The 55,961-nt window shown below is 68.5% G+C and carries 59 protein-coding genes and 3 pseudogenes; 17 read left to right on the top strand and 45 right to left on the bottom strand.

Annotated elements, in window-relative coordinates:
- Positions 1–226 precede the first annotated feature (226 nt).
- Positions 227–1,144, bottom strand: coding sequence for a LysR substrate-binding domain-containing protein (locus tag AB0M45_RS20915; RefSeq protein ID WP_364331407.1), 918 nt, complete (start codon positions 1,142–1,144; stop codon positions 227–229).
- 242 nt (positions 1,145–1,386) lie between these two features.
- On the opposite strand from AB0M45_RS20915, the gene AB0M45_RS20910 reads away from it, so the two are divergent.
- Positions 1,387–1,752, top strand: coding sequence for a hypothetical protein (locus AB0M45_RS20910; RefSeq protein ID WP_364331405.1), 366 nt, complete (start codon positions 1,387–1,389; stop codon positions 1,750–1,752).
- Positions 1,753–1,840: 88 nt separating this feature from the next.
- Here the strand turns inward: AB0M45_RS20910 and AB0M45_RS20905 are convergent, their stop codons facing one another.
- Complete coding sequence (locus AB0M45_RS20905; protein ID WP_364331402.1) at positions 1,841–2,065, bottom strand: hypothetical protein; 225 nt, start codon at positions 2,063–2,065, stop codon at positions 1,841–1,843.
- Positions 2,066–2,565: 500 nt separating this feature from the next.
- On the opposite strand from AB0M45_RS20905, the gene AB0M45_RS20900 reads away from it, so the two are divergent.
- Positions 2,566–2,979, top strand: coding sequence for a DUF5997 family protein (locus tag AB0M45_RS20900; RefSeq protein ID WP_364331399.1), 414 nt, complete (start codon positions 2,566–2,568; stop codon positions 2,977–2,979).
- Positions 2,980–3,012: 33 nt separating this feature from the next.
- On the opposite strand, the gene AB0M45_RS20895 is transcribed toward AB0M45_RS20900, so the two are convergent.
- Complete coding sequence (locus AB0M45_RS20895) at positions 3,013–3,285, bottom strand: hypothetical protein (protein WP_364331396.1); 273 nt, start codon at positions 3,283–3,285, stop codon at positions 3,013–3,015.
- Entirely contained in the window at positions 3,282–3,836 is a 555-nt protein-coding gene (locus AB0M45_RS20890; RefSeq protein ID WP_364331393.1) for an RNA polymerase sigma factor, read from the bottom strand. Before AB0M45_RS20890 ends, AB0M45_RS20895 begins: the two co-directional genes overlap by 4 nt.
- A gap of 74 nt (positions 3,837–3,910) precedes the next feature.
- Here AB0M45_RS20890 and AB0M45_RS20885 point away from each other — a divergent pair, with 74 nt between their 5' ends.
- Positions 3,911–4,159, top strand: coding sequence for a hypothetical protein (locus tag AB0M45_RS20885; protein WP_364331390.1), 249 nt, complete (start codon positions 3,911–3,913; stop codon positions 4,157–4,159).
- A gap of 11 nt (positions 4,160–4,170) precedes the next feature.
- The gene (locus AB0M45_RS20880; protein ID WP_364331387.1) at positions 4,171–4,554 is read left to right on the top strand and encodes a hypothetical protein; all 384 of its coding nucleotides are present in this window, start codon (positions 4,171–4,173) and stop codon (positions 4,552–4,554) included.
- 28 nt (positions 4,555–4,582) lie between these two features.
- Here the strand turns inward: AB0M45_RS20880 and rlmN are convergent, their stop codons facing one another.
- Positions 4,583–5,692 carry a 23S rRNA (adenine(2503)-C(2))-methyltransferase RlmN gene (gene rlmN, locus AB0M45_RS20875; RefSeq protein WP_364331384.1) on the bottom strand — a complete coding sequence of 370 codons (1,110 nt, stop codon included), beginning with the start codon at positions 5,690–5,692 and terminating at the stop codon, positions 4,583–4,585.
- 110 nt (positions 5,693–5,802) lie between these two features.
- Between rlmN and AB0M45_RS20870 the strand changes: the two genes are divergently transcribed.
- Positions 5,803–6,144 carry a lipopolysaccharide assembly protein LapA domain-containing protein gene (locus AB0M45_RS20870; protein ID WP_364331381.1) on the top strand — a complete coding sequence of 114 codons (342 nt, stop codon included), beginning with the start codon at positions 5,803–5,805 and terminating at the stop codon, positions 6,142–6,144.
- A gap of 4 nt (positions 6,145–6,148) precedes the next feature.
- Here the strand turns inward: AB0M45_RS20870 and AB0M45_RS20865 are convergent, their stop codons facing one another.
- The 5 genes from AB0M45_RS20865 to rpsB form a co-directional block, all read right to left on the bottom strand.
- Positions 6,149–6,997, bottom strand: coding sequence for a phosphatidate cytidylyltransferase (locus AB0M45_RS20865; protein ID WP_364331456.1), 849 nt, complete (start codon positions 6,995–6,997; stop codon positions 6,149–6,151).
- Between the two features lie 372 nt (positions 6,998–7,369).
- The gene (frr, locus tag AB0M45_RS20860) at positions 7,370–7,927 is read right to left on the bottom strand and encodes a ribosome recycling factor (RefSeq protein ID WP_067472498.1); all 558 of its coding nucleotides are present in this window, start codon (positions 7,925–7,927) and stop codon (positions 7,370–7,372) included.
- Positions 7,928–7,978: 51 nt separating this feature from the next.
- A complete protein-coding gene (gene pyrH, locus AB0M45_RS20855; RefSeq protein ID WP_040780648.1) occupies positions 7,979–8,707 on the bottom strand; it encodes a UMP kinase in 729 nt (242 codons plus the stop codon).
- A 191-nt stretch (positions 8,708–8,898) separates the two neighbouring features.
- Entirely contained in the window at positions 8,899–9,723 is an 825-nt protein-coding gene (tsf, locus tag AB0M45_RS20850) for a translation elongation factor Ts (RefSeq protein ID WP_364331376.1), read from the bottom strand.
- Positions 9,724–9,820: 97 nt separating this feature from the next.
- Positions 9,821–10,633, bottom strand: a complete 813-nt coding sequence (rpsB, locus tag AB0M45_RS20845) for a 30S ribosomal protein S2 (RefSeq protein WP_364331373.1) — start codon at positions 10,631–10,633, stop codon at positions 9,821–9,823.
- 379 nt (positions 10,634–11,012) lie between these two features.
- Here rpsB and AB0M45_RS20840 point away from each other — a divergent pair, with 379 nt between their 5' ends.
- From AB0M45_RS20840 to AB0M45_RS20830, 3 genes and pseudogenes are all read left to right on the top strand, one after another.
- Positions 11,013–11,330 carry a hypothetical protein gene (locus AB0M45_RS20840; RefSeq protein ID WP_364331370.1) on the top strand — a complete coding sequence of 106 codons (318 nt, stop codon included), beginning with the start codon at positions 11,013–11,015 and terminating at the stop codon, positions 11,328–11,330.
- Between the two features lie 74 nt (positions 11,331–11,404).
- Positions 11,405–11,857 (top strand): annotated as a pseudogene (locus AB0M45_RS20835) (M23 family metallopeptidase); the annotation flags it as partial.
- A gap of 301 nt (positions 11,858–12,158) precedes the next feature.
- A complete protein-coding gene (locus AB0M45_RS20830) occupies positions 12,159–12,677 on the top strand; it encodes a DUF1990 domain-containing protein (RefSeq protein WP_364331367.1) in 519 nt (172 codons plus the stop codon).
- 312 nt (positions 12,678–12,989) lie between these two features.
- Here AB0M45_RS20830 and AB0M45_RS20825 read toward each other — a convergent pair whose 3' ends face one another.
- The 7 genes from AB0M45_RS20825 to AB0M45_RS20795 form a co-directional block, all read right to left on the bottom strand.
- On the bottom strand, positions 12,990–13,352 hold the full coding sequence (locus AB0M45_RS20825; protein ID WP_364331364.1) for a hypothetical protein: 363 nt from the start codon (positions 13,350–13,352) through the stop codon (positions 12,990–12,992).
- 130 nt (positions 13,353–13,482) lie between these two features.
- Entirely contained in the window at positions 13,483–15,384 is a 1,902-nt protein-coding gene (locus AB0M45_RS20820) for an alkyl sulfatase dimerization domain-containing protein (RefSeq protein WP_364331360.1), read from the bottom strand.
- A 45-nt stretch (positions 15,385–15,429) separates the two neighbouring features.
- On the bottom strand, positions 15,430–15,738 hold the full coding sequence (locus AB0M45_RS20815) for a DUF202 domain-containing protein (RefSeq protein WP_364331357.1): 309 nt from the start codon (positions 15,736–15,738) through the stop codon (positions 15,430–15,432).
- A complete protein-coding gene (locus AB0M45_RS20810; protein WP_364331354.1) occupies positions 15,735–16,100 on the bottom strand; it encodes a DUF202 domain-containing protein in 366 nt (121 codons plus the stop codon). The genes AB0M45_RS20815 and AB0M45_RS20810 overlap by 4 nt, the downstream gene beginning before the upstream one ends.
- Positions 16,097–16,243 (bottom strand): hypothetical protein, encoded by a 147-nt coding sequence (locus AB0M45_RS20805; RefSeq protein WP_364331351.1) that lies wholly within the window; start codon positions 16,241–16,243, stop codon positions 16,097–16,099. Before AB0M45_RS20805 ends, AB0M45_RS20810 begins: the two co-directional genes overlap by 4 nt.
- Before the next feature lie 114 nt (positions 16,244–16,357).
- On the bottom strand, positions 16,358–17,089 hold the full coding sequence (locus AB0M45_RS20800; RefSeq protein WP_364331348.1) for an acetoacetate decarboxylase family protein: 732 nt from the start codon (positions 17,087–17,089) through the stop codon (positions 16,358–16,360).
- A gap of 177 nt (positions 17,090–17,266) precedes the next feature.
- On the bottom strand, positions 17,267–17,971 hold the full coding sequence (locus tag AB0M45_RS20795) for a TetR/AcrR family transcriptional regulator (RefSeq protein ID WP_364331345.1): 705 nt from the start codon (positions 17,969–17,971) through the stop codon (positions 17,267–17,269).
- A gap of 54 nt (positions 17,972–18,025) precedes the next feature.
- Here AB0M45_RS20795 and AB0M45_RS20790 point away from each other — a divergent pair, with 54 nt between their 5' ends.
- The 3 genes from AB0M45_RS20790 (at position 18,026) to AB0M45_RS20780 (ending at position 20,858) form a co-directional block, all read left to right on the top strand.
- Complete coding sequence (locus tag AB0M45_RS20790; protein WP_364331343.1) at positions 18,026–19,489, top strand: MFS transporter; 1,464 nt, start codon at positions 18,026–18,028, stop codon at positions 19,487–19,489.
- A 235-nt stretch (positions 19,490–19,724) separates the two neighbouring features.
- The gene (locus AB0M45_RS20785; RefSeq protein WP_364331340.1) at positions 19,725–19,970 is read left to right on the top strand and encodes a hypothetical protein; all 246 of its coding nucleotides are present in this window, start codon (positions 19,725–19,727) and stop codon (positions 19,968–19,970) included.
- 225 nt (positions 19,971–20,195) lie between these two features.
- Positions 20,196–20,858, top strand: a complete 663-nt coding sequence (locus AB0M45_RS20780; protein WP_364331453.1) for a serine protease — start codon at positions 20,196–20,198, stop codon at positions 20,856–20,858.
- Between the two features lie 50 nt (positions 20,859–20,908).
- Here AB0M45_RS20780 and AB0M45_RS20775 read toward each other — a convergent pair whose 3' ends face one another.
- Positions 20,909–21,472: an FHA domain-containing protein gene (locus tag AB0M45_RS20775; protein ID WP_364331450.1), complete on the bottom strand. Its 564-nt coding sequence runs from the start codon at positions 21,470–21,472 to the stop codon at positions 20,909–20,911.
- Between the two features lie 270 nt (positions 21,473–21,742).
- On the opposite strand from AB0M45_RS20775, the pseudogene AB0M45_RS20770 reads away from it, so the two are divergent.
- Positions 21,743–22,039 (top strand): annotated as a pseudogene (locus AB0M45_RS20770) (GNAT family N-acetyltransferase); the annotation flags it as partial.
- Between the two features lie 132 nt (positions 22,040–22,171).
- Here AB0M45_RS20770 and AB0M45_RS20765 read toward each other — a convergent pair.
- The 8 genes from AB0M45_RS20765 to rplS all read right to left on the bottom strand — a co-directional run bounded on the left by AB0M45_RS20765 (position 22,172) and on the right by rplS (position 28,860).
- Entirely contained in the window at positions 22,172–23,095 is a 924-nt protein-coding gene (locus AB0M45_RS20765; protein ID WP_364331337.1) for a tyrosine recombinase XerC, read from the bottom strand.
- 196 nt (positions 23,096–23,291) lie between these two features.
- Complete coding sequence (dprA, locus tag AB0M45_RS20760) at positions 23,292–24,509, bottom strand: DNA-processing protein DprA (protein WP_364331335.1); 1,218 nt, start codon at positions 24,507–24,509, stop codon at positions 23,292–23,294.
- Positions 24,506–26,014: a YifB family Mg chelatase-like AAA ATPase gene (locus AB0M45_RS20755; protein ID WP_364331332.1), complete on the bottom strand. Its 1,509-nt coding sequence runs from the start codon at positions 26,012–26,014 to the stop codon at positions 24,506–24,508. Before AB0M45_RS20755 ends, dprA begins: the two co-directional genes overlap by 4 nt.
- Complete coding sequence (locus AB0M45_RS20750) at positions 26,015–26,371, bottom strand: YraN family protein (RefSeq protein WP_364331329.1); 357 nt, start codon at positions 26,369–26,371, stop codon at positions 26,015–26,017.
- A gap of 101 nt (positions 26,372–26,472) precedes the next feature.
- Complete coding sequence (locus AB0M45_RS20745; RefSeq protein WP_011210678.1) at positions 26,473–26,778, bottom strand: DUF2469 domain-containing protein; 306 nt, start codon at positions 26,776–26,778, stop codon at positions 26,473–26,475.
- 46 nt (positions 26,779–26,824) lie between these two features.
- Positions 26,825–27,610 carry a ribonuclease HII gene (locus AB0M45_RS20740; protein WP_364331447.1) on the bottom strand — a complete coding sequence of 262 codons (786 nt, stop codon included), beginning with the start codon at positions 27,608–27,610 and terminating at the stop codon, positions 26,825–26,827.
- Positions 27,611–27,658: 48 nt separating this feature from the next.
- Positions 27,659–28,420, bottom strand: coding sequence for a signal peptidase I (gene lepB / locus AB0M45_RS20735; protein WP_364331444.1), 762 nt, complete (start codon positions 28,418–28,420; stop codon positions 27,659–27,661).
- A 98-nt stretch (positions 28,421–28,518) separates the two neighbouring features.
- Entirely contained in the window at positions 28,519–28,860 is a 342-nt protein-coding gene (gene rplS, locus AB0M45_RS20730; protein WP_040780792.1) for a 50S ribosomal protein L19, read from the bottom strand.
- Positions 28,861–29,225: 365 nt separating this feature from the next.
- Here rplS and AB0M45_RS20725 point away from each other — a divergent pair.
- Positions 29,226–30,103, top strand: a pseudogene (locus AB0M45_RS20725) (sigma-70 family RNA polymerase sigma factor).
- 159 nt (positions 30,104–30,262) lie between these two features.
- Here the strand turns inward: AB0M45_RS20725 and AB0M45_RS20720 are convergent.
- The 4 genes from AB0M45_RS20720 to AB0M45_RS20705 all read right to left on the bottom strand — a co-directional run bounded on the left by AB0M45_RS20720 (position 30,263) and on the right by AB0M45_RS20705 (position 37,048).
- Positions 30,263–31,201: a hypothetical protein gene (locus AB0M45_RS20720; RefSeq protein WP_364331325.1), complete on the bottom strand. Its 939-nt coding sequence runs from the start codon at positions 31,199–31,201 to the stop codon at positions 30,263–30,265.
- A 27-nt stretch (positions 31,202–31,228) separates the two neighbouring features.
- The gene (locus tag AB0M45_RS20715; protein WP_364331441.1) at positions 31,229–33,610 is read right to left on the bottom strand and encodes a Tex family protein; all 2,382 of its coding nucleotides are present in this window, start codon (positions 33,608–33,610) and stop codon (positions 31,229–31,231) included.
- A gap of 148 nt (positions 33,611–33,758) precedes the next feature.
- On the bottom strand, positions 33,759–35,414 hold the full coding sequence (locus AB0M45_RS20710) for an AMP-binding protein (protein WP_364331322.1): 1,656 nt from the start codon (positions 35,412–35,414) through the stop codon (positions 33,759–33,761).
- The gene (locus AB0M45_RS20705) at positions 35,414–37,048 is read right to left on the bottom strand and encodes an AMP-binding protein (RefSeq protein ID WP_364331319.1); all 1,635 of its coding nucleotides are present in this window, start codon (positions 37,046–37,048) and stop codon (positions 35,414–35,416) included. The genes AB0M45_RS20710 and AB0M45_RS20705 overlap by 1 nt, the downstream gene beginning before the upstream one ends.
- A 99-nt stretch (positions 37,049–37,147) precedes the next feature.
- Between AB0M45_RS20705 and AB0M45_RS20700 the strand changes: the two genes are divergently transcribed.
- Both AB0M45_RS20700 and AB0M45_RS20695 read left to right on the top strand, forming a co-directional pair.
- The gene (locus AB0M45_RS20700; RefSeq protein WP_364331316.1) at positions 37,148–37,999 is read left to right on the top strand and encodes a LuxR C-terminal-related transcriptional regulator; all 852 of its coding nucleotides are present in this window, start codon (positions 37,148–37,150) and stop codon (positions 37,997–37,999) included.
- Positions 38,000–38,057: 58 nt separating this feature from the next.
- The gene (locus tag AB0M45_RS20695) at positions 38,058–38,468 is read left to right on the top strand and encodes a hypothetical protein (protein ID WP_364331313.1); all 411 of its coding nucleotides are present in this window, start codon (positions 38,058–38,060) and stop codon (positions 38,466–38,468) included.
- Positions 38,469–38,477: 9 nt separating this feature from the next.
- Here AB0M45_RS20695 and trmD read toward each other — a convergent pair whose 3' ends face one another.
- The 13 genes from trmD to ftsY all read right to left on the bottom strand — a co-directional run bounded on the left by trmD (position 38,478) and on the right by ftsY (position 52,233).
- Complete coding sequence (trmD, locus tag AB0M45_RS20690; RefSeq protein ID WP_364331310.1) at positions 38,478–39,185, bottom strand: tRNA (guanosine(37)-N1)-methyltransferase TrmD; 708 nt, start codon at positions 39,183–39,185, stop codon at positions 38,478–38,480.
- Positions 39,186–39,249: 64 nt separating this feature from the next.
- Positions 39,250–39,774, bottom strand: a complete 525-nt coding sequence (rimM, locus tag AB0M45_RS20685; protein ID WP_364331307.1) for a ribosome maturation factor RimM — start codon at positions 39,772–39,774, stop codon at positions 39,250–39,252.
- Positions 39,775–40,017 carry an RNA-binding protein gene (locus AB0M45_RS20680; RefSeq protein WP_364331304.1) on the bottom strand — a complete coding sequence of 81 codons (243 nt, stop codon included), beginning with the start codon at positions 40,015–40,017 and terminating at the stop codon, positions 39,775–39,777. It lies immediately after the preceding gene.
- Between the two features lie 91 nt (positions 40,018–40,108).
- Entirely contained in the window at positions 40,109–40,540 is a 432-nt protein-coding gene (gene rpsP / locus AB0M45_RS20675; protein WP_364331301.1) for a 30S ribosomal protein S16, read from the bottom strand.
- Positions 40,541–40,856: 316 nt separating this feature from the next.
- A complete protein-coding gene (locus tag AB0M45_RS20670; RefSeq protein WP_364331298.1) occupies positions 40,857–41,594 on the bottom strand; it encodes a class I SAM-dependent methyltransferase in 738 nt (245 codons plus the stop codon).
- Positions 41,595–41,643: 49 nt separating this feature from the next.
- A complete protein-coding gene (locus AB0M45_RS20665; protein WP_364331295.1) occupies positions 41,644–42,627 on the bottom strand; it encodes an LLM class F420-dependent oxidoreductase in 984 nt (327 codons plus the stop codon).
- 119 nt (positions 42,628–42,746) lie between these two features.
- Positions 42,747–43,841, bottom strand: coding sequence for an amidohydrolase family protein (locus AB0M45_RS20660; RefSeq protein ID WP_364331292.1), 1,095 nt, complete (start codon positions 43,839–43,841; stop codon positions 42,747–42,749).
- 172 nt (positions 43,842–44,013) lie between these two features.
- Complete coding sequence (gene ffh, locus AB0M45_RS20655) at positions 44,014–45,576, bottom strand: signal recognition particle protein (protein WP_364331289.1); 1,563 nt, start codon at positions 45,574–45,576, stop codon at positions 44,014–44,016.
- Between the two features lie 104 nt (positions 45,577–45,680).
- Entirely contained in the window at positions 45,681–45,965 is a 285-nt protein-coding gene (locus AB0M45_RS20650; RefSeq protein ID WP_364331286.1) for a hypothetical protein, read from the bottom strand.
- Positions 45,966–46,129: 164 nt separating this feature from the next.
- Positions 46,130–48,556, bottom strand: coding sequence for a [protein-PII] uridylyltransferase (locus AB0M45_RS20645; protein ID WP_364331438.1), 2,427 nt, complete (start codon positions 48,554–48,556; stop codon positions 46,130–46,132).
- Between the two features lie 120 nt (positions 48,557–48,676).
- Positions 48,677–49,015, bottom strand: a complete 339-nt coding sequence (locus tag AB0M45_RS20640; protein ID WP_040780799.1) for a P-II family nitrogen regulator — start codon at positions 49,013–49,015, stop codon at positions 48,677–48,679.
- A gap of 5 nt (positions 49,016–49,020) precedes the next feature.
- The gene (locus tag AB0M45_RS20635) at positions 49,021–50,397 is read right to left on the bottom strand and encodes an ammonium transporter (RefSeq protein ID WP_364331283.1); all 1,377 of its coding nucleotides are present in this window, start codon (positions 50,395–50,397) and stop codon (positions 49,021–49,023) included.
- 345 nt (positions 50,398–50,742) lie between these two features.
- Positions 50,743–52,233: a signal recognition particle-docking protein FtsY gene (gene ftsY / locus AB0M45_RS20630; RefSeq protein WP_364331280.1), complete on the bottom strand. Its 1,491-nt coding sequence runs from the start codon at positions 52,231–52,233 to the stop codon at positions 50,743–50,745.
- Between the two features lie 193 nt (positions 52,234–52,426).
- On the opposite strand from ftsY, the gene AB0M45_RS20625 reads away from it, so the two are divergent.
- A complete protein-coding gene (locus AB0M45_RS20625; protein ID WP_019048221.1) occupies positions 52,427–52,816 on the top strand; it encodes a DUF2237 domain-containing protein in 390 nt (129 codons plus the stop codon).
- Positions 52,817–53,038: 222 nt separating this feature from the next.
- Here AB0M45_RS20625 and AB0M45_RS20620 read toward each other — a convergent pair whose 3' ends face one another.
- Positions 53,039–53,812 carry a TetR/AcrR family transcriptional regulator gene (locus tag AB0M45_RS20620; protein WP_364331276.1) on the bottom strand — a complete coding sequence of 258 codons (774 nt, stop codon included), beginning with the start codon at positions 53,810–53,812 and terminating at the stop codon, positions 53,039–53,041.
- Positions 53,813–53,917: 105 nt separating this feature from the next.
- Here AB0M45_RS20620 and AB0M45_RS20615 point away from each other — a divergent pair, with 105 nt between their 5' ends.
- A complete protein-coding gene (locus AB0M45_RS20615; protein WP_364331273.1) occupies positions 53,918–54,835 on the top strand; it encodes an NmrA/HSCARG family protein in 918 nt (305 codons plus the stop codon).
- A 63-nt stretch (positions 54,836–54,898) separates the two neighbouring features.
- Here AB0M45_RS20615 and AB0M45_RS20610 read toward each other — a convergent pair.
- On the bottom strand, positions 54,899–55,961 hold a 1,063-nt coding region (locus AB0M45_RS20610; protein ID WP_364331270.1), incomplete at its 5' end, for an AAA family ATPase.

Raw genomic sequence — 55,961 nt, 5'->3', positions numbered from 1 at the left:
ATCACCACCGCGCAGCGGCAACAGGCAGCTCGAGCAGCGGCAACGTGCGAGGGAAATGGGCGCGGTTGCCCAACTCGTCCGCCAGGGTCGGCACCCTGTCGGCTGCACAGGCAACCGGCGCCAGCCGTGGCGACTCGGTCAGCGGCGGGGCCCGCGAGCGGCGGCACCGGTTCGGTCGCCGATCCCGCGTCGAATTCCGAGCGGCTCCCGGCGAGCTGGATCCCGGCTACCGCCCTCGTCGCCGGGCGGGCTTCTTCGCGGGGTTCGGACGGCCGCCCCTGCGTTCGGCCGGGGACTTCTTCTGCGGCTGCGCGTTCTTCGCCCGGGCAGGTGCGCGCGAGCTGCGCTCGGACCGGCCGCGAACCACACCGATGAACTCCTCGACCAGGTCGGTGGTGCCGTCCGCGGGCCAGGCGAGGGCGATCTCCGTCTCGGGAACATCGACCAGCGTGCGGTAGACGAGGTCGCGGCGGTGGTGCAGGCGGGCGAGCGAATGCGGCACGATGGCCGCCCCACCCGCCGCGGCGACGAGTTCCAGCGCACCCGCGACCGTGTCGACGTCCGAGGTGTCCTGGAGATGTTCGTCGGCTAGATCTGCCATGCGCACCTCGTCGAACACCGAGATCGGATGTTCCTTCTGCACCACGGCGACAGCGACTTCCCGGTAGAGCGGGACGGCGCTCATACCCTCCCGGTCGATCGGCAGCCGGACAAAGCACATATCAACCCGGCCCTCGCGTAGCGCCACCTCTTGGTCGGCCTGCGCCAGGGCGATGACCTCGAGCGGGGTCTCAGGGAACCGCTCACCCCAAATCCTCGTCCACTTCGAGACGGTGACGCCAGGGACGAAGCCCACCCGAAGTACCGCACCCGCCTGAGGCTGCTCGTCAGCCGCGGACTCGGCACGCTCGATGATCGCCCGCGCCTGCTCGAGGAACTCCCGCCCGTCATCGCTCAGCTGGGTCGGCTGCACGCCGGGCACGAAAAGCTTTGTGCCCAGCTCATTTTCCAGGTCGATGACGGTCCGGCTCAACGTCTGACGCGAGATGCGCAGCGCCTTCGCGGCCCGCGCGAAGTGCAACTCCTCCGCGACCGCGACGAACCAGCGCAAACGCACGACATCGATCGACTCCAACCGGCTCACTCCTGGAAGCGTATGCCACCGTCCGATCGGGACCGCCCGCGCCGCCGTATCGGCTACCTCGGGGAACCCGATCCGCAAGCTCTACATCTGGCCGTACACTGCGTGAGGACCGCAATCGATCGAACAGGTGATCGATCTCTCTCCGGTTCGCACGAATAGATCGCCGAGGAAGAGCGGCGCATTTTGTCCGAACTGCACGCCTGCGCGGTGGAACTGGCCCCGCTGCTGTCGTAGGGAGAGGTATGAGGGTCGAGGAGTTCAGCGACGGCATGGTCGACGTCAGCGGTTCTGCGGAGGAGTTCGAAGGTCTGGCCGCCGTGGTGGCCCGGGGCGAGGGGAGGTTCGAAACCGAGGATCTCGCGGCTGTCGAAGTCCGCTCGGACGCTGGTCCTCGGCTGCTCGTCCAGGTCGTCGAGCAGCGCCGGGTCCTGCTGCTGACGGGGGACCGGGAGAGCCGAGCGCTCCTCGCGGAGGACCTCCGCAGCGTGGGGCCCATGACGGACGGCGGGCATCAGCACATCGAGTACTACGAGGACTTCGGCTACCTGCGGAAGGGTTCGGCGCCTCTGGTGCTCAACAGTCCGCACGGGGGCATGCCGCAGCCGTAGAGCCGGGCCTCCGACCCGGTCCGGGGTCTTGTACCCCGATTCCGGACCTTGCCCTGTGTGCGTGACCCTGCGGCGGCCAGAGCAGCACTTACTCTGCTCGCCAGGGCAAGCCATTGAAAGCGAACACGGCCTTGCGCTGCTCCAGCACGCTCACGACCATCTCGGCCGGCGCCGGATCGAAGATGTCCACCCGCGCCACCGGCGGCTCCCCCAGACGAAGCAAGACCGGCCAGAGCGCGCCCGCGGAATCAACCGCCGTCAAGTTCACAATCTCCGGCATCCCACTCCCATCATCGCCGAGGATGCTACCCACACCGAGTCCTCGACCGAGCCCGCCAATCGGTCGAGAATCGCGGGCGGCAACTAGCCGCCGATCGGGAATCGCAGCTGGGCACGCGGGGATTCCGGTGGCCACTGTGAACTTCCCCCTCCGCCACCCCTCACGGGTTCTGCTCCGACGGACGCGGGGTTTTCCTGAATACGCCGCAAACCGCATTTCCGGAGATCTGGATACAGCCAGAGGTCTCCTCGAGGATGCGGTGACCAACACTGACTGGAGATCAGCTGTGCTCCTCGCTCACATCTACTCAAGCGAGGACAACCCAGGTGAGGCCGCTGACTGGTTGCGCATCGGACGGTGCATGGGCATGCGGAACTTCACGGAAGGTAGGCGTTATTTCAGCGCGGCCTTACGACAGGATTGGATCGCGATCGCGGAAGGATGGCACGGATGATGACGTCTGCGTCGCCTTCGCTCGGCCCAGCGCGGGCCGTGGACGGACCTCGCTCGGCTGCGCCCGTTAGGCTGCATCGGTGAGACCGGAAAAGAAATCGCAGACGATGAAGCCGTTGACGGCGGCGAACAAGCTCGGCGTCTACCTTCCGGCTGCGCCCGAGGAGTTCCGCAGCGCGCCGATCTCCTTCGCGCAACTCGAAGCGCTGCGCAACGATCCACCCGGGTGGCTCACCGAACTGCGCCGCACCGGCCCATTCCCTCGCGACGTACTGGCCCGCAAACTCGGCGTCTCCAACGCCGGTCTGGTGCGCGCTCGAGTCTCCGAGACCCTCACCGCCGAGGAAATCGGCGCCTTACTCGCCGACCCGCCGGAATGGCTGCTTCGCGAACGTGCGAACTACGCCGCGGTCCGCGCGGAGAACGCACGCATCGAAGCGAAAGAAGCCGAGCGCCGCGCCGCCACCAACCGCCCGGCGAAGAACCGCGGCTAGCAGGCCGGCTCCGGCCATGCGATGGGCGACACTCTAACCGCCTCGACTACCGGCGCTGACCAGCGTGCAGTGTCCCTCGGCGCAGGACCGGCGCAGACGGCCACGTGAGATCGTCTGGACGAGTCCGATAGCCCAGCAGGTCGGGCAGCCGCGTAGCGCGACCATTCCGACCGGCACCAGCAGCAAGCTCACGAACCCGACCAGCGGATACAGTGCGAACGCCGCGATCACCGCGCCGAATCCGGCCAGCCCGCGCAGTAAGTGGCGCGGCACGGACGCGCTCGCGAAGCCGCGCTCGCCGGTCACGATGGCTCCTCGCCCGGCTCGGACACGTCCCGCAGGCTGCGCTGCACCGCGGCCCTGGCCCGGTGCAGCCGCGACTTCATCGCCGCGGTACTCAGGCCGAGCAAATCGGCCACCATCCGGCCGCTGTAGCCCTGAACATCGCGCATGATCAGTACCCGCCGCTGGTCGTCGGGCAGCGCCGCGATGGCAGCGGCCACTCGCTCGGTCTCCCAGGCGCGGATGGCTTGCTCCTCGGCGGATGACACGGCACAGTCCAGCGGGGACTCGATCTGCCGGGTCCGCAGCCGCAACTGCCGCAGACATTCGTTGCGGACGATGCGGAACATCCACGACACCAGCGCGCCCGAGGCGCGTAAGGTGCCGATCTTGCGATACAGGACGATCAACGCCTCCTGCGCGGCGTCCTCGGCGTCCTCCGGGGTGGCACACAGCGAGTAGGCGAATCGGCGCACATGCGGATGCGAGCCGGACACCAGCGCGGCGATCGAGCCGACGTCACCGTCGCGCGCCGAAGCGACCAAGTCCGCGTCCGGCCAGATCGTCTCAACCACGGTTCCGCCCCTTCCTGCGCAACACGGCGATACTGCAGGCACACACCAGTACAACACCCACGACAACGGCGGCAATGATCACGACAACCTCCTGTCCTGTGCCAGCCGACGTGCTGACACGAACATCAGAGGCTCGAAACAGCGAAAGGATTCACTTCTCCCCCGGCCGGCCGCACGGCCGCGAGGCGGCCGCCTGGTGCCAGTGCACTCACCAGCTCGCCGCTCGCGGCGATGTCGAACAGGCGATCGCGCGATACACGGCGTTGACCACCCAGGCGCCGCTGCCGGAGTACCTGATCGAGTTCGGCGAGCTGCTGGACTGAGCGTCGACCCGATGCGGCGGCCGCCGAGTATCAGGAGATCGCCGACCAGTTCCGGCGGCTCGAGGAGCAGGCAGCCACCGAGTACCTGGACGCCGCCCTGCTCGCCGCGAACCACGGCGATCCCCTGGAGGCGGCGTGGCACCGCCGACGCGCTCGCCTGGGCGCTGCACAAGGCCGGCCGCAACGATGAGGCGATCGTCTACGGCGACCGGGCGGCCGCCCTGGGCTGGCGCAGCGCCGCCCTCGCCTACCATCGCGGTATGATCCTCGCGGCGCTCGGCCGCACCGACGCGGCCGCCGCCGCGCTGACCGATGCGCTGCGGACCAACCCCTACTTCTCACCCCTGCGCGCCCCCGGCGCCCAACGAGCCCTCGACTCGCTCATCTCTCGATGACGCAGCGGAGTTCGCCGCCGGTGCCGGCTCAGCCTTCGGCGGCGAGCTGCCCGCAGGCGGCGGCGATCTCCTGACCGCGGGTGTCGCGGACGGTGCACGGGACGCCCTTGGCCTCCACGCGGCGGACGAATTCGCGCTCAACGGGTTTGGGGCTGGCGTCCCACTTGCTACCCGGGGTCGGGTTGAGCGGGATGAGGTTGACGTGCACCCGGGGGCCGAGGGCCTTGTGCAGCTTTTCGCCGAGCATGTCGGCACGCCATGGGTGATCGTTGATGTCACGGATCAGGGCGTATTCGACCGAGATGCGACGTCCGGTCTTGTCGGCGTAATACCTTGCGGCATCGAGGACTTCGGATACCGGCCAGCGATTGTTGACCGGGACCAGCGTGTCACGCAGCTCGTCGTCGGGGGTGTGCAGGGAGACAGCGAGGGTCACCGACAGGCCCTCGTCGGCGAGTTTGCGGATGGCGGGGGCCAAGCCGACTGTGGAGACGACCACGTTGCGCTGGGAGATGCCCAAACCGTCCGGAGCCGGCGAGGTGATCCGGCGCACGGCCGCGACCACGCGTTTGTAGTTGGCCAGCGGCTCGCCCATGCCCATGAACACGATGTTCGACAGACGGCCGGGGCCGCCGGCCACCTCGCCGTCACGCAGCGCGGCGGCCGCGGCGCGCACCTGGTCGACGATCTCGGCGGTGGACAGGTTGCGGTTCAGGCCGCCCTGGCCGGTGGCGCAGAACGGACAGGCCATACCGCAGCCCGCCTGGCTGGAGATGCACAGGGTGTTACGGTCCGGGTAGCGCATGAGCACGCTTTCCAGCAGGGTGCCATCGCCGGCGCGCCACAAGCTCTTGCGGGTGGTGCCCTCATCACAGACCACATGCCGTACCTCGGTGAGCAGCGGTGGAAACAGCGCCTCGGCGATCTTCGCGCGCACCGGCGCGGGCAGATCGGTCATCCGCGCCGGATCCGCCTGCAACCGCGCGTAGTACTGCCGGGCGATCTGATCGGCGCGGAACTTCGGCAGTCCCAGCTCCTCGACGGCCGCGCGCCTGCCCTCGGCGTCGAGGTCGGCGAGATGGCGCGGCGGCATGCCACGGCGCGGTGCATCGAAAACGAGGGGAAGGGAGACCGTCATAGTTGCTCCATTGTCCCATCCACGCGAGCCTCGCCCACGTCGGCCCGACATGCCCGGTTCGTTGCGGGGAAATCCCGGCGGCGGTGATAGCAGTCCGCCATGATCGAGTTATGTCCAACCACCCTGACCACACCCCGGACCCGGACCTAGCGCACCCGCGCACCACCCAGCCGGACCGCGCGTCCGAGCCCCCGGCCACAACCGAGAGATCGCTGTCCTCGCGTACCGGCTACGCCTGGACGGGGCTGGTCGCCGGCGTCCTGATCCTGGTCGTCTTGCTGATCTTCATCCTGCAAAACCTCGATCAGGTGCAGGTGCACCTGTTCTTCTGGGAGTTCTCGCTTCCGCTCGGGGTCACGGTGCTGCTGTCGGGGATCGGCGGCGCGCTGGTCATGGCGTCGGTCGGCGGTGTGCGCATTCTGCAGTTGCGCCGCCGAGCCAAGCAACGCTGAACGCTCAGATCAGGGTGGACAGCACCAGCCAGGAAACGAACGCCGAAGGCAGCATGGAGTCGAGGCGGTCCATGATCCCGCCATGGCCCGGCAGCAGGGTACCCATGTCCTTGATGCCCAGTTCGCGCTTGATCTGCGATTCGATCAGATCACCGCAGGTGGCCACCAGCACCAAGCCGACGCCGAGGACGACGCCGATCATCGAGTTGGCCTCCAGCAGCAGCGTCACCGTCAGCAGGCCGCCGATCACGCTGAACACCAGCGAGCCGCAGAACCCTTCCCACGACTTCTTCGGGCTGATCGAGGGCACCATCGGGTGCTTGCCGAACAGCACGCCCGCCACGTAGCCGCCGACATCGGAGCAGACGACCAGGATCATGAAGGTCAGCACCCGCAGGTTGCCGTCCGGCTCGAGCAGCAGCAGGGTCGCGAACGAAGCGAGCAGCGGGATCCACGCCAGCGTGAAGACCGTGATGGCGGTGTCCCGCAAGAAGTTTCGCGGCGCGGTGCGCAGACCGTGGTCGAACAACCGCCACGCCATGCAGACCAGTGTGGTGGCGGCGAACGCTCCCGTGACACCGCTCGCGCCGTATGGCCAGCCGAGCCAGAACACCGCCTGACCGCCGAGGATCAACGGAACCCGAGGAACGAGCACGTCCGCTTCCCGCAGCCGCTTGGCGACCTCCCAGGTGGCCACACCCACGCCAGCCGCCGCGACGCCGATGAACACCTTCGGCACGAACAGCAGGATCGCGATCAGTGACAAGCCTAGGCCGAAGCCGACGACCAGCGCGGCCGGCAGATTGCGGCCCGCCCGCGAACCGCTCGATGCCGGGTCGGGTTGAGCGGTCACCGCATCGCCCTCGGACGTGGCTAGAGGTTCGGCGGTGCCGGCATCGTTCGCGTGCACTTGCCTCGCATCGGCTCTCCCGTTCACCGGCGGCTCCTCAGCCGCACCGGTCGCGGCGGCGTTCTCGGCCACGATTGTCCCGTCGCTCACTCGTCGTTCCGTTCATCCCCCGCCCGGGCGGGCCCTCCGCTGTATTGCACCGGCGGCGTTCCGGCGCCCTTCGTGGTTACGCAAGCTACCGCCTCCGGGCCTGCCGCTCATGCCGCTGGTTCCCCTGGCGGCATTCCCCGTGCCTTCGGTTTCACATGCCAACCGATTACGCGCCGGTGCTCATGCCTGCGCCTCGCTGACGCTCGCTCACGCAGGCGGTCGGCGTCAGACCTCGAGCAGTTCGGCTTCCTTGTGCTTCACCAGTTCATCGACCTGCCCGACATACTTGGCGGTGGTCTTGTCGAGTTCCTTCTCGGCGCGGCCGACCTCGTCCTCGCCCGCCTCGCCATCTTTCTGGATGCGCGCCAGTTCGTCCATGGCCTTGCGGCGGACATTGCGGATGGCGACCTTGGCGTCCTCCCCCTTGCCCTTGGCCTGTTTGGCCAGTTCGCGGCGGCGCTCCTCGGTCAGCTGCGGGACCGAGATCCGGATGATGTCACCGTTGTTGGTCGGATTGACACCGAGATCCGAGTTGCGGATCGCGGTCTCGATCGGCCCGAGCTGGTTCGCCTCGTAGGGCTTGATCACGACCATGCGCGGCTCCGGCACCGTGATGCTGGACATCTGGGTGATCGGGGTCGGCGCACCGTAGTAGTCGACGACGACCCGGGAGAACATGCCCGGATTCGCCCGACCGGTACGAATGGTTCCGAGATCGTCCTTCGCTACCGAGACGGCCTTTTCCATCTTCTCCTCGGCGTCGAAGAGCGCTTCTTCAATCACGACCGTTTCCTCCACAGCGTCGTCATGTCATGATCCGCGGTCCGCGGGGTATCAGGACCGAACCAATGTGCCGATCTTCTCACCGGCGACCGCGCGGGCGATATTGCCCTTGGTCAACAAATTGAACACCAGAATCGGCATCTGGTTGTCCATGCACAGACTGAAGGCGGTCGCGTCGGCGACCTTGAGGTCGCGCTCGATGACCTCCTTGTGGGTGATCTCGGAATACATGGTCGCGGTCTCGTCGACCCGCGGGTCCGCGGTGAACACGCCGTCCACCGCCTTGGCCATCAGGACCACGTCCGCGCCGATCTCCAAGGCACGCTGCGCGGCGGTGGTGTCGGTGGAGAAGTACGGCATGCCCATGCCCGCACCGAAGATGACCACGCGCCCCTTCTCCAGGTGCCGCTTGGCGCGCAGCGGGAGATAGGGCTCGGCGACCTGACCCATGGTGATCGCGGTCTGCACCCGGGTGTCCACGCCCTGCTGCTGCAGAAAATCTTGCAGCGCAAGGCTGTTCATCACCGTGCCGAGCATACCCATGTAGTCGGAGCGGGCGCGCTCCATGCCGCGCTCCTCGAGCTCGGCACCGCGGAAGAAGTTCCCGCCGCCGATCACCACGGCGACCTGGACGCCCGTGGCGACCACCTCGGCGATCTGCTCGGCGACCGTCTGCACCACATCCGGGTCCAGCCCGACCTTGCCTCCGCCGAACATCTCACCGCCCAGTTTGAGCAGCACCCGGCGATATCCTGGGCGATCGGTCCCCGGGTCCGTCATGGGTCTCCAGTCTCCTTCGGCGGTGGATTGTCGTTGTTCCGGCGATCGGTGCGCACGGCAGGCGCCTGTGACGTAGAACAAGGCGGAGCGGCACCTATCCTGCCTTATTCGGTTCGAGCGGCAGCAGAAGGCCCCCCGTCAACCGGCGTTCACTCGGTCGACGGGGGGCCTGCACGCTGTGGGTGCGGCGATCAGTTCGCGCCGACCTCGAAGCGGGCGAAGCGGGTGACGGTGACACCGGCCTCGTCCAGCAGCGCCTTGACGGTCTTCTTGGAATCGGTGACCGAGGACTGCTCCAGCAGCACGACGTCCTTGAAGAAGCCGTTCACGCGGCCCTCGGTGATCTTCGGCAGCGCGGCTTCGGGCTTGCCCTCCTCGCGAGCGGTCTGCTCCGCGATGCGGCGCTCGTTCTCCACGATCTCGGCCGGAACCTCGTCGCGGGTCACGTACTTGGCCTTGAGGGCGGCGACCTGCATGGCGGCGGCGCGAGCGGCCTCGGCCGCAGCGTCGCCCTCACCGGTGTACTCGACCAGCACGCCGACGGCGGGCGGCAGATCCGAGGCACGCTTGTGCAGGTAGGTGGCGACCGGGCCGTCCAGCGAAATCACCCGGCGCAGCTCGAGCTTCTCGCCGATCTTCGCGGCGAGGGCCTGCACGGCCTCGTCGACGGTCTTGCCGCCCAGGTCGAGGGCCTTGAGCGTCTCCAGGTCGGCCGGCTTGGCGACCGCCGCCGCGGCGACGACCTGCTCGGCCAGCTGCTGGAACTCCGCGTTCTTCGCGACGAAGTCGGTCTCGGAGTTGATCTCGACCATGACGCCGTCCTTGGCGGCGACGAGGCCTTCGGCGGTGGTCCGCTCGGCACGCTTGCCGACGTCCTTGGCGCCCTTGATGCGCAGCAGCTCGACGGCCTTGTCGAAGTCACCGTCGGTCTCGGCCAGCGCGTTCTTGCAATCCATCATGCCGGAGCCGGTCAGCTCCCGGAGCCGCTTCACATCGGCAGCGGTGTAGTTCGCCATTCTCGGCGAGCCTCCTTTGGGGAAGTGTGAGTTGTCGACAGCGGCGACCACGATGGCACTCGCTCGTGATCGCCGCCGAAACAGCTGGTTACGAGTCTCAGGCCTCGGCCGTGGTCTCGGCAGCCTCGGCGCCGGGGGCGGCCTGCGCGAGCAGCTCCTGCTCCCACTCGGCCAGCGGCTCGCCAGCGCCCGCCTCGGGCTTCTCGTCGCCCGCGGACAGACCGGCACGCGCCTGCACGCCCTCGGCCACCGCGGAGGCGACGACCTTGGTGAGCAGGGCGGCGGAGCGGATCGCGTCGTCGTTGCCCGGGATCGGGTAATCGACCAGGTCGGGGTCGCAGTTGGTGTCCAGGATCGCGATGACCGGGATGTTCAGCTTGCGCGCCTCGCCGACGGCGATGTGCTCCTTGTTGGTGTCGACGACCCAGATGGCCGAGGGCACCTTCTGCATGTCGCGGATACCGCCGAGGGTGCGCTCCAGCTTGTTCATCTCACGCGTCAGCATGAGGATTTCCTTCTTGGTGCGACCCTCGAAGCCACCGGTCTGCTCCATGGCCTCGAGCTCCTTGAGGCGCTGCAGACGCTTGTGCACGGTGGAGAAGTTGGTGAGCATGCCGCCCAGCCAGCGCTGGTTGACGTAGGGCATCCCGACGCGGGTCGCCTCGGCCGCGATCGACTCCTGGGCCTGCTTCTTGGTACCGACGAAGAGGACGGTGCCACCGTGGGCGACGGTCTCCTTGACGAACTCGTAGGCCTTGTCGATGTAGGTCAGCGTCTGCTGCAGGTCGATGATGTAGATGCCGTTGCGGTCGGTGAAGATGAACCGCTTCATCTTCGGGTTCCAGCGCCGCGTCTGGTGCCCGAAGTGCGCGCCGCTATCGAGCAGCTGCTTCATGGTTACGACAGCCATGGCTCTCGTATCTCTCTTTCATTTGCCGGTTGACGCAGCGAATCGGCGATCCGCTGCCCTGGCGCCGCCGAATCGTCGGACCCGACCGCGAGGGTGGGACCAGCCGGCGATTCCCTGTTCCGAACACGCTGCCGCGAACCCAAAAGCTGTTGAGCTCGATCGAACAGCGCCGTTACGAACAAGCACAGGTGGCGCGCGAAGTCGGTCCGTGCACGCACAGACCGCCCGATCAGTTTACGGCCTGGGGGCGGCCAGACCTAAATCGGTCCGATCCAAAGCCTTCGACCAGGTGGAACGCGCATTTTTCACAGGCGAGCAGGTTATCCACATTCCGCGGTTCGCCCCCTCGAAGGCGTCTGCGCCGCAGGACAGTGGAGGCATGAAACCGATCTCCACGACGACGACGTTGCTGATCCCGCTGTTGTTCGTCCTCGGCGTCGTCTCCGCGCCACCGGTCGCGGCCCATCCATACGTCGCGGAACACGCGCCCGGGGCGTGCGCGGGTTCCGTCTGCCTCCCATCCCTGCCCGGACTGCTGCGCCGCGCGCCGTTCCGGTTCCGGCAGTCCGACACTGACACCGAGGACGAGCGTCTTGGCGCCAGGTCTGCGTCATTGGGAGTGTCCTCGTGTGAGCAGGCCGAACCCGCATGGACAGCCCGGATGGCTCCGTCGGCTGTCTCGACCGGGTTCCGATGACTCCGTCGAACGGCACGTGGGTACGCCGGCGTCTCGCGTCGGTAGTGGGACTCGGCGTCGTCGCGGTCGTCTCGATGGAGCCGATGGCCATCGCGGCACCCGAGGGCCGGTTCGGCTGGCCGCTGCAACCGCGGCCCGCGGTGGTGCGGCGCTTCGACAAGCCCGCGCACAACTGGCTGCCCGGGCACCGCGGCGTCGACCTGGCCGGAGCCGAGGGGCAGGCCGTGCTCGCCGCGGGAGAAGGGGCGGTCGTTTTCGCGGGAACGGTAGCCGACAAGCCCGTGGTGTCGATTGATCATCCCGGCGGCCTGCGTACGACCTACGAGCCGGTCCGCGCCGAGGTCCCGGTGGGCAGGCGAGTCGGGCGCGGCACGAGAATCGGCACGCTGGAGTCCGGTCACCCGGACTGCGCGACGCCGTGCCTGCACTGGGGAGCGCGTGCTGAGGGCGGTGGCCGTCGGCGGCGCGAGTACCTGGATCCGCTCGGACTCCTCCATCTGACTCCCCTGCGGCTCAAACCGGTGGGCTCGCGAGGGTCGTTCGCGTTGTCGTCCACGAACGGCCGGCGACATCCGGGGCGGCCTCGCGTGCGAGCGGGTCGATCCATCGGCGCAGCGCGAGGTTCGCGGGCGCGTCCGCACCGCCGTATACCTAGGCGTCGCGCTCGAGCAACACCAGGCCGAGACCACACCGGTGGAGCCCATGCGCACCGACCGCCGCGCCAGCACACTGGCGAAGCGGGGCCGCGCCGCCTCTCCAGGACTGCCATGAATCGCCGGTGCGGGTTCGAAGTAGCGGGGCCGCGCCGTGGGAGGTGAAGATCGACGCATGGAGGATGGGCTGGGCCGGCCACCGTTCACGTATCGCGAAGTGGGTGCGACCAGGGGTGTGCTGCCAGAGGGGTATCACCGGTTCCGGCTGCGGCGTCCGATCGGCCGGGGTCGCCCGTTGTTCGAGCACGCGGGCGCGGAGATCCTGGCCTATCGGATACAGAAGGAAACCGGGATCTTCCGATGCGCCGACACCCCGACAGCCGAGCCGGGCAGCGCCATCACCGTGCGGCTCGGGGTCGGTCCGGTGGGAATCACCGCGCCGTGCCGCGTGGTGTACGTGCTCGATGAACCCGACCGGCGAGGTTTCGCTTATGGAACATTGCCGGGGCATCCAGCGGCGGGCGAGGAACTGTTCGCGGTCGAATACGACTCGGGCGATGACACCGTGTACGGGCTTGTCCTCGCGTTCTCCCGACCGGCCACCTGGTACACCAGGCTCGGCGGACCGGTCGTCCGGCTCATCCAGCGCTTCGTCGCGGGCAGATACCTCGCGGCGTTGCCGACAACCGTCTGAGCGCCGTCCGCAACCGGCTCGAGCGCGGCTCAGCGATGCTTCGAGCACCGTGGGGCGCAGTCGCCGGACCGGCATCCCGGCGGGCATGAGACCACCGTGGAAGACGTGCGCGGCGGATTGCACCCGAAGCGCTCGCGGAACCGTCTCGGGGCATAGCCGACGACCGCGAACGATTGTTCGGCACGTGCTCGGCCAACGGCACGACCTCCGGGGGCAGTCGCGCTGCGGCGTTCTCCGTCGCGTCGAAATCACCGATCAGCCGCTCGGATCAAACCTGAGCAAACCAATCGGAGACCTGGTGGCTCAGGGGAGCTATAGCAGGTCGGTCAACGCCTTCGCTTCGGCGTGCAGTGTCGCGGCACGGTCGGTCCGGCCGAGTGACTCGTATTGCTCAGCGACCGTGAGTCGTTCGGTGACCTCCGCCCGCACGATCCGTTCGACGTCCTGTTCGGTCAGCTCCCGGCGCTCGACTTCGGCGACACCGAGCCCGGTTGCGCTGTGCTCCAGCGCACCCGCCCGGTGCTCGGCGACGTCGACGGCCTCGGCGTTGTCGACGGCGCCCAGCGCCGAGCGCAGCGCCGAAACACCCGCGCGGTCACGGGCTCTCATGGCGGCGGACAACCCCGCACGCAGACGCTCGCGCAGCGGAGGACGGTCGATCGACGCGGTGGACATGAGCACCACAGTAGGGAAACGCTCGCCAGGGATCGACCGATTTTCCGCGCATACTCCCGGCTGATCGATCACGCGGGGTTTGCAGGCCGACCCCGATCGAGGGCAACGACATGAGGCACACGCCCGGCAATTACGGCGTGACGATGGCGAAATCGGGGTCCGGCGCGTCGAAGATATTGACCAGTTCGGCCAGTTTGGTGACATCTCCCTCGATGACGATGTCGCCCGCGGCCGCGGCGACGCCGAAGTCCTCTCCGGCCAGCAGCACTCGGATCAGCGTGGCCTTGGTCAGGGTGAACGTGGCGTCGGGTTCGGGGGCAGTCATGCCGGGGGCGACATCGAAGTGGGTCAGACGCCCGTTGCGCAGTTCGAGCCGATGGGTGCGGTCCTCGTCGGTGAGGATCCAATCCGTCACCAGCCGATGGTCCCACGCCTTCGGACCGTCGACGCGCAACGCCAAGGCGTCGAAGATCTGGTCGACGGTCAGCGCGGCGGCCACGGTCGGCGATTCGGCCTTGGTCGGCGTGCCGAACGAGCCGTAGCGCAGCTCGTAGGCTCCGCTGAGATAGAAGTTGCGCCAGGTCGCGTTCTCCGCGCCATAACCGAGTTGCTCGAAGGTGCTGGCCTGCAATTCCTTCGCGGCGTCATTGTCCGGCTCGGCGAAGATGACGTAGTTGAGCACCTGCGCCACCCATCGGTAGTCCCCGGCGTCGTAAGAGGCCTGCGCCTTGCGCAGCACTTCGTCCGCGCCGCCCATGAATTCGACGTGCCGCCGCGCGGATTCGACCGGCGGATGCTCCCAGAGATGGGCGGGGTTGCCGTCGAACCAGCCCATGTAGCGCTGGTAGATGGCCTTGACGTTGTGACTGACCGAGCCGTAGTATCCGCGCGCGTGCCACGCCTGTTCGATGGCCGGTGGCAGCGTCAGCATTTCGGCGATCTCCGCGCCGACGTACCCCTGGTTCAGCAGCCGCACGGTCTGGTCGTGCAGGTACCCGTATAGATCACGTTGCAGCGCGAGATACTCCACCAGCCGGGACGTGCCCCAGGTCGGCCAGTGATGCGACGCGAAGACCACATCGGACTCGCGGGCGAAGAGATTGATCGCCTCGGTCAGGTACTTCGCCCAGACGTGCGCGTCGCGCACCAGCGCGCCGCGCAGCGTGAGCACGTTGTGCATGGTGTGGGTCGCGTTCTCCGCCATGCACAGCGCGCGACGGTCGGGGAAGTAGAAGTTCATCTCCGCGGGCGCTTCGGTGCCGGGCGTGAGCTGGAAGACCATCCGTATCCCATCGACCGTCTCCTCCTGTCCGGTCGTGGTGATGTCGACCGTCGGGGTGATCAGCGTGACGGTGCCGACCGAGGTGGTCTGGCCGAGCCCCGCCCCCACCGCGCCGAGCGGGCCGCGCGGCAGCACAGCGCCGTACATGTATCCGGCACGACGCGCCATCGCGGTCCCCGCGTAAATGTTCTCGGCTACCGCATGTTCCAGGAATCCCGCGGGGGCCAGCACCGGACAACGGCCGCCCGCGACCTCGTCGGCGGTCGCGACACCCCACGCACCGCCGAAATGATCGGCGTGCGAATGGGTGTAGATCAAGCCGGTCACCGGACGGTCGCCGCGGTGCGCGCGGTAGAGCGCGAGACCCGCCGCCGCCGTCTCCGCGGAGATCAGCGGATCGATCACCAGGACACCGGTCTTCCCTTCGACCAGTGTCATATTGGAGATGTCCAGCCCGCGGATCTGGTAGATGCCCTCCGTGACCTCGAACAGGCCCTGTTTCAGGACCAGCCCGGACTGTCGCCAGAGGCTGGGATGGACCGACGCCGGGCAGGCTTCCCGCAGGAAGGCGTAGGAGTCGTTGTCCCACAAGACGGTTCCGTCTTCGGAGGTGACCACGCCGGGATCGAGCGCGGCGATGAATCCGCGTTCCGCGTCGGCGGGATCGGCGGTGTCGTCCGATGGCAGCGCGGCGGCGGCACGCTGATGCTCCGCGAGGATGAAACCGCTCGGCTCACTCGCTGTGCTCATTGTCGTCCTCCTCACGTGTCGACCGACCATGCTGTCGCCTGCCCTTCACGGCCGTGGATCGAGGAAACCGGCTGCGGCGGCCACGACCGCGACGACGGCGATCGCCACCGCCGATGCGGCGACAATGCGATGACCGTGTGTGTACCGGCCTTGACGCAGGCTGCGATTGCGCAGGTAGCAGGCCACTGCCAGCGCCACCATCGCGAACGCGGCAGCGATGAGCGCGATCGCGGCCGGACGCCATCCACTGTCGAGGGCGTCGTGCAGGAACAGCGTGCCGACCACCATCGACGCCACCGCGGTGCGCCGCCAGGCCAGTGCGGTACGTTCGGCGGCCAGATGCGGCGCGTTCATCGCAGCAGCACCGCCAAGCCCGCCAGCACGGACACGATCGCGATGCCCGCCGACAGGATCGGCACCAGCACCGTGTCCGGCAACGGGCTGCCCTGCCGCATGGCCACGCCGACGCGCCGCCAGTGCGCATACGCGCCGACCGCGACCACCGCCGCCAAAACCAGGCAGCTCAACGCGATCGCGCGCCGGAACCCGGCCATCCGGAACGACTGCACCAACGTGTGCACCGCGACACCACCGGCGAGCAAACCCAGCGAGGTCCGCATCCAGGCCAGGAAGGTGCGTTCGTTCGCGAGCGTGAAGCGGTAGTCGAGTTCCTCTTCACCCTCTTCCGATTCGGCATCGGGGTTCGGCAGCGTCACGCCGCCTCGGCTCGGGTCGCGGGGTACTCGGCATCGGCGCATGCGCTGCTACCGCGCTGCGCGTGCGGCACTGCCTCGCCCAGCCGGCCCGGTTCGCAGCCCTGATCGACAGCACTGCGCTGCTCGGCGGCTATCACGGGCATCACTCCATCGCTCGTAGCGTTGGCAAACGATCCGCTACGCCAGCGTAACCGTAGGCCCCGAGGCCGTCCACGCTCCCAGCATGCCCGTGACCCGCTGGTTATGTGCGGGCTATGTCAGATGGCGACCGCATCCTCGAACGTCATGGCCAGCCGTGAGACGGCCGAGGAGATCAGTGCGCGGCGCGGCAAACCGATCGACCGCAATTCTTCCGCAATCTTGTGGTCGCCCAGGTTCAGCTCCGCCCCACCGAGACGTGCTCGCATACCAGAGGGCCGCATCTGCCACCGCGTGCAGCGAGTGATCCCGTCGATATGCGAGTAGGCGTCGAAGGAGGACGCGGTCGCGCGGCCACCCGGTGTCGTGAACCCGGGGCGAATCGTGAGATCCGCGATCAACTGTCCGTTCTGGTGCAGCGCACCGCTGCGCGTCCGGCCCTGGTGATCGACGACGAACTCGGCGAGTTCCTTGGGGAACCCCCAGATGCCCCGGCCCGCGGCCAGGGTGAAATCGCCGTCGACGGGCAGCCGATGGATCAACACTCCGGCCCGTCCGGTCGCCAGGTCTTTCAGGTCACCGAATCCCGATGCCGCACTCGCCCTGTGGTGGCGAACCATGAACGAGACGCCGAACTCGTTGTAGGGGCCGAGATCGCCGTCGACGTAGTCGACGAACACCAGCGTGCACATCGCGCGTCCGCCCGGCAGCCGCAGGATGCGCAGGCCGGAGTAGTCGATGAGCCGTTGCGCGGCCGCGGCGGGCACCAGATAGGTCGCCATGAACGCGTGCGCGAGCCGGATGCGCACCGGCATCCGTACTTCGCGGCCGAGAACCGTGTGCGTGCTCACGTCAACGCCTTTCCGCGCGTCGGCCTAGCCGTGCGCCGCGTGGTCATGCGGAGGGTTCCGCCCGATCATCTCTATAGAACACGTATCAGATGATCGGCCACTACACTGCTCATATGCCGCCGTTTCCTTAGTAGAACCTGTTTCAACTTTACGTTGGCGACGCGTCCCCCCGCGCGGCTACCCGGAATTTCGCAGACGGGCCTCCAGGCCGTCGAGCACGCAGAGCAGGCCGAAATCGAAGGCCATCGCTCGCGCGACCTCCGGATCCGTCGGCGCGGTAGCCCGGTAATCCGCGAGCATGTCGGGATAGCCGGCGGCCAGCTCGCCCATCACGCGCAGCATCCCGTCGGTGTCCATCTCGGTCCCGCCCGAGGCCTTCTCCCATGCGATCTCCGGAATCACTTGGCCCAGCACGAAACCCATCACCGTTCCGCCGGCCAGATAGATGTCCACACCTCGGAAACCGGCCTTGACGAACGCGCGCCGCAGGCGATCGCTCAGCTGTAGCGAGTTCGGACCGATGCTGGGCAGCTGCCCGACCAGCGACGCCACCCACGGGTGCTCCCGGATCGTCGCACGCAAGCTGTAGGCGAAGGTGGTCAGCAGCTCACGCCACGATGCCTGCTCGGGATCCGGGGTCTGCACCATGCCCCAGAACTGGTCGAGCACCAGCTCGAGCAACTCCTCCTTGTTCGCGACATACCAGTAGAGGCTGGTCGCGCCCGCGCCGAGCTTCGCGCCGAGCTTGCGCATGCTCAGCGACTCCAGCCCCTCGGCGTCGAGGATCTCGACGGCCGCGGTGATGATCTGCTCGCGGCGCAGCCCCGACGTCTTGGGCTGGCGCGGTTCCCTGGTCCATACCGAGGTGAACTGCTTGGTCACCCCTGGATTCTATATTCACTCGCACACTGTTCGATCTTCTCGTACGCTGTGCGAGTGGAATCGAACGTTGTACGAGACCCGCGCCGCTGGTGGGTCCTGGGAGTTTTGTGTCTGTCGTTGCTGGTGCTGATGCTCGACAGCACCGTGCTCAATCTCGCGATACCGTCGCTGATCCGGGAGCTGAACGCCACACCGTCGGACGTGCAGTGGATCCTGGACGCCTACGTGCTGGTCTTCGCCGGGCTTCTGCTCACCGCCGGAAGCCTGTCCGACCGGTTCGGCAGGCGGCGCGCACTGATCACCGGGCTGGCCCTGTTCGGCGTTGCGTCACTGGCCGCCGTGCTGGCCACCGAGCCGTGGCAGGTCGTCGCCGCCCGCGCCGCGATGGGCGTCGGCGGCTCGCTGCTGATGCCGTCGACTCTGTCGATCCTGATGACCACCTTCGCCGAGGACGAACGCCGCACGGCGATGGCGGCGTGGTCGACGGTTTCGATGGTCGGCATCGTCGCCGGACCGACACTGGGCGGTTTCCTGCTCGAGCACTATTGGTGGGGTTCGGTGTTCCTGCTCAACATTCCGGTGGCGATACTCGCGATCGTGGCGGCCGTGGTACTGATGCCGGAGACCACCGGCGAGCAGCGACCCGTCGACCTCGTCGGCGTGCTGTTGTCCATCGTGGCGCTCAGCGCGACCGTCTACGTGATCATCGAGCGGGAATGGAACATCGGCATGATCGCGCTGGCCGCGGTAACGGCCCTCGCGTTCGTCGTGTGGGAGAGCCGATCGGCGCATCCGATGCTGCCGTTGGCGGTTTTCCGCAGCCGGGATTTCACCGGCACGTGCTTCACTCTGCTGCTGATGGTCTTCGGCATGGGCGCGGTCATGCTGATGCTCACCCAATACCTGCAGTTCGTGCTGGGCTACGGACCGATGAAGGCCGGTCTGGCGCTGCTGCCCTATGCCGTGGCCGCGGCCGTCTGCAACGGCCTCGGCGCGACCCTCGGAAAGACCCTGAGCAACAAGACGCTCATCGTCTCCGGGCTGCTCGTCGTGGGCGCGGCGTTCGGCATCCTGGCCGTGGCGAGCGGGTATCTGGGGATCCTGGCCAGCATGCTGGTGATGGGCATCGGCGGCGGTTTGGCGGGACCGGCCGCGTACGCGGCCATCATGAGCGCCATCCCACTCGAACACGCCGGTGTCGGCTCCGCGATGAACGACACACTGCAGCAGGTCGGTATGGCGATCAGCATCGCGATCCTGGGCAGCGTCCTGGCCGGAGTGTTCACATCGAATATGCCCGCGGACGCCCCCGACGCGGCGCGCGAGTCCATCGGCGCGGCGTTCCTGCTCGGCTATATCGAGCCCGCCAAGGACGCCTTCACCGCCGCCATGTCCACCGGCGCATGGATCAGCGCTGGATTCAGCATCGCCGCCGCTGCGCTCGGTGCGGCCTTGCTGCGCGCGCGACGGGCGGAATCGACCGAGCAGCCCGAGCCTGCCGCGGTGACGAACGGATAATCGGTGTCGACGGGGCCGCGGTGGTGGTTGATCATCCATCGCGGCGCCGCCGGCCGACAGGCGCTCGGCACCGGGTAGCAAAAATCCCGGCATTCTGCTTCACCCGGTATGAATTATTCCGACCCGGGGGCTGATGGTCTCCTGCGCGCCCTCCGAGCAGAGTTGGTGGTGTGTTCGCATTCTGCCGGCCTTCAGTAGACGAGGGCTTGTGTATCAATCAGTCGCAGGAGACATCATGATCACGACTAAAATGCGCGCAACGGCGGCGGCGGTAGCGGTTGCACCGGTCATCGCCCTCGGTTCCGGATTCGCTTCGGCGGCCCCGGACGTATCCCCGGTTCCCGTGGATAATTCGGCGGTTCCGGTTCAGGTCGAGCCCGCAACCCTGGGCCTGATCTGGCCTCTGGGCATTTTCTGTGCCCCGCTGCTGCTTCTTCCGCCGGTCATCAACGCGGTCGCCGTGTTCGTGTGCGCCATTTGACCGCACTCGACAGAAGCGCGTTGAGGACGAGAGCGCCCCGGGCATCGTAAGCCCGAGGCGTCTCGTCTCTGCCAAGCCCCGGCCGGGCTCCACGTCGGGGGCGGATGACGATATTGTCCGTTCCACCGACGCGCCCGGCAGGGGAACGCGTCCATATCTATTCGGCAAACGCGCGGACATATATCCGTGAAGCATGGACAAGTGCGGTTCAATCATCGAATGGCCATGTTCAGGAGATTCGTGGGCGCTACCGCGGCACTCGCATCGGTCGCGACGCTGTTCGGGGTGCAATCAGGTGTTGCGCACGCCGAGGCCGTGCCCGTGCTCGGCGGCGGCTCCGGCATCGTCGTCGGCGGTCAGAATATCTGCACCCTCACCACGATCGGGCACGACTCCGGCGGCCGGCTGGTCGGGTTCACCGCCGGACACTGTGGTGAACCGGGAGCGACGGTCGCGGCCGAAGCCAACCGTGGCGGCGGCGTGGTCGGCACCTTCGCCTACACCAACAGCGCTCAGGACTACGCGGTGATCGTGTTCGACCAGGACAGGGTCGCGCCCGTGAACACGGTGGGCGGCACGACGATCACCGGCGTGGGCGGACCTCCCCGATTCCCGGACATCGTCTGCAAAGAAGGTCGGACCACCGGCCGGACCTGTGGGTTGACCTACGGCGACGCGTTCACGTACGGCAATGCGACCTGGACGCAGGCATGTGTCGCGGAGGGCGATTCCGGCGGGCCGGTCGTAGCCGGAACAACACTGGTCGGCATGGTCAACGGCTACTTGGGCGTGCCGTGCCTCGGTCCGGAGATCGGCGTGAACATCACAGACATCCTGAACGATGCGAACGCGCGCGGCGACGCTGGAGCGGGCTTCAGACCGATCTAGCGGGGCACCGTGCCGGCCACGCGTTTGCCGAGATCGTCCAGACGTAGCAGTTACCGCTCATGATCGACTATCACGCCGCTTTCGATTGCGCGTTCGACCAAGAACGAGCGCTTCTGATTCGGCGGCAAGGCCGGGACGCGGAATTTTTCGAACAGCGCACGCATATGCGTCTTGACCGTGGAGACAGTCAGGCACAGATCGTGCGCGATTTGACGGTTCGACGCGGGGTAGGAATACGCGTTCCGAGCGTCGTACGGATGGCAGAGCGCCTCGAGAACCAGATACTGGGCATCGGTCAGCGAATTCCTGGTCGGCGGCAGCGGGGAAAGAGCGATTGTCATTTCCTCTTCGCATGATGCGCCGTCTCGGAAAACAAGCAGTGACCGGCCCACGCGAATCCGGTCGCCGGAGCGGAGTTTCCGGCGCCCGCCGACACGCTCGCCGTTGACAAAAGTCCCGTTCTTCGACAGCCCGTCGTCGATGATGACCCAACATTCGCAGACTCGTTCGATGATGGCGTGCAGACGAGAAACGGTCGCATCGGCTGGCACGGTGATGTCGGCCGCACTCGACCGCCCGATTGTCACGGTCGGTGTGTCACCATTCAGGGGAATCTCCCGCCACGTTCCCCGCCCGGTCGGCTGGGATAGCGTCGACTGCGGCCGCGCGGGCTGACCTGCCAGTGAATACAGTCCGCGATGTAGGGCCTGTGTTCCGCTCGACGTAGACATCGCCTGTTTCCCACTCGGAGTACGTCATGGATTGCGGGCGCTGATTCGCACCTTCCAGGGTGCGCCCTCTCGGCGCCGACCACACCGGAATTCAACTACTTCGCCGCGATCTTGTGCCAGGACGAGGGAAACGAATACTGGTCCCCCGGATGCATGCCCGCAAAACAGACCTATGGTCGGGAAATTGCCCTGGACCGATACCCGGACACCCGGCCTGCCGACCCGCTGGGTTGGCTGTCTCCGTCGAAGCTCGTCGCGGCTCACGTCGTCGAGCAGGACGGGAGGGTGGTCGGACACGTCGGTCTCGACGCAAGCAGAGAAACACCGATACCCGTGCGCGATTCGCTCGGCACGCCAGCGGGCGCGTGGGTCGTCCGGCTGTACGTCGTACCGTCCGCGCGCAGGGCGGGAGTCGGTTCGCAGTTGCTGGCGGCGGCCGTGCGAATGGCGGCGAGCCGGGGCAGCGTGCCGCGCTCTCCGTGGAGTCCGGCAGCGCGGCTGCGATCGCGATGTACGAGCGAAGCGTTTGGCGACGCGTACATAGCGCGCCTGGCGGCTGGCCCACAGATTCTCGACACCTTCTCAGGCGCGTGGGTGGGCTTGGTCGTGTGCCTTCCTCAGGCGGTCGATGGAGACATGGGTGTAGAGCTGTGTGGTGGCCATGCTGGCGTGGCCGAGGAGTTCCTGGACCACACGCAGGTCTGCGCCGCCCTCGAGGAGGTGGGTCGCGGCGGTGTGCCGCAGGCCGTGCGGGCCCATATCGGGCGCGCCGGGGATAGCCGAGACCACCTCGTGCACAACCGTTCTGGCCTGGCGCTGATCGAGACGCTTGCCGCGGCGGCCGAGCAGCAGCGCGCGACCGGACTCGGCGGTGGCGAAGGCGGGACGTCCATAGCGCAGCCAGTTGCCGACGGCCTCGTCGGCGGGCGCGCCGAACGGGGCCGATCGCTCCTTGTTGCCCTTGCCGAGTACGCGGACCACGCGCCGTTCGCGGTCGACATCCTCGATATCCAGCCCGCACAGCTCGCTCACCCGGATGCCGGTGGCGTAGAGCAATTCCACGATCGCCCGATCCCGCAACGCCATCGGATCGCGCTGGGCCGCACCGGATCGCGCCGCGTCCATGGCGCCGATCGCCTGCTGTGGTCCGAGCACGGCCGGGAGCACGCGATGCGCCTTCGGTGAACCCAACCGCAGCCCTGGGTCGACGGGCAGCCGCCCGGTCCGGGTGAGCCACGCGGTGAAGGTACGCGCCGAAGACGCACGCCGCGCCAACGTCGTCCGCGCGGCGCCCGCGGCCGCCTGCCGCGCCAACCACGACCGCAACAGCGGCAGGTCCAGCTCGCGGATCGCCGAATCGGCCGACCGCAGATACAGATGATCCAGCAGCGAGCGCGCATCCCCCAGATACGCCCGCACCGTGTGCTCCGAGCGATTCCGCCCGAGCCGCAGGTGTCTGCCGTACTCCACCAACAGCGCTTCCAAATCCTCGGGCAGTTGCTCCATTCACCCACCGTCGCGACCGCGCCCAGGGTTGGCAAGTCACCGCGCCGAACGCGCGCAGGGGCTGCCCTCGCTCCGCTCTAGTCCAGCGTGCCCCTTGACGACTGCGTGATGTCCGCCCTCCCACTGAGCTATCGCCCACACCACCGCACGACTCGGCCATGGACCGCTGCGGCGCCGGTTGCGGGCATCGGCTCGCTCATGTGCGGCGGGCCGTTCGGTGCCAACCACTTTCGCCAGCCGCCACCAGACCCGCCAATTCGAGGGCTGGGAGGGTCGCGCGGACCACGGGAAGCGACAGGCCGCACTGCTGAGCCAGCTCGAGTGGCAACCGGGAACCGATTCTCGGCAGCGCGGCGAAGACCAATGCCTCGTCCCCGGTGAGACGGTCCTCCGGATTGTCGGCCGGTCCCGTGGCTCCCGGGAGGGACAGCCGGAGCGGACCCGCCTCGTCGACGACTTCTCCGGCACGGGTGACCAGGAGGGCTTCGCCGTCCCGGATCATCCGGTGACAACCCACCGAAGCCGCCGAAGTCACCGGGCCGGGTACGGCCAAGGCCGGGCGGCCGAGGCGGCGGGCCCACCTGACGGTGTTGCGGGCGCCGCTGCGCAGCCCCGCCTCCACCACCAGTACGCCATCGGCGAGCGCGGCGATCAGGCGATTGCGGGCGAGGAATTGGTGCTTGTGCGCGGTAACTCCGGGCGGATATTCGCTGACCACCAGGCCGGATGCGGCGATATCGGCCAGCAGGCGCTCATGCTGGACCGGGTACGGCCGATCGACGCCGCAGGCAAGCACGGCGATTGTCGAGCCATCCACCGCCAGGGCCGCTCGGTGCGCCATGCTGTCGATCCCGAATGCCGCACCGGACACGATGGTCCATCCTTGCGCGGCGAGATCGCCGGCGATCTCACTGGTCACCCGGTTGCCGTACCCGGTGCTGCACCGCGCGCCGACCACCGCCACGGCGCGTTCGGTGGACTCGAGCAGGGATCGTGGGCCGCGTGCCCACAGAACGAGCGGCACGGCCCCGTCGCGGTCGCGGCCTGGTTCGAGCTGTGCGAGACCGAGCATGCGCCAGGCGGGCCATTCCGGGTCATCCGGTGTCACCACTCGTCCGCCGATCCGGTCGATGAGCTCGAGATCCCGCGCCGCGATGTCGATGTCGCGCCGCTGTGCCGTCGGTCCGCGCAACGGCTCGGGCAGCGCGCACTCCCGCACGGCGCGCGCCGCCTCCACCACCCCGATCGCGTCGATCAGCGCCGACAGCGGTGCGCACGGGCCCTGCACCACTCGCGACAGATACACCCAGGCCAAACGCCGCGCATCGAGATCGCCGGATGCCGGGCCGGAGAGATACGCAGGCACGCCGTTCGCCTCGGCGGCACCGCCCTCCCGCGGCGGTGCGGCGCTCATTGCGCGCCCCGCCGGCGGAAATTCAGAGCGGCCAGCACATCCTGCGCTGACGGCACTTCTCCGCCGCGCAGGTCGCAGATGGTCCACGCGACCCGGATCGCGCGGTCGGCGCCGCGCGCGGACATGCGACCGAGACGCAAAGCCCCCTCGACGGAAGCGAGGGATTCCCGGGGCAGGCGAAACTTCTGGCGCAGGACGTGACCGGGGACTTCCGCATTGGTCAGCCACCCGTATTCGCGCCAGCGCTCGGCCGCCGCGCGCCGGGCGACGGCGACCCGACCGCGAACCACCTCACTGCTCTCGGCTGCATCGGTACTGAACGCGGCGCCCGACTGGCCATGCATCCGCACCCAGATGTCGATGCGGTCCATCAGCGGCCCCGACAACTTCCCGAGATAGCGGCGGCGAGCCAGCGGCGTGCAGATGCAGTCGACGTCGCGTGCCGGAGCGCACGGACAGGGGTTCGCCGCCAGCACCAGCTGGAATCGTGCGGGATACCGTGCCACGCCGTCGCGCCGCGCGATGCGGACCTCCCCTTCCTCCAGCGGGGTTCGCATCGCCTCGAGCACCTTCGTGCCCAGTTCGGCGCACTCGTCGAGGAACAGCACGCCGCGGTGCGCCCGGCTGACCGCGCCGGGCCGGGCGGTCCCCGAGCCGCCACCGATCATCGCGGTCACCGACGTCGAATGGTGCGGGGCGACGAACGGTGGCGCGGTGACCAGCGGATGGTCGCCGGCGAGCGTGCCAGCCATCGAATGGATCGCGGTCACCTCCAGCGCCTCGGTCTCCGTGAGCGGCGGCAGCAGCCCCGGAAGGCGTTGCGCCAGCATCGTTTTGCCGATCCCCGGTGGGCCGGTGAGCAGCAAGTGATGCCCGCCCGCCGCGGCCACCTCCAGCGCCCAGCGCGCTTCGTCCTGCCCCACCACCTCGCTGAGATCGCCTCCGTGGCGCACCGCATCGGGCAGGTCACCATCCGGTTCGGCGAGCGCGCCCTCCCCGCGCAGCCAGGCCACCACCCCGCGCAGGCTGCTGGCGCCGAAGACCTGGATTCCCTCCACCAGCCCGGCCTCGGCCATGGTCACCGCGGGCACCACAACGGTCGACCAACCCGCGCTGCGGGCCGCGAGCACGGCGGGCAGCACACCACGTACCCGCCGCACCCGCCCGTCCAGCGCGAGTTCGCCGAGCAGCACCGTCTTCGCGAGCCGCTCGGAGGGGACCGCGTCGGAGGCGTCCAGCACCGCGACGGCCAGCGCGAGGTCGTAGACGCTACCGAGCTTGGGCAACGTCGCGGGAGACAGCGCGAGCACCACTCGGCCGTCCGGCCATTTCTCCCCTGAGTTGGCCACCGCGGAGCGCACGCGGTCGCGGGATTCCTGCAACGCGGTGTCGGGCAGCCCGACCAGGTGCACCGAGGGCAAGCCCTGGCCGATATCGGCCTCGATCTCGACGAGCAGACCGTCCACGCCCGTGACCGCGACGGAATGCGCCCGGCCGAGCGCCATTCAGAACACCGCCTCGAGATGATCGATCACCGGTGGTCGTCCGCGCGCCACCAGCACCGACACGACGTCGAATCGAATGCGCCGCCACGGGCCGTCCTGCTCGGCCAGCCACAGCAGGGCCAAGCGCCGGATACGCTGCTGCTTGAGGAAGGTGACCGACTCCGCCGGGGTGCCATAGCCGAGGCCCGAACGGGTCTTGACCTCGACGAACGCGGTCACGTCTCCGTCTATGGCGATCAGATCCAGCTCGCCGTAGCGGCACCGCCAATTCCTGGCGACGATCTCCATCCCGGCGGCGCGTAGAAACGCCGCCGCCAATTCCTCCCCGTGCGCGCCGAGCGCCTGTTTGTCTGTCACCCGGCCAGAGTGCGCCGGGCCCGAATCAGGTCAGCGTCGCCGACCTGGGCATTCAGAAAGTCTGTTGATAACCGCGGCGCTGTGGAGAACCACCCGGCCGCTCACTCGGGCAGCCGCAGGTCCGGCTTCTCCAGCTCCTCGATGTTGACGTCTTTGAAGGTGATGACCCGGACATGCTTGACGAAGCGGGCGGGGCGATACATGTCCCACACCCACGCGTCGCTCATCCGCACTTCGAAGTACACCTCGCCATCGGCGTTCTGCGGCCGCAACTCCACGGAGTTGGCCAGGTAGAAGCGGCGCTCGGTCTCCACCACGTACGAAAACTGACCGACGATGTCCTTGTACTCGCGATACAGCGAGAGTTCCATCTCGGTTTCGTACTTCTCGAGGTCTTCGGCACTCATCGGGTGGGACGTCCTCCTTCTCGCCGCATCGCGTCGTGTGATGACATCATCGCGCATGCGCGGCGTCGGTAGCCACTCGGCCAGCCGTACGCGCGTTCTGATACTGCTCGGACAGGGTCTCGTCGAGTTCGCCCGCCAGCACCGCGTCCGCTTCTTCGGCGTCGATCGCGACCGGCCGCAACCCGGCGGCCTCGCGCACATTGCGCCATGAGCGGCGATGCTCGCTGCTCGGGCCCAGGCGGTGCAACGCGGCCGTGTGCTCGGGGGTGTTGTACCCCTTGTGCGCCGCGAACCCGTAGCCGGGGAAGCGCTCGTCCAGCTTCACCATCATGCGGTCCCGGGTGACCTTCGCCAGGATGCTGGCCGCCGCGATGCAGGCCGCCGACCCGTCGCCGCCGATCACCGGCAGTGAAGGCACCGGGATGCCGGGCACCCGGAACCCGTCGGTGAGCACATAGCCGGGCTCCCGGCCGAGCCCGGCGACGGCGCGGCGCATTCCTTCGATATTCGCCACGTGGATGCCGATCGAGTCGATCTCCCAAGCCGGGATGACGACGACCTTGTAGGCCAGCGCCAGGCGGGTGATCACCGGGTACAGCTCCTCGCGGGTGGCCTCGGTGAGCTTCTTGGAATCGTCGAGGCCGGCCAGCTTGTCGTAGGCCTTCGGGGCGAGCAGGCACGCGGCCACCACGAGCGGCCCCGCGCACGGACCGCGACCTGCCTCGTCCACCCCGGCTACCGGCCCGAGACCACTGCGGATCAACGCCGCCTCGAGCGTGCGCAATCCCCCGGCCCTGCGCATGACCACGCGCGGCGGCCAACCGTTACCCACTGGCACTCGACCCTGCCCCACGATCCAATTATCCTGCGTGCCGGACGGTCAGTTCGTCTGGGGATTCTCCGAGCGCACCGGTCCGATCCGGCCGGGCGGCCAGATCTTGAACACCGCCTTGCCCCGGAGGTTCTCCACCGGGATGGTGCCCTGCAGTTCGTCGTTGATGTGCGCGCGGGAGTCGGCGGACTGGTTGCGGTTGTCGCCCATCACCCACAGATGTCCCTCGGGCACCTTCACGGGCTTGAACTCGCGACCGCCACCGGCGCCGTACGGCTGGCCGGGCACGTACGGGGCGAGATAGCGGGCGTACGGCTCGTCCAGCGGCTTGCCGTCCACGATCACCCGGCCCTGCGGGTCGCAGCACTGCACAGTCTGGCCGCCGACCGCGATCACCCGTTTCACCAGATCGTTCTCGTCCGGCGGCACCAGGCCGAAGAAGGAGAAGAAGTTCTGCACGCCACGAATGGCCGGGTTGTCCGAACGGATCGACTTGTAGTGGGTGTTCCACGAGGGCGGGCCGACGAACACGACCACGTCACCCGGCTGCGGATCGCCCCAGTAGTAGCTGAGCTTCTGCACGTAGATGCGGTCACCGGTGCATCCGGCGCACCCGTGCAGCGTGGTCTCCATCGACTCGGACGGAATCACGTACGGCCTGCCGACGAAGGTGACCATCAGCGCGGCGATCACCGCGGCGATCACGATGAGAATCGGCAATTCCTGCCAGAACGGCCGCTGCTTCTTCTTCTGCCCGCGCCTCGCGCGACCTGCCCGCGTACCCTCGTCGCCCGATTCGGACACCGACACCGACCCACTTTCGTCTGCCACGCCGAACAGATTAGCCCGGCACCGAGATGGACGTTCGATGCCGGGCTGAGGAAAATCCGTTGTGCCGAAAAGCTAACTCAGCGCTTTTCCTTGATCTTGGCGGCCTTACCGCGCAGCTCACGCAGGTAGTAGAGCTTGGCGCGGCGGACGTCACCGCGGGTCACGACATCGATGTGGTCGATGTTCGGGCTGTGCACCGGGAAGGTGCGCTCCACGCCGACACCGAACGACACCTTGCGGACCGTGAAGGTCTCGCGGATGCCACCACCCTGGCGGCGGATCACGACGCCCTTGAAGACCTGGATGCGCTCCTTCGAGCCTTCGATGACCTTCACATGCACGTTCAGCGTGTCGCCCGGCCGGAACTCGGGGACGTCGCTGCGCAGCGACTTTTCGTCGACGAAGTCAAGGGTGTTCATTTCCATCCTTCTGGTTTCGCGCGAACAGAGGACCCTGGCGGCACTTCGCGTGCTCGGCCGGTTCATGCTCCGAATTGGGGGGTGCGCCGGGTCGACAACCGCCCAGGGCAACCTGAGCATTGTGCCAGACCGGCGCGGCACGAAAAAAATCGGGCCCGAGCGCAGCGCGTTGGATTATTCTTTCACGCTACGCCCAGAGTGGCCTGATGCACGACGGCGAGCCGTTCGTTCCCGGGCGCGATGAAGCCTAGGCGGCGCGGCGGCGCAACAGTGCCAGCGGACCGCCCGCTGGTCGCAGCGCCCAGGACGTGAGGCTCAGGCCCGCGAAGACGAGCAGGGAGACCCAGGTCTTCGGAGGAGGACATGTGGACGAGCACGACTATCTGGCCGAGCGGTTCGAAGCACAGCGCGGGCACCTGACGGCGGTGGCCTACCGGATGGTCGGCTCGCTGACGGAGGCGGAGGACGCGGTACAGGAGTCATGGCTGCGACTGGCTCGTACCGAGCCCGCCGCGATCGAAATCTCGGCGGCTGGCTGACCACGACGGTCGGCCGGGTGTGCCTGGACACGCTGCGCGGGCGGAAGTCACGCCGAGAGGAATCGTTCGAGGCACGGCTGCCCGACCCCGTCGTACTGCTCGACGACGGCTCCGGCCCCGAACAGCAAGCGGTGCTCGCGGACTCCGTCGGCATGGCGCTGCTGGTCGTGCTGGACTCGCTGAACCCGGCCGAGCGAGTCGCGTTCGTCCTGCACGACATGTTCGCCCTGCCGTTCGATCAGATCGCGCCGATCCTGGACCGATCACCGGCGGCGACGAAAATGCTCGCCAGTCGCGCCCGCCGCCGCGTGCGGGGCCACACGCCGCCCGGTGCCCCTGATCTGCCCCGGCAGCGCCGGGTGGTCGATGCGTTTCTGTCTGCGGCACGCGGCGGGAATTTCGACGCGCTGCTCGCCATCCTCGACCCCGAGGTCGTGCTCCGCGCCGACGCGGACGGACTGCGCGTGCTCACCAGCGCTACGGCGGTGGCGGACATGCTGGACACCTTCCATCGGTTCGCCACCACCTACGACGCGACGCCCGCGCTGGTCAATGGCCATGCGGGCTTGCTGAATACGTTCGAGGGCGTCCCGAGGTCGATCATCGCGTTCACCGTCGCCGACGACCGGATCGTCGCCCTCGATCTGTTCTCCGATCCCGACCGTCTCGCACGGTTGCCGCTACCCGCCGTACCACAGGAGTAGCGTGTGTCACGGGGGGCCGCTGATCGAACCGCGGAGGTACCCGCCACCCGCACGCAAGCACCGGCGACGGAACCCGCGGCAGGCTTGCGACACGTACGGGACCACAGCGAACGAGCCGCACCTCCCGCAGGAAGGCCGGGCTGGCCATAGCCGGGCGCGCTACGGCTGCCCAGGCCGTCGGTGATTCGACTCGCCGGAGATGGCGTCCTGCGCGGGTGGTGGACTCGGCGAGTTCAGCGCGGTGTGGTCGGCATGCCAGAGCGAGTGGTGGCGGTGCGGCGCCGGTGGCGCGGGAACCACCGTGCGGGTCAGTTCCGCCTCGGCCGCCGTGCGAGCGTGATCGACGTCCGGTTTCCCCGCGACCAGGTCTTGGACGAAGATCTTGGCACGGATCACCGGACGGCGATATCGCCGTTCGCGGACGATGGCCCGGTACATCAGCCGTCTGCGATCGGCGTAACGCCAGCGCGCCCACGGCGCGCCCGGACGACTGAGCCGCAGCGCGCCGACGACCAGCAGCGGCAGGAAGAACATGCCGAACAGCCCGGTCCAGATCTTGCCTTTGGCAATGACGATCGCGGCCAGCGCCAGGTTCACCACCGCGAACACGACGACGAAGGCGCGCACCTCGATGCTCGGATCGCGCCGGAAGTCGTTGATGTCGAGCAACCACAGCGGGTGGAAACCGAGCAGCAGCAACCCGGTCACCGCCAGCGCGACGAACACCGCGTCGACCGACGTGCGGCCTTGTTCCTCCCAATACACGTCGCGCAGGTAGAAGATCAGCGCGAACTCGTCGAGGACCAGCGCGGCGCCGACACCGAAGGCCGCCGCAAGCATGCCCGCCGTCGCCATGTCCGCGCTCTGATACAGCGTGACCATGCCGATGCCGGACATGAGCACCAAGATCACCCCGAACACCATGTGATGGATGTGGGTGTCTCCAGCGCGCAAGTTACCGGGCCACCAGCGCACCCGCGCCCGGATCAGCCGGACGCTGAGCCGGATGAACAGGAAGCCGACGATGAATCCGAGGAGGAAGCACAGCAACGGCAGCCGCCCTTGGGCGATCACGTCTTCGTGGAGCCACCGTCGCATGCCGCCTACTCCCTGCCGTGCACCGGGCTACTGGCCGAAGCCCGCCCTGCGCAACGCGTCCGCCATCGCACCGCTCGGCGGGGGCGCATTGCGGCGCTGGTTTCCTCCGCGCCCCTGCCCCTGGCTACGGCCCTGGCCCTGCTGCCTGTTCTGGCCATTCTGCCGCTGCCGCTGCTCGCCGCCGGATCGGCCACCCTGGCCACGCTGCTTGTCGCCGCCCTTCCCCGGCACGCCGGGCTCGTCGTCGAGGCGCAGGGAAAGACCGATGCGCTGACGCGCCACGTCCACCTCGAGCACCTTAACTTTGACCACGTCGCCGGACTTGACCACCTCGCGCGGGTCCTTCACGAAGTTGTGCGACATGGCCGAGACGTGCACCAGACCGTCCTGGTGCACGCCGACGTCGACGAACGCGCCGAACGCGGCCACGTTCGTCACCACACCTTCGAGCACCATGCCGGGCTTCAGGTCGGCGACCTTCTCCACGCCCGCGGCGAACTCCGCGGTCTTGAACTCCGGCCGCGGGTCGCGGCCCGGCTTCTCCAGCTCCGCAATGATGTCGGTGACGGTCGGGACACCGAACCGCTCGTCGGTGAAGTCATCGGCGCGCAGCGCACGCAGCGCCGAGGTGTTGCCGATGATCTCCGCGATACCACGGCCGGTCGATTCGAGGATGCGCCGCACCACCGGGTACGCCTCGGGGTGCACCGCGGAGGTGTCCAGTGGATCGTCACCGCCGCGGATGCGCAGGAAGCCCGCGCACTGCTCGAACGCCTTCGGGCCCAGGCGCGGCACGTCGAGCAGGGCGGTCCTGCTGCGGAACGGGCCGTTCTGGTCCCGGTGGGAGACAATGCTTTCCGCCACCGACCCGGCGATACCGGACACCCGCGACAGCAGCGGCACCGAGGCCGTGTTCACGTCGACGCCGACCGCGTTCACCGCGTCTTCGACGACCGCGCCCAGGGAGCGGGCCAGCAGCGATTCGGACACGTCGTGCTGGTACTGGCCGACTCCGATGGACTTCGGATCGATCTTCACCAGTTCGGCCAGCGGGTCCTGCAGCCGCCGTGCGATCGACACCGCGCCGCGCAGCGAGACATCCAGATCGGGCAGCTCCTGGGAGGCGTAGGCCGACGCGGAGTACACCGAGGCACCCGCTTCGGATACCACGATCTTCGTCGGCTTGTTCTCCGGGATGCGCGAGATCAGTTCGGCGGCAAGCGCGTCGGTCTCGCGTGACGCGGTGCCGTTGCCGATCGCGATGAGCTCGACACCGAACCGGGCGACCAGCGCGCCGAGCACCGCGAGCGACTTCTCGGTCTGGCCCTGCGGCTTGTGCGGGTAGATCACCTCGGTGGCGACCACCTTGCCGGTGGCGTCGACCACCGCGACCTTCACGCCGGTGCGGTAGCCGGGGTCCAGGCCCATGGTCGTGCGGGTGCCGGCGGGGGCGGCGAGCAGCAGGTCGCGCAGGTTCGCGGCGAACACGTCGACCGCGTCCTTCTCGGCGGCCTGGCGCAGCCGCATCCTGGTGTCGATGCCGAGGCTGACTTGCAGTTTGGTGCGCCACGCCCAGCGCACGGTGTCCAGCAGCCAGGAGTCGGCGAGGCGGCCCCGGTCGGCGATGCCGAAGCGGGCGGCGATGCTGCCCTCGTAGACGGTGCGCTGACCCGGCTCCGGCTCCTCGGTGTCCGGCTCCAGGTGCAGGGTGAGCACCTCCTCCTTCTCGCCGCGCAGCAGCGCGAGGACGCGATGGGAGGGCAACTTGTCGAACGGCTCGCTGAAGTCGAAGTAGTCGGCGAACTTCGCACCCGACTCCTCCTTGCCCGCGCGCACGGTCGAGGTCACCTGCCCGCGATTCCACATCAGCTCGCGCAGTTCGCCGACCAGGTCGGCGTCCTCGGCGAAGCGCTCGACCAGGATGGCGCGGGCTCCGTCGAGCTGCTCGGCGCTGTACTGCGCCGGATCGGTCTCCGGGTCGTTGATCAGCGCGTCGGCCACCGGCTCGTGCCCCGCCTCGCGCGCGATCTGCGCCTTGGTGCGCCGCTTCGGCTTGTAGGGCAGGTAGATGTCCTCGAGCCGGGCTTTGGTCTCGGCGAGCAGGATCTGCTGGTGCAGCGCGTCATCGAGTTTGCCCTGGCCGCGGATCGATTCGATGATCGCGGCCCGGCGCTCGTCGAGTTCGCGCAGGTAGTGCAGGCGCTCGTCGAGCTGGCGCAGCTGGGCGTCGTCCAGACCGCCGGTGACCTCCTTGCGGTACCGCGCGATGAACGGCACCGTCGAGCCCGCGTCGAGCAGCTCGACGGCGGCGCGCACCTGGGTCTCGCGCACCGCGAGTTCCTCGGCGATGCGACGGGTCACGCTGGCTGTGCTCGCGTTGTCGGAACGCGGCGGCACGGGAGGAACCATCGTGTTGGACTCTGCACTGGCAGTCTCGGGCGCTGTCGTCACGCCCGAGACACTAGCTGTTCCGCCTCTCCGAGTCTGCAGGCTGTCCCGCCTCGCTCCCCCGCCCGTCCGGGTCTTCAGGCCGTACCAGTCAGGTGACGAGTGATTTTCACTGGTTGCGTGTCGAATCCGACGTGCGCTCCGCTGCTGATACGAGGATCGTCCTGGCGACTTCGCGCATCTCGGCCTTGCGGATCTTGCCGGTGACCGTCATCGGGAACTCCTCGACCACGTGCACATAGCGCGGGATCTTGAAGTGCGCCAGCTTGCCGGTGCAGAACTCGCGCAGAGCCACCGCGTCCAACGGCGTTGCGCCCTCGCGCATCCGGACCCACGCCATCAGCTCCTCGCCGTACTTCGGGTCCGGCACGCCGATCACCTGGGCATCGAGGATGTCGGGGTGGGTGTAGAGGAATTCCTCGATCTCGCGCGGATAGATGTTCTCACCGCCGCGGATGACCATGTCCTTGATCCGGCCCGTGATGGCCAGGTATCCGTCCTGGTCCATCACGCCGATGTCGCCGGTGTGCATCCAACGGGCGGCGTCTATCGCTTCGGCGGTTCTGTCCCGGTCGTCCCAATAACCGAGCATCACCGAGTAGCCGCGGGTGCACAGCTCGCCGGGTTCGCCGCGTGGCACCGTGAGACGCGTTGCGGGATCGACGATCTTGACCTCCAGGTGCGGGCCGACCCGGCCGACCGTGGCGGTGCGCCGGTCGATGCTGTCGTCGCGGCGAGTTTGGGTCGAGACCGGCGAGGTCTCCGTCATGCCGTAACAGATGCATACCTCACGCATGCCCATCCGGTCGATCACCCGCTTCATCACCTCTACCGGGCACGGCGAACCCGCCATGATGCCGGTGCGCAGGGTGGACAGATCCGGGGTGGCCGAATCCAGTTCGGTCAGCATGTCGATGAACATGGTCGGCACGCCGTACAACGAGGTGCAGCGTTCGGCCTCGACCGCGGCCAGTGTCGCCTTCGCATCGAACGAGGGTGCCGGGATCACGATGGCCGCACCGTGACTCGTGCTCGCGAGGTTGCCCATCACCATGCCGAAACAGTGATAGAACGGCACCGGGACACAGATCCGGTCCTGTTCGGTATACCCGCATAGCTCGCCGACGAAATAGCCGTTGTTCAGGATATTGTGGTGGCTGAGCGTGGCGCCCTTCGGGAAACCGGTTGTGCCGGAGGTGTACTGGATGTTGATCGGGTCGTCGGTCGACAGCAGCGCGGCGAGCGCGGTGAGCCGGTCGACGTCGATCACGGTGCGGGTCAGCGCGTCCCACTCGGGTGTGCCCAGCACGAGCACCTGCTCCAGCGCCGCACAGTTCGGCCGCACCTGCTCGATCATCGCGACGTAGTCGGAGGATTTGAACCGCTCGGCGGCGACGAGCATCCGCACGCCCGCCTGACGCAGCACGTACTCCAGCTCGCTGGTGCGGTAAGCCGGGTTGATGTTGACCAGGATGGCGCCCATCCGCGCCGTGGCGAACTGCACGAGAAACCATTCCGCGCAGTTCGGCGCCCAGATGCCGACCCGTTCCCCCTTACCGATGCCGCGATCGGCGAGGCCGCAGGCCAGGGCGTCGACCGCCGCACCGAGTTCGCGGTAGGTCCAGCGGCGTCCGGACGGACGGTCCACCAGCGCTTCCCGCTCCGGGAACGCCGTGACGGTGCGAGCGAGGTTGCCGCCGATGGTGTCGCCGAGCAGCGGGACGTCGGAAACGCCGGAAGCGTAACTGGGCAGCGACAGCGACATCACCGGATTCCTCCCTGCCGCAGCACGAACCGCTGCACCTTGCCACTGGGCGTCTTCGGCAGGCTCGGTACGAAGTGCACTCTGCGCGGGTAGGCGTGCGCGGCGAATTTCCGCTTCACCAAGCTCTGCAGTTCGGACTCCAGCGCGGGGATACCCTCCGCGCCGTCGCGCAGCACGACGAACGCCTCCAGCACCTCACCGCGCAGGTCGTCCGGCATACCGACCACGGCAGCCTCGGCGACCTGCTCGTGCAGCACGAGCACGCTCTCCACTTCGAACGGGCCGATGCGGTAGCCCGCCATGATGATCACGTCGTCGTCGCGGGCGGAGAAGCGGAAGAAACCGTTCGCGTCCTGGGAGCCCGCGTCGCCGGTCAGGTACCAGCGGCCGTCGGCGGTATAGCGCTGCGCGGTGCGCTCCGGCGCGTCGAGGTAGCCGAGGAACCACAGCAGCGGGCTGTGCGCGGTATCGATGGCGACCCGGCCCAATGCGCCTGGGGGAGCGATGCTGTCGGCGTCTTCGGCGAGGACCGCACACGACCAGCCCGGCAGCGTGCGACCCATCGAGCCCGCGGGAGTCTCGGCGTCGAGGTCTTCGTGCCAGGCATTGCAGATGACCATGCCATGTTCGGTCTGGCCATAGTGGTCGCGCACCGCGACACCCAGGTACTCCGTCGACCAGGCGACGACCTCGGGCGTCAGCGGCTCGCCCGCCGAGGAGGCGCGGCGCAACCGGGAGTGCACCGGCGGCGCGTCGCTTTCGGCACGCAGCGCGCGATACACCGTGGGTGCCGCGGCGAAATTGGTGACGCCGAAGGTCTCCAGCACCTGCCAGGTCAGCGGAGCGGAGAAGCGGGCGTGCAGCAGGATGCTGCGCATGCCGGTGGCCAGCGGGCCGAGGATGGCGTAGTAGAGGCCGTAAGCCCAGCCCGGGTCGGCGGCGTTCCAGAACACGTCGTCGGGCCGGACGTCCAGCGCGAACTCCTGGTAGGCGTGGAAGGAGGCGAGCGCGCGCAGCGGAATCGGGACACCTTTGGGCGTGCCGGTGGTGCCGCTGGTGAACAGCTGGACGAGCAGGCCGTCGCCGCCGACCGCGACCGGGCGAGCTTGCGGGTGAGTCGCCGGATGGGTGTCGAGCAGCTCGGCCATCCGCAATGCCCCAGCGGGGATTTCGGCGCCCGACACGATCAGTCGCCAGGGCGGGTCCGCAGGCAGATCCGGACCGGGCGTCAGCTTCGGCGCCTGATCGGAGTCGGCGACGACGATGGAGACATCGGCGGCGTCCAGCCGCAACGCGATGGCAGGCGGTGCGAACGCGGTGAACAGCGGGACGTGCACCGCGCCGCGGCGCCAGATGCCGAGCAGCGCGACCACCAGGTCCGCCGACTTCGCCATCAACGTGGCGACCCGGTCGCCGGGCCCGACGCCGAGTCCGGCGAGAGCGGCGGCGAATCGTGCCGAGCGTTCGCGCAGCTCGCCGTAGGTGAGGTCGGTCGAAGACAGGTCTGCCTCGACGATCGTGAAGGCCACCCGGTCGGCCGGGTGCCGATCACACAGCAGGTCCGCCGCCGATGCGTTAGCGCGGTCGTAACAGTCCAGCAGTTCGCGCACCCGCTGATTCGGATCGGTGCCCATCTTCGGTTCTCCTCTATCTGTGATCCAGCACTACCCGGGTGTGCAATAGGATGTGGGTCACATCCCGCTGGCCACTACCCCCGAAAAGGGGTGAGTCCCATGACCCACACCGCGCTGCTGCGTCCCCGCGACGCCGACGCGTTACGCGCCGAGATCCGCTGGGTGGCGAGCACCGCGGGCGTGCCGGTGGCCTTCGGCGGCGAAGTGCACGGCGACGCCCTGCTGCTGTCGGAGTTCGTGGGCACGCTCACCAACGGACTGCGCGGGCTGGCGGTGGTGCGCACGTCGGGGCTCGGCGGCCGGGTGATGGATTCGGGGCGGCCGGCCGCGGTGGTGGACTACCGCACCTCGTCCTCGATCACCCACGACTACGACGGGCCGGTCTCCGGCGAAGGCATCCGGTCCGTGCTCGCCGTCCCGGTGGTCGTGGACCAGCGCTCCCGCGCGGTGCTCTACGCCGCCACCCGGGGCGCGGCTCCGCTGGGTGACCGCACCGCGGATCTCGTCGTGCAAGCCGGTCGCCGCCTGGCTACCGAGATCGCCATTCGTGACGAGGTCGACCGCCGGCTGCGGATGCTCGAGCTGGCCACACCGTCCGTCGGTACGGCACCGGCCGTCACCGAGGAACTCCGCGATATCCACGCCGAACTCCGCGGCATGGCGCGCTCCGCCGAGGACGACCGGTTGCGCGGGCGCCTGCACGCGGTATGCGAACGACTCACCCGCGTTCTGGTCGGCGAACCGCGCCCGGACAGTCCGCGATTGTCCCGCCGCGAACTCGACGTGCTGGCCCAGATCGCCCTTGGCTGCACCAATCAGGAAGCGGCACAACGCCTCTCACTCGGACCGGAAACCGTGAAAAGTTATCTGCGCAACGCGATGGTCAAACTCGACGCCCATTCCCGGCACGAGGCTGTGGTGGCGGCGCGACGGCACGGCTTGCTGCCCTGAAGATGATCCGGCAGTCGGTGCACGGAGGCCCGTAGACGCTGTTCGATACCGTGGTGTGGTGAACGACAATGTCCCCCAACCGGAGTGGTGTGTCGTCGCGACCCTGCTGCCCTACCCCTACCGGCCCGGCCCGAACGCGGAGCACCGGAGCCACAAGATTTATCCCGCGGGTGCGAAACTACACGTGATCGGCGGGTTCGCCGGGATGGGACACAAGGTGGTGACGGTTGTCGGCAGCGGCCATCGCAGGCGCCTGGTCACCGCGCACATTCAGGCACGCTACCTCGGAGGGTGGCGGGTGGCGCTGATCTACCGGCCCGCTGTGCTGAACGCGATCCATCGAGCGGTCCACTACGACAACGTGACCGGTCATCGCTGGAATCAGCAAGGCTTCGAGCTCTCCGCGCCAGAGTATGCCGAGCACCTTCGGTCGATCGCGCAGAAGTTCCAGCTACACCTGCACGGATGACCGCTGTGCCTAGCGCTGGGAGCCGGACTCCCTGTCGTGGTCGGCGAGCAGGTCCGGGCGGCGTTCGCGGGTGCGGGCGAGGGATTGCTCGCGGCGCCAGGCGGCCACCTTCGCGTGGTCGCCGGAGAGCAGGATCGGCGGAACCTCGAGTCCGCGCCAGGAGACCGGACGGGTGTAGCTGGGGCCTTCGAGCAGACCGTCGGAGAACGAATCCTCTTGGTGGGACTGCTGATTGCCGAGTACGCCGGGCAGCAGCCGGACCACGGCCTCGGTCATCACCAGCACCGCCGCCTCGCCGCCGATCAGCACGTAGTCGCCGATGCTGACCTCCTCCACGCGCACCCGGCGGGCGGCGTCGTCGAAGACGCGCTGGTCGATGCCCTCATAGCGACCGCAGGCGAAGACCACATGCTGCTCGGCGGCCCAGCGGTGCGCGGTGGCCTGGGTGAACGGCACGCCGGCCGGCGTGGGGACGACGAGCAGCGCGTCGTCGGGGCAGACCTCGTCGAGCGCGTCGCCCCAGACGGTCGGCTTCATGACCATGCCGGGCCCGCCGCCGTAGGGTGCGTCGTCGACCGACTTGTGCACGTCGTGCGTCCAACGGCGCAGATCGTGCACCGTCAGGGAGATCAGCCCCTTGTCGATCGCCTTGCCGAGCAGCGCCGTGCGCAGCGGCTCCAGATACTCGGGGAAGATCGTGACGACGTCGATTCTCATGCCTGTCTCCTGTCGCCGCGGCTACGAGGCGGGCGGGCGCCGCGCGATCGGGTCTTCCAACGCCTCATTCCGGGTCGAGCAGGCCCTCGGGCGGATCGATGACGATCACGCCGTCGGCGAGCGACACGGTGGGCACGATCGCGGTGACGAACGGGATCAGGATCTCCCGGCCGTCGTCGGCGGCATGCACCGCGAGCAGCTCACCCGCCGCGGAATGCAGCACCTCGCGGACCGACCCCACCACGGTGTCGTCGGTGAGGCGGACCTCCAGCCCCTCCAGCTCGTAGTCGTAGAACTCGTCCGGATCCTCCGACGGCGGCAGATCCGCGCTGTCGACCATGAGCAGCATGCCGCGCAGCGCGTCCGCCGCGGTGCGGTCGGCGACGCCCGCGAGAAACACCAAGAGCCGGCCCGAGTGCTCCCGGGCCGACTCCACGGTGTAATCGCGGACCTCGTCGGTGCGCGGCAGCCGACCGCGCAGCGTGGCGCCGGGCGCGAACCGCGCCTCGGGCTCGTCGGTGCGTACCTCGACGACAAGTTCGCCGCGCACACCGTGCGCCTTGGCGACCCGTCCGACGACGAGTTCCATCTACTGGTCGGTGTCGACCACGTCGACCCGGATGCCCCGGCCGCCGATACCGGCAACCAGGGTGCGCAGCGCCCTCGCGGTGCGTCCGCCGCGGCCGATCACCTTGCCCAGGTCATCGGGGTGAACGTGCACCTCGACCGTGCGTCCGCGGCGGCCGGTGATCAGCTCTACGCGGACGTCGTCGGGGTTGGCGACGATGCCGCGCACGAGGTGCTCGACGGCATCGGCGACTACGGCACTCACTGCTCCATCACCTCGATACGCGACTCCCCCGTCGGGGCCGGTCTATCGACGGCTCGAGACGGGTACAGAGTGGACGGGTAATGCCGACTCATTACTCGGCGGCCTCGGCGGCGTCAGCGCCCGCTTCGGCGTCCTTCTTGGCCTTCTTCTTCGGGGTGACCGCCTCGGCGACCGGCTCGTTGTCGGCGGCGGCCAGCGCGGCGTTGAACAGATCCAGCTTCGACGGCTTCGACGGCTTGACCTTCAGGGTGCCCTCGGCGCCGTCGATGCCCTTGAACTTCTGCCAGTCACCGGTGATCTTCAGCAGCTGGAGGACCGGCTCGGTCGGCTGCGCGCCGACACCCAGCCAGTACTGCACGCGCTCGGAGTCGATCTCGATGAGCGAGGGCTCTTCCTTCGGGTGGTACTTGCCGATGGACTCGATGGCCCGGCCGTCCCGGCGGGTGCGGGCGTCGGCGACGACGACGCGGTACTGCGGGTTGCGGATCTTGCCCATGCGGGTGAGCTTGATGCGAACAGCCACTGCTGATCTGCCTTTCGTTTGGTTGGTCACGACGCAATTCGGCGACCCACATGGTCTGCGAGCCCGGTTTTGCGCTTCGAGTGTGTGACCGCCGCGCGGTACGTAACCGGAGACGGGCTGACACTTGTCCCGTAGGACGGTGGTCCATTGTGCCAGACGGCACGGTCGCGCCAGAAATCGCGTTCCGGTGTTTACAGCTCGCGGCCCACGCGCCATAACCAGGCATGGGAATCTTCCGCGCCCTCGACTGACTATCTACGGCGGTACCTCAGCAGTACACGGCACGAAAGTGATGCGCAGAGGCGTCGCTGACGGGCTACCCAGGAGCCGTGGCGGTCAGGGCGCGAGTGGGCACCCAGGGCCCACCCCACCACATCCGCCACCCGAGGGTGCGGTGGGTGAGCCCGGTCGCGCCGCTCCCGGCCAGGGTGGCGCGGTATCGCCGGGTGTCGCCGATATCGACGATGACCAGTTTGCCGCCTGGGCGCAGGACACGGCATGCCTCGCGGACGGCGTCGGCGCGGCCCTGCGCGGTCTTGATGGTGTGAATCGCCAGGCTGGACACGACGACGTCGAACGCGCCGTCCGGGAACGGCATCCGGGTCATGTCGCCCGTGCGCAGTTCGATCCGATCGGCGACGTTCTCGGCGAGCGCGTTCTGCTCGGCGGTGGCCGGGGTGTTGCCGCAGTGATCGGCGGAGCACCACAGGTCAAGTCCGACGGCGCGCCCGGCGGGCAGCCGCCGCGCGGCCGCGAGCAGCACCGCGCCGCGCCCGCAGCCCATGTCCAGAAGTTGTTCGTCGCCGCGCAGTTCGAGGTCGTCGAGCAGACCGGCCCAGACCCGGAACTTGCCCCGGAGGGTCGCGTGCAGGAACAGCCCGAACTGCGCGGCGAGCACGATGCCGATCAGCAGGAGCAGCAGGCTCGGACGCAGCTGCTGAAACAGCGCCACCACCAGTGCGGCAGCGAGATAGCCGACCGCGAGAACTCCCAGCAACAGCAGCACCGACGGCGCGTCGACACCGTACGACGCTCGCCACGGAGGGGCTATCATCGGCCGATTGTATCCGGCGGCAACGGCATTCGCGGCGGGTTCTCGCTTGTCAGCTCACCAGCGGCGCCAGGGTGCGTCCGACGAGTTCGACCGCGCCCGGCTCGTGTCCCTGGAAGACCATGTTGACGATCAGACCATCGACGCCGTGGTCGAGAACGCGGGTCCGCAGCTGCTCGGCAACCTCGTCCGGCGTTCCGACGAACTGGCGGTCGGCGGGAGTCTGCGCACGCTCGGATTCCGACAGCGCCGACAGGTCGATACCCATGCGGCTCAAGTAATCCCGCTGCTGCTTGCGGACCAGGTCGCCGTCTTCGTCCACCATCAGGAAGCACAGGTAGCTGGTCTCCAACGTCGCGGGGTCGCGGCCGACCTCGGCGCAGCGTCCACGCAGCACCTCGAGCTTGTGCGGCAGCTCGGAGGCGTTGCAGATGAGGTTGAGGTGGTCTGCGAAGCGGGCGGCCAGGCGGAAGGTCTTCTTCTCGCCACTGCCGCCGAGCAGGATCGGCACGTCGTCGCGCACGCGCGGCTCGTTCATCGCGTTCTCGACCTGGTACCACTTGCCGTCGAAGGTGGGGCGCCGGCCGGCCAGCATCGGCTGGATGATCTGCAGCGCCTCCTCGAGCCGTTCGAAGCGGGTCGTGAAAGTGCCGAAGTCGTAGCCGAAGGATCGGTGCTCGAGCTCGAACCAGCCCGCGCCGATGCCGAGCACCGCGCGGCCGCCGCTGACCACGTCGAGCGTGGTGACGGTCTTGGCGAGCATCGCGGGGTTGCGGTAGGTGTTGCCGGTGACCAGGGCCGACAACTGGATTCGCTCCGTCGCCGTGGCGAGGCCGCCGAGGGCGGTGTACGCCTCGAGCATCGGCTCGTCGGGCGTGCCGATGCCGGGCAGTTGATAGAAGTGGTCCATCACGAAAACCGTGTCGAAACCGGCGGCTTCGGCCTCCCTGGCCTGCGCGATGACCGTCGGGAACAGTTCGCGCACCGACTTGCCGTAGCTGAAGTTGGGCATTTGATAACCGAGGCGAATGGTCACGGAATCGACCCTACCGGGCGCAGCCGGGCGAAGTCCGTAAACAGCCCGCGCCGGGCCGAGCGGAGGCGAGGCAGCCGCAGGCCTGATTCGAAAACGAGCGGTGAGCCGCGAGTGACGAATTACCGATGACCGGTGACCGGACCGCGCCCGCCGTACACGCGCCCGCGCAGTACGACGGCGTACGGTGCGCTGAGCGCTTCCGGGTGGGTGCGCGGGTCCTGCTGGTAGACAACGAAATCCGCGGGCGCGCCGGACTCGATGCCTGGTCGGCCGAGCCAGCCGCGGGCATCCCAGGAGGCCGCGCCGAGCGCGTCATGCCGGGACAGGCCCGCGGCGCCGAGCGCGGCGATCTCGTCGGCGATGCGCCCGTGGCGGATGGAACCGCCTGCGTCGGTGCCCGCGAAGATCGGCACGCCCGCCTCGTGCGCGGCGGCCACCGTGCCGCGCACCCGGCGGTGCAGGTCGCGCATGTGCGCGGCGTAGCGAGGGAATTTTCCCGCGCTGTCGGCGATCTCGGGGAAGGTGTCGATATTGACCAAGGTGGGCACCAAGGCGGTGCCGTGCTCGACCATCATCTCGATGGTCTCGTCGGTGAGGCCGGTGCCGTGTTCCAGGCAGTCGATGCCCGCGTTGATCAAGCCGGGCAGCGCGTCCTCGCCGAAGACGTGGGCGGTGACGCGGGCGCCATTGGCGTGCGCGGCGTCGATGGCCTCCTTCAGGATCGCGTCGCTCCACAGCGGGCGCAGGTCGCCCACGGAGCGGTCGATCCAGTCGCCGACAATCTTCACCCAGCCGTCGCCGAAGCGAGCCTGTTCGGCGACGATCTCCGGCAGGTCGCGTTCGTCGTCGAGTTCGATGCCGAGCTCGCGGATGTAGCGCTTCGGCCGGGCGATATGGCGGCCGGCGCGGATGATGCGCGGCAGTTCGTCATGGTCGTCGATGAACCGGGTGTCGATCGGCGAACCCGCGTCGCGCAGCAGCAGCGCGCCGGCCTCCCGTTCGATCTCGGCCTGCGCGACGGCGCCCGCCCGGTCCTCATGGCCTCCGCCGTACCGGATACCGACATGGCAGTGCGCGTCGACGAGTCCGGGCACGATCCACCCGCTGCCGCACAGTGTTTCGGCCCCGGGCACGGGCTCGAAGGACACCAGCCCGTCCCGCACCCAGAGATCGCGCACCTCGTCGTCGGGGAGAACCACTCCTCGCAGATGCACAGCAACCTCCTGGACGTCGTCGGCTGCCTCCAACCTACTGTCCGCACCGCGGGATGGTCACCGCGCGCTGTGACGTGCGGTCCGCCCTGCACCGCCGATGCTCGGCGAACCCCTCGGGGCCTACGCGAATGGTGACATCCTCGCCCCGAGCTGGTCGCCGCTCGGACCCGGTCTACTTCTTCGGGAACTTCAGCTTCGACAGGTCGAAGCCCTCGAGGCCAGGTGGCAGCTGATCGAGCCCGGCGGGCATGTTGGAGATGTCGGGCATCCCGGCGGGCATCCCGGGCATGCCGCCCATTCCCGGGAATCCGCCACGCACCTTCGGCGGGGTCGGGCCGCGGCCGCCCTTCTTGCCTTTCTTGCCCTTCTTCGCGCTGCCGCGGCGGGAGCCGGGCAGCCCCATCTGGCGGCCCATCATCGCCATCATCTTCTTGGCCTCGAAGAAGCGGTCGACGAGCTGGTTGACCTCGGAGACCTGGACGCCGGAGCCGTTGGCGATGCGCAGGCGGCGAGAGGCGTTGATGATCTTCGGGTTGTCTCGTTCGGCCGGGGTCATGCCGCGGATGATCGCCTGCACACGGTCGAGTTGCTTGTCGTCGACCTGGGCGAGTACGTCTTTCATCTGACCCGCGCCGGGCAGCATGCCGAGCAGGTTGCCGATCGGGCCCATCTTGCGGATGGCCAGCATCTGGTCGAGGAAGTCCTCGAGGGTGAGTTCGCCGCTGCCGATCTTGCGGGCGGCCTCCTCGGCCTGCTTGGCGTCGTAGACCTGCTCGGCCTGCTCGATCAGGGTGAGCACGTCACCCATGCCGAGGATGCGGCTGGCCATACGGTCCGGATGGAAGACGTCGAAGTCCTCCAGTTTCTCGCCGGTGGAGGCGAACAGGATGGGAACGCCGGTGACCTCGCGGACGCTCAGCGCCGCGCCACCGCGGGCGTCGCCGTCGAGCTTGGTGAGCACCACGCCGGTGAAGCCGACACCGTCGCGGAACGCCTCGGCCGTGGTGACCGCGTCCTGACCGATCATCGCGTCGAGCACGAACAGGGTCTCGTCCGGTTGCACGGCGTCGCGGATGCCCGCGGCCTGCCGCATCAGCTCTTCGTCGATACCGAGACGGCCCGCGGTGTCGACGATGACGACGTCGTACTGCTTCTGCCGCGCTTCCTCGACACCACCGCTCGCCACGTTCACCGGGTCGGCGGCCGAGATGCCCAACGGGTTCTCGCCACCACCGACGGAGGTGCCGGGGTGCGGCGCGTAGACGGGCACGCCGGCGCGCTCGCCGACCACTTGCAACTGGGTGACGGCGCCGGGACGCTGCAGGTCACAGGCCACCAGGAGCGGCTGATGCCCTTGCCCCTTCAACAGCTTCGCCAGCTTGCCCGCGAGCGTGGTCTTACCGGAACCCTGCAGACCGGCGAGCATGACCACCGTCGGCGGATTCTTGGCCAGGTTCAGCCGTCTGGTCTCGCCGCCGAGGATGCCGACGAGCTCTTCGTTGACGATCTTCACGACCTGCTGGGCCGGGTTCAGCGCCGCGGAGACCTCCGCGCCCTTGGCACGCTCCTTGATCCGGCCGATGAAACCGCGCACCACGGGCAGCGCGACGTCGGCCTCGAGCAGCGCGAGGCGGATCTCGCGGCAGGTGGCGTCGATGTCGGCCGGTGACAGACGCCCCTTACCACGCAGATCCTTGAGGGCACCGGTAAGCCGGTCGGACAGGGATTCGAACACCGATCGCGCTCCTGATCTCGGGGGACGTCACATTCTCTCCCAGGGTAATGGGATCGCCCGCGGGATGGCGCAGGCGGTGCGTCCTTCGGGGCGCGGCGGGCAAGCTAGTCGAGCACGCGACGGCGTGGTTTGGGCGTGCTGCGGTAGTCGTGGTTCTCCTCGGTGACCATGAACACCGCCTCGTTGGCGGTCAGCCCGAGTTCGAGGGCCAGATCGTCGAGGACGGCCCACTCCGCCGTGCTCGGGATGGGCGAGGTGGCGACCGTGGACGCGATCGTCATCGCGGTCACCGCCTGCCGCCCGGTCAAGGTGCGACCGGGGAGCCAGGAGACCACCCAGCGGTCGCCGCCGACGCAGCGTGCCATATGCGTGGTCTCGTCACTTGTCATTGTCGACGCCGAAACGACTTCAATTGCCACCGACCTGCTCCCCTCGTGCTCGCGATAGCCAGACGCTCTAGATCGTAGGGCTCAGCAGCCGGGCCGGAGCGCACATCCAGCAAATATCTGGCAACAGATTGATCACCAGGCAAATTTGCAGGTCAAATGGAATTTCACGAGGTCGTCGCGTCGTTTTCCGGAGGCTTTGGCGCAGTTCTGGGAACCACCGCGACAATCGCTTTCGCGATCGCTTCCCGGCGCGCGGGACCGTCCTCGGCGCCTAAATCGAGGCAGAAACTGTCGACCACCGCCGACCCCATCGTGACCACTTTGGCCCAGCGGACGTCCGCCCCGCAGCTCGCCAGTTCGGCGGCCAGGCGGCTGAGCAATCCGATCCGGTCCTCGGCGCGCAGCTCCAGGATCACCTGGCCGGGCACCGAGGTGTCCAACCAGATCACCCGGGGCGGCGCCTGCGCGTAGCGGGTCCGACCGATGCCGCTGGCCTCGCGCTCGCGTTTGGCCAGCGCCGCGGACACATCCAGGTCCCCCGCCGTGGCGCGGATCAGTTCCTGGCGCAGCAACCCCGGGTCCGGCGGGTCGCCGAACTTGGGCGAGACGACAAAAGTGTCCACGGCGAAATCGCCTTCGACACCCACGGCGGCCGACAGTACGCGCAGGGAGTGCAGCGCGAGCACGCCCGCGGCATCGGAGAGCAGCCCCGGAGTGTCGGGCGCGATGACGGTGACCGCGTAGGTGTACTTGCTGTCCCCCGGCTTCAGGTCCACGTGCACCCCACCCGCGTGCGCCTGCTCGACCAGTTCCGGCGCGATGGGCTCCGGCGTCGGAAGCTGATCGCCCGCCATCACCAACCGGCAGCGCCGGACCAGCTCGCCGATCAGCGACGCCTTCCAGTCACCCCACACGCCGGGACCGGTGGCCAGCGAATCCGCCTCGGCCAGCGTGTGCAGCAGTTCCAGCAGCTGGGGATCGCCATCGAGCGCGTCGACCACGAACCGCACCGTCTCGGGGTCGGTGAGATCGCGCCGGGTCGCGGTGTCGGGCAGCAGCAGATGGTGGCGGACGACCGCGCTGAGCGTGCGCACGTCCGAGGGCCACAGGCCCAGACGCCGGCCGATGTGGGTGGCCAGCTCCGCGCCGACGACGCTGTGATCGCCTGCGCGGCCCTTGCCGATGTCGTGCAGCAGCGCGCCGAGGGCCAGCAGATCCGGCCGGGCCACCCGGGTGCTGATCGCGCTGGCGTAGGCGACCGTCTCTACGAGGTGACGGTCGACGGTCCAGGTGTGCAGGACATCACGCGGGGGCAGGTCGCGCACGGCACCCCACTCCGGAAGCAGCCTGCCCCACAGGCCGGTCCGGTCCAGCGCCTCGATCGCATCGATGGCGCCGCGGCCCTCGCCGAGCAGGACCAGCAGGTCGTTGAGGGCGTCTTTGGGCCACGGCTCGCGCAGCTCGGGCGCATCCTCGGAGAGCCGGTTCAGGGTGGTGGCCGACATCGGAAGCCCGGTCTGCGCCGAGGCCGCCGCCACCCGCAGGATGAGTCCGGGGTCGCGCTGGGGGCGCGCGTCGCGCGCGAGCACGACCTCACCGGCATGCTCGACCACACCCTCGTCGAGTGGCCTGCGCACCGGCATACGGCGTAGCCGCGCCAGCCCCCGACGGGGCAGCGCGTTGGCCGCGGTGCGCAACCCGACGTCCACGGAATAGCTCACCGTGCGTGCCGAATCGCTCAGCGTACGAGCCAGATCGAAGCGGTCGCCGATGCGCAGCGCCGCGCCGATCTCGTCGGCGTCCTGCGCGCGCAGCTGGTCGCGGGATCGGCCGGCGACCCGGTGCAGTTCGGTGCGCACGTCCAGCAGGCGACGATGTGCCTGCTTCAATCCGCCACCGGGCACGTCCGGCCCCAGCCCGGGCATGGCGTCGGTCAGCTGGGCGATGGCCAGGGCATCCAGCAGCTGGATGTCGCGCAGGCCGCCGCGCCCGTTCTTCAGATCGGGCTCGGCGCGGTGCGCGATCTCGCCGTTGCGCTCCCACCTGGCCTTGGCCTGGGCGATGAGGTCGTCGAAGCGAGTGCGGATACCGGTGCGCCATTCCCGGCGCACGCCGCCGATCAGCAGGTTGCTCAATTCCTGGTCGCCGACGATGTGCCTGGCTTCGAGCATGCCCAGCGCGGCGATGAGATCGTCGGCGGCCACCCGCAGCGCCTGCGGCACGGTGCGCACGCTGTGGTCGAGCTTGATGTGCGCGTCCCACAGCGGGTACCAGAGCTGGTCGGCGACCTCGGCGACCCGGGCGGGATCGACGTCGTCGTGCAGCAGCACCAGATCCAGATCCGAGTACGGCAGCATCTCGCCGCGGCCGAGACCGCCGACCGCGACCACGGCCAGACCGCTGTCGGGGGTGATGCCCAGTTCGGCGCCCTTGCTGGTGAGCCAGAGTTCGTACAGGTCGACCAGCGCATGCCGCAGCGACTCCGCGTCGAGCCGGGGGTTGCGGGGCAGGCCGCCGTCGAGCAGCTGGGTTCGTGCCCGGACCAGGTCGGCCGCGCCATTGGATATCTTGCCGTTGACTTCTCCGGTCACCTTCGGGTCACCGTCGTGCTGGTGCTGACTACCCACAACCCACCGCCCATTTCACGCGTGCGGCCCCGCCCCGACCGGGAGCTCCGGTGGGAGCGGGGCCGCCGCTCTACTCGATGTTCGTTACAGCGCGTCGGTGCCGCGTTCGCCGGTGCGCACCCGAATGATCGACTCCACCGGGGTGACCCAGACCTTGCCGTCGCCGATCTTGCCGGTCCGGGACGCCTCCACGATCACCTCGACGACCTTGTCGACGGACGCGTCGTCCACCACGACCTCGACGCGGACCTTCGGCACGAAATCGACCGAGTACTCGGCACCGCGGTACACCTCGGTGTGCCCCTTCTGGCGGCCGTACCCTTGTACCTCGCTGACGGTCATGCCCAACACGCCCGCCTGCTCGAGCCCGGTCTTGACGTCCTCGAGCGTAAACGGTTTGACGATTGCGGTGATCAGTTTCATGTTCGTCATGCCTCCTTGGCCGAACGTGCCGTGCTACCCAGAGCGGCGAAGTCGTAGGCGGTTTCCGCGTGCTCGGACTCGTCCAAGCCCACCGACTCCTCTTCCTCGCTCACGCGCAGCCCAATGGTGAACTTCACGATATAGGCAATGATCAGCGTCGCGATGAAGGAGAAGGCAAGTACCACACCGGCACCCACCGCTTGACGCCACAGCTGGTCGATGCCGCCGCCGTAGAACAGACCGGTCTTGGCCGCGCCCGCCTCGGGCGCCGCGACGAAACCGACCATCAGGGTGCCGACGATGCCGCCGACCAGGTGCACGCCGACCACGTCGAGCGAGTCGTCGAAGCCGAACTTGAACTTCAGGCCGACCGCGAGGGCGCACAGCGCGCCCGCGACCACGCCGATGGCGAGCGCGCCGAGTACGTTCACCGAGGAACACGACGGGGTGATGGCCACCAGACCGGCCACGATGCCCGAGGCCGCGCCCAGCGAGGTGGGCTTGCCGTCGCGGACCTTCTCCACCAGCAGCCATGCCAGCATCGCGGCGCAGGTCGCGATGGTGGTGATGATGAACGTGGAACCGGCGAGGCCACCGGAGGTCACCGCGGAACCGGCGTTGAAGCCGAACCAGCCGAACCACAGCAGACCGGCGCCGAGCATCACGAACGGCAGGTTGTGCGGGCGGAACGGCGTCGTCGGCCAGCCCTTGCGCTTGCCGAGCACCAGTACCAGCGCCAGACCGGCCGCACCGGCGTTGATGTGCACCGCCGTGCCGCCGGCGAAGTCGACCGCGAGCAGCTTGTTGGCGATCCAGCCGCCCTCGTGCACGACGTTGCCGTCGGCGTCCTTCACGTCGAAGTCGAACACCCAGTGCGCGACCGGGAAGTAGACCACCGTGGCCCAGATGCCCGTGAACAGCAGCCACGCGCTGAACTTCAGGCGATCGGCGACCGCGCCCGAGATGAGGGCGACCGTAATGATGGCGAACATCAGCTGGAACGCCACGAAGACCGTCGCCGGAATCGTGCCGGCGAGAGGAATGTTCACCGCCTCCGTCGCGACGGCACCGGCCGCGTCCTTGACCTCGGCGACGGAGTTACCACCGATCAAGCCCTTCAGGCCGAAGAACTGCGTCGGATCGCCGATCACGCCGAACTTGTTGTCGCCGAACGCCGTCGAGTATCCGTACAGCGACCACAGCACGCCGACCAGACCCATCGCGCTGATGCTCATCATGATCATGTTGAGCACGTTCTTCGATCGGACCATGCCGCCGTAGAAGAATGCCAGGCCCGGTGTCATCAGCAACACCAGCGCCGAGCTCGCCAGCATCCATGCGGTATCACCGGTGTCCGGCGCACCGGTAAGCGGAAATGCCACCTTAATGTCCTCCTCATCTCGGGCCCAGCCGATTCCGGCAAATGGACCTGCACAGAAGGGTCCTCACTCGGTGTTTCATCCGTTGAGCTGTCGTGTTTCACCTATGTGAACGGATGGCGTAGCTGTGTTGCTACCACGTTTCACGATGTACACCGGATGTTTGCCGGCGCTGTGAGCGGCGTGTCCATGAAATCGGACATTCGTTACCGCCGAGCCGGAGTCGGCAAACATTCGGGGTGTGACCGGCCTCGCACCGATACGACGGACGGCATGGCTCGCCCGGCCCGGGGCGCGCCGCTTACGCGGAACGCCGCGGGCTCAACTGTTTTCGCCGGGCTCAGCAGGTCAGCCCAACAGCGCGTCCACGAACGCGGCGGGCTCGAACGGGGCCAGGTCGTCGGCGCCCTCCCCGAGACCGACCAGCTTCACCGGCACGCCCAGCTCGTGCTGGACCTGGAAAACGATGCCGCCCTTGGCGGTCCCGTCCAGCTTGGTGAGCACCACGCCGGTGATGTCCACCACCTCGGCGAACACCCGCGCCTGGGTCAGTCCGTTCTGGCCGACGGTGGCGTCCAGCACCAGCAGGACCTCGTCGACGGCGGCCTTCTTCTCCACGACGCGCTTGACCTTGCCCAGCTCGTCCATCAGCCCGGTCTTGGTGTGCAGCCGGCCCGCGGTGTCGATCAACACGGCGTCGACACCGCGCTCGACACCCGCGGCCACCGCGTCGAACGCGACGGCGGCCGGGTCGGCGCCTTCCCGGCCGCGGACGGTGTCGGCGCCGACCCGCTCGCCCCAGGTCTGCAGCTGGTCGGCGGCCGCGGCGCGGAAGGTGTCGGCCGCGCCGAGCAGCACCCGGCGGCCGTCGGCGACCAGCACGCGGGCGAGCTTGCCGGTGGTGGTGGTCTTTCCGGTGCCGTTCACGCCGACCACCAGCAGGATGGACGGATGATCCGGGTGCGGCAGCGCGCGGACCGAACGGTCCAGCTCCGGGCGCAGCTGCTCGATCAGCACGTCACGCAGAACGGCACGGGCCTGGTCGGTGGTGCGCACGCTGCGCGCCGCCATCTCGGCGCGCAGCCGGGAGACGACCGCGGCCGTGCTGGCGGTGCCGAGGTCGGCCAGGACGAGGGTGTCCTCGACCTCCTCCCACGACTCGTCGTCCAGGTCGCCGCCGCCGAGCAGGCCGAGCAGGCTCTTGCCGACCGCGTTCTGCGAGCGGGACAGGCGTCCGCGCAGGCGGATCAGACGGCCCTCCGTGGGCTCGATCTCCTCCAGCGCCGCGGCGGTCTCGACGCCCGCGGCGGTGTCCGGGGCGACGACTTCGGTCGCGGGGGCGGCGGTATCGGGCGCAGCCTCCTTGGCACCGGGTTCGATGACGGGCGCGGTGGTGTCGGCCACGTCCTCCGGAGCCTCTACCTGACCGGTCGATGCGGGCGCCGCGGTCGTCGGAGCTTCGGCCTCGGGTTCGGCGGGCGCCGCGGCGCCGGACGCGGGGGGCGCTTCGGCGACGTCCGCTTCCGGAAGTGGCACGTTGGTGATCCCGCGCTTGGGCGCGTCGCGCGGGATCGCGGCGTCGTCGCCGACGTGCGGCTGTCCTTCGGTGTCGGTGCGCTCGAGCGGTGGCGGCGCGGTAGCGGTGCCGGCCCGGCTGAAGTTGAATCCGCCGGACGCGGTGTAACCACCGGACCGGTCGGTCACCTCCTTGTCCTGCGCGGGCGGAGTCAGCGACACGCGGCCGCGCTTGTACCGGACGAAACCGGCGACAAGCACCACCATCAGCAGTGCGGCGACCGCGGCGATCAGGATCCAGACTTCGGGACTCACGCGAACCATCCTTGCAGACCGGTCGTCACGGGCTGGGCCCCGAGCCGCATCGAACGGTCGCGTCGCGCCCCCGCGAGCACGGCAGACGCTCGGCGAACTCCGCGCGTCCCGAGCCGCGGGCGGGCTTCGGCGGGCACCGACACAACCCCTGAGATTTCTTGTCCTGCGGAACTTCTCGCGAAGTGACAATAGGATCGGCGACGTGACCGATCGAAACGTGCTTGGGGGGCCGCTGGAAGAGTGCGGCACCGATCCTCTCACCGGCTTCTACCGGGACGGCTGCTGCAGTACCGGGCCGGAGGATCTGGGCAGCCACACTGTATGCACCGTCGTCACGGCGGAGTTCCTGGAGCATCAAGCCTCCATCGGCAACGATCTGAGCACGCCGCGTCCGGAGAACAACTTTCCCGGTCTGCAGCCGGGCGACCGCTGGTGCGTCGTGGCGGTGCGGTGGTTGCACGCGCACGAGGACGGTGTCGCCGCGCCCGTAGTCCTGGCTGCCACGCACGAGAACGCTCTCGAAGTGATCTCGATGGACATCCTGCGCAAGTACGCCGTCGATGTGCCGGACGACGTCAGCGACCTGCTCTGACCCGCAGTCCGCGCCGGATCGGCCTATCGAGTGGCACGCTCCACGCCGGTACTGAAGACCGACCGCACCGGAACGCCGCTTCAAGGCACCCGCCCGTATCCCGTCGCCGCCCGCGCCTCGGCCGATGTCCGGCCCGACGCCGAAGCGGCTGGGAGACCCGCGGGCCCGGTCGGGTCCATGGCACAGCAGAGACCCAAATGGCACAAATGCGCCATCCGGGTGCTAGCGCACCGCCGCGGCGCGTCGCCGGTGCGCCTTCTGGCGGCACGCCGCCGAGCAATACGTGGCCCGGCGACCGGTGCGGACCCGGGGCACCGCCGCGTGACACACCGGGCAGCGCTCGCCACCACTTTCGTTACGGTCCACTGATTCGCTACGGTTTCCTCCGTCCGCGCCCTGTTTCGTTCCGCCCGGTCCGCCTGGCGGCGCCCGCAGCGCGTCCAGCACGATCGCGGCGGTGCGATCGAGGCTGCCGCTCGTCTTCCTGAGCTGTTGAATCGCAACGCATCCGGTGAAGATCGCCAGTACGTCCTCGAGCTCGACGTCGGCGCGGACCGCGCCTTCACGCTGGGCCGCGACCAGCAGGGCCGCCAGCGCGCGGTGAAAGCGTTCGCCCGCGCTCCGCACCAGCACACGCGGCCAGCCGTCATCGGATCGGACCATGTCGCATAGTGCCTGGTTGCCCGGCGTCGTCGCGATCACCGCACCGCAGAAGTCGAAGAAAGCCGCCCCGGCGTCCGGTGCGCCGAGGTGATCGGCGGCGAGTTCGGCCAACCGATCGATGCGCTGCTGCATAACCGCTTCCAGCAGATCGCCTTTCGTCGGGAAGTGCCGGTAGACGGTGCCAGCGCCGACGCCTGCGCGCCGGGCGACCTCGGCGAGCGATACCGAGACCCCCTGTTCGGCGAAGGCGCGCTGCGCGGCAGCCAGTACCAGAGCGCGATTGCGCCGGGCATCGGCGCGCGCCGCCGTACCGGGGGCCAACGATGCGGTCATTTCGTTACGGCCTTCCTCGTTCGACGGGTTGAATCGGGTCAGGCCACCCGTATCGTTCGAATCCGGGTTACCCGACCCGATTCTATCGAGCAGCGAAGGCGAAGCATGTCCCCTCAGCACAATCTCATCCTGGTCACCGGAGCCACCGGCAAGCAGGGCGGCGTGACCGCCCGCAGGCTGCTGGCGGACGGCCGGGCGGTGCGCACGCTGGTCCGCGACGCGCAGTCGCCCGCCGCACGGGAATTGACCGCGGCGGGCGCGGAACTCGTGATCGGCGACTTCGATTCCCCCGACACCGTGTCCGCCGCGCTGGACGGTGTCTCCGGATTGTTCGCGGTCCCGCCCGCCGCGTACGGTCCGCACGGCTGGGACGTGGAACTGGAAGCCGCGCGCGGCGAGGCGCTCGTGGACGCGGCACGCCGCGCTGGTGTCGAGCAGATCGTGTTCACCGGCATCGCGTCAATGGGTGACAACACCTCATGGGGCACGACGGGCAAGAAGCGTATCGAAGACGCGATCGTCGCCAGTGGCGTCCGGTACACGCTGCTGCGTCCGGTGCGCTTCATGGAGAACTACCTGCTGCGCACCTCGCCGGTCGACGGCATCATCGGCGGGGTGCACCGGCATCTCTTTCCCGCCGCCGGGCCGATGAAGATCATCGCCCTCGCGGACATCGGCGACATCGCCGCTCTCGCGTTCGCCGACCCGGACCGCTTCCACGGCCGCGTCCTCGAACTCGCGGGCGACGCGCTCGCCCCGCCCGCGGCGGCCGAGGCGATCAGCAAAGCCACCGGGCACCACGTCCGCTATCAGGAGGTCACCGAGGCCGAGGCGGATGCGCTCGGCGTGGAGATCGGCAACACCTGGCGGCTGATGCGCCATACCGGCGGCTGGCACGCCGACGTCGACGAGATCCGCGAAATCCATCCCGGCTTGCGGACATTCGACACCTGGCTGGCCGAAACCGGCGCGGCCCTGATCAAAGCGCTACTGGACAGCGAAAAAGTGAGTCCCGCGAGGTAATCCGCGAAACCTCACCCGGGCACCGTCACGCTCACCGTGCGACCCGGCTGACCGCGCGGCGGCTCAGCTCGCCGCGCCCACCGGAGCCAGGTTCTCCCCGCGCAGCCGCTGCGAGATCACCTGGGTGATGCCATCGCCGCGCATGCTGACGCCGTAGAGGGCGTCGGCGATCTCCATCGTCGGCTTCTGGTGGGTGATGACGATCAGCTGGCTCTTCTCCCGCAACTGTTCGAACAGGCCGATCAGGCGGCGCAGGTTGGTGTCGTCCAGTGCGGCCTCGACCTCGTCCATCACGTAGAACGGCGAGGGCCTGGCGCGGAAGATGGCCACCAGCAGCGCGACCGCGGTCAGCGACTTCTCGCCGCCGGACAGCAGCGACAGCCGCTTGACCTTCTTGCCCGGCGGGCGGGCCTCCACCTCGATGCCGGTGGTGAGCATGTCCGAAGGGTCGGTGAGCAGCAGCCTGCCCTCGCCGCCGGGGAACAGCTTCGCGAACACGTCGACGAATTCGCGCTCGACGTCGGCGTAGGCCTCCGTGAACACCTGCAGGATGCGGGCATCGACCTCGGCGACCACGTCCAGGAGGTCCTTGCGCGCGCTCTTGACGTCCTCGAGCTGCGTGGCCAGGAAGTTGTAGCGTTCCTCCAGCGCAGCGAACTCCTCGAGCGCGAGGGGATTCACCTTGCCGAGGGTCGCGAGGTCCTTCTCGGCACGCTTGGCGCGGCGCTCCTGGGTCTGCCGATCGAAGGGCATCGGAGCGGGCGGGCTGACCTGTTCGCCGCGTTCGGTGGCCTGCTCGTACTCCTGCAACTCCAGCGCCGAGGGCGGCAGCGGCACGTCGGGACCGTACTCGGCGATCAGATCGTCGAGCGCGATGCCGAACTGCTCGGCGATGGTCGCCTCCAGCTGCTCGATGCGCAGCGCCGCCTGGGCCTTGGCCACCTCGTCGCGGTGCACTGCGTCGGTGAGCTGAGCCAGTTGCGCTCCGAGCGCGCGGACCCGCTCCTTGACATGCTCTACCTGGGCGGCGCATTCGGAGCGCAACTGGCTCAGCTCACCGACGCAGTGCACCGCGACGAGGTGGCCAAGGCCCAGGCGGCGCTGCGCATCGAGCAGCTGGAGGCGA

This window comes from Nocardia sp. NPDC051787, assembly GCF_040681325.1.
Taxonomy (GTDB): domain Bacteria; phylum Actinomycetota; class Actinomycetes; order Mycobacteriales; family Mycobacteriaceae; genus Nocardia.
The sequence above is the reverse complement of the archived record's forward strand: the minus strand, read 5'-3'. Positions and strand labels throughout refer to the sequence as shown.

Excerpts from the sequence above, each read along its gene's own strand:
- AB0M45_RS20910 (WP_364331405.1), top strand. The coding sequence starts at position 1,387 with ATGAGGGTCGAGGAGTTCAGCGACGGCATGGTCGACGTCAGCGGTTCT.
- AB0M45_RS20885 (WP_364331390.1), top strand. The coding sequence starts at position 3,911 with ATGATCACGACAACCTCCTGTCCTGTGCCAGCCGACGTGCTGACACGA.
- AB0M45_RS20880 (WP_364331387.1), top strand. The coding sequence starts at position 4,171 with ATGCGGCGGCCGCCGAGTATCAGGAGATCGCCGACCAGTTCCGGCGGC.
- rlmN (WP_364331384.1), bottom strand. The coding sequence starts at position 5,692 with ATGACGGTCTCCCTTCCCCTCGTTTTCGATGCACCGCGCCGTGGCATG.
- AB0M45_RS20870 (WP_364331381.1), top strand. The coding sequence starts at position 5,803 with ATGTCCAACCACCCTGACCACACCCCGGACCCGGACCTAGCGCACCCG.
- pyrH (WP_040780648.1), bottom strand. The coding sequence starts at position 8,707 with ATGACGGACCCGGGGACCGATCGCCCAGGATATCGCCGGGTGCTGCTC.
- tsf (WP_364331376.1), bottom strand. The coding sequence starts at position 9,723 with ATGGCGAACTACACCGCTGCCGATGTGAAGCGGCTCCGGGAGCTGACC.
- rpsB (WP_364331373.1), bottom strand. The coding sequence starts at position 10,633 with ATGGCTGTCGTAACCATGAAGCAGCTGCTCGATAGCGGCGCGCACTTC.
- AB0M45_RS20840 (WP_364331370.1), top strand. The coding sequence starts at position 11,013 with ATGAAACCGATCTCCACGACGACGACGTTGCTGATCCCGCTGTTGTTC.
- AB0M45_RS20830 (WP_364331367.1), top strand. The coding sequence starts at position 12,159 with ATGGAGGATGGGCTGGGCCGGCCACCGTTCACGTATCGCGAAGTGGGT.
- AB0M45_RS20825 (WP_364331364.1), bottom strand. The coding sequence starts at position 13,352 with ATGTCCACCGCGTCGATCGACCGTCCTCCGCTGCGCGAGCGTCTGCGT.
- AB0M45_RS20820 (WP_364331360.1), bottom strand. The coding sequence starts at position 15,384 with ATGAGCACAGCGAGTGAGCCGAGCGGTTTCATCCTCGCGGAGCATCAG.
- AB0M45_RS20815 (WP_364331357.1), bottom strand. The coding sequence starts at position 15,738 with ATGAACGCGCCGCATCTGGCCGCCGAACGTACCGCACTGGCCTGGCGG.
- AB0M45_RS20805 (WP_364331351.1), bottom strand. The coding sequence starts at position 16,243 with ATGCCCGTGATAGCCGCCGAGCAGCGCAGTGCTGTCGATCAGGGCTGC.
- AB0M45_RS20785 (WP_364331340.1), top strand. The coding sequence starts at position 19,725 with ATGATCACGACTAAAATGCGCGCAACGGCGGCGGCGGTAGCGGTTGCA.
- AB0M45_RS20780 (WP_364331453.1), top strand. The coding sequence starts at position 20,196 with ATGTTCAGGAGATTCGTGGGCGCTACCGCGGCACTCGCATCGGTCGCG.
- AB0M45_RS20765 (WP_364331337.1), bottom strand. The coding sequence starts at position 23,095 with ATGGAGCAACTGCCCGAGGATTTGGAAGCGCTGTTGGTGGAGTACGGC.
- dprA (WP_364331335.1), bottom strand. The coding sequence starts at position 24,509 with ATGAGCGCCGCACCGCCGCGGGAGGGCGGTGCCGCCGAGGCGAACGGC.
- AB0M45_RS20755 (WP_364331332.1), bottom strand. The coding sequence starts at position 26,014 with ATGGCGCTCGGCCGGGCGCATTCCGTCGCGGTCACGGGCGTGGACGGT.
- AB0M45_RS20745 (WP_011210678.1), bottom strand. The coding sequence starts at position 26,778 with ATGAGTGCCGAAGACCTCGAGAAGTACGAAACCGAGATGGAACTCTCG.
- rplS (WP_040780792.1), bottom strand. The coding sequence starts at position 28,860 with ATGAACACCCTTGACTTCGTCGACGAAAAGTCGCTGCGCAGCGACGTC.
- AB0M45_RS20720 (WP_364331325.1), bottom strand. The coding sequence starts at position 31,201 with ATGCGACGGTGGCTCCACGAAGACGTGATCGCCCAAGGGCGGCTGCCG.
- AB0M45_RS20715 (WP_364331441.1), bottom strand. The coding sequence starts at position 33,610 with ATGGTTCCTCCCGTGCCGCCGCGTTCCGACAACGCGAGCACAGCCAGC.
- AB0M45_RS20710 (WP_364331322.1), bottom strand. The coding sequence starts at position 35,414 with ATGTCGCTGTCGCTGCCCAGTTACGCTTCCGGCGTTTCCGACGTCCCG.
- AB0M45_RS20705 (WP_364331319.1), bottom strand. The coding sequence starts at position 37,048 with ATGGGCACCGATCCGAATCAGCGGGTGCGCGAACTGCTGGACTGTTAC.
- AB0M45_RS20700 (WP_364331316.1), top strand. The coding sequence starts at position 37,148 with ATGACCCACACCGCGCTGCTGCGTCCCCGCGACGCCGACGCGTTACGC.
- trmD (WP_364331310.1), bottom strand. The coding sequence starts at position 39,185 with ATGAGAATCGACGTCGTCACGATCTTCCCCGAGTATCTGGAGCCGCTG.
- rimM (WP_364331307.1), bottom strand. The coding sequence starts at position 39,774 with ATGGAACTCGTCGTCGGACGGGTCGCCAAGGCGCACGGTGTGCGCGGC.
- AB0M45_RS20670 (WP_364331298.1), bottom strand. The coding sequence starts at position 41,594 with ATGATAGCCCCTCCGTGGCGAGCGTCGTACGGTGTCGACGCGCCGTCG.
- AB0M45_RS20650 (WP_364331286.1), bottom strand. The coding sequence starts at position 45,965 with ATGACAAGTGACGAGACCACGCATATGGCACGCTGCGTCGGCGGCGAC.
- AB0M45_RS20640 (WP_040780799.1), bottom strand. The coding sequence starts at position 49,015 with ATGAAACTGATCACCGCAATCGTCAAACCGTTTACGCTCGAGGACGTC.
- ftsY (WP_364331280.1), bottom strand. The coding sequence starts at position 52,233 with ATGGTTCGCGTGAGTCCCGAAGTCTGGATCCTGATCGCCGCGGTCGCC.
- AB0M45_RS20620 (WP_364331276.1), bottom strand. The coding sequence starts at position 53,812 with ATGACCGCATCGTTGGCCCCCGGTACGGCGGCGCGCGCCGATGCCCGG.
- AB0M45_RS20615 (WP_364331273.1), top strand. The coding sequence starts at position 53,918 with ATGTCCCCTCAGCACAATCTCATCCTGGTCACCGGAGCCACCGGCAAG.